This window comes from Paenibacillus motobuensis (assembly GCF_039521865.1).
GTDB lineage: Bacteria > Bacillota > Bacilli > Paenibacillales > Paenibacillaceae > Fontibacillus > Fontibacillus motobuensis.
The window spans coordinates 57,672-115,342 of record NZ_BAAACX010000028.1; the positions used below are offsets into that span (position 1 = coordinate 57,672).

A 57,671-nucleotide genomic window follows, 5' to 3' on the forward strand; every position below is an offset into this window, starting at 1 on the left:
GGTGACACATAGCAATCCTGCTCATCTAACGTCTCTGATTCATGTGCTGCGCCGCTCTGGTGTTCAAATAGGTACAGACAATGATATAATATCCGTGAGCAGCAATGGAAGGCCCAAAGCAGTTGAGAAGATTATTACTTCTCCCTATCCTTCTTTTCCGACTGATCTTCAGTCCCAGGTGATGGTGCTGCTGTCTCTTGCGGATGGGCTTAGCCTGATGAAAGAGACGGTCTTCGAAGGCAGGCTCAGGCATGTCGATGAATTGGTGCGGATGGGAGCCGATATTTCGGTTGATTTGAATACGGCCTTCATACGCGGTGTACCTAGATTGTACGGAGCGACAGTGGAAGCGACTGATTTGCGGGCAGGTGCCGCATTGGTCATTGCCGGTCTTGCCGCTCACGGCAAGACCGTGGTGGAACAGATTCATCATATCGATCGTGGATACGAACACATTGAGCAGATGTTTGGGCGGCTGGGGGGCGTTATGCGCCGGGAAAATACCGCGCTGAAACAATTGGACCTAGCTTAATAGATTTGGTGCCTGGATTCCCCTCCCGTGGAGGGGATATAAGGCTTTGGAGCTGGAAACGGGTCTTTGAACAAGTAATTGAAAGTGTCAGCATTTTGGAACATGCGCTTATGGTAGTATTGAAATTATGTTTATAGTAAGAATAGTATTTTACGGAGAAAGAAAATATGATATTAAAAGTAAATGTGCCTATTCTTAAGGAGCCAAGATCGAAAAAGAAAAGCAGCCGTAAAATTATGGTGATTCTCATTTTATTATTTATTGCCATACTATGCGTCCTTTTTTTTCGCTCCTCATTAAGTAAAATCTCGGACATTAAGTTTCAAGGCAATATATTTGCAACTGAGAAAGAGATGCTGAGTATCAGCGGTCTTGAGATTGGTGAGCCCTTCTTCGGGACAAGCTCTGACAAGATTGAAGCAAGGCTCGCCAAGCTTCCATCAGTCGAGACGGCTACGGTTAAGAAGTCGTTCCCCGGATCAGTAACGATCACGATCAAAGAATACCCTCTGGCCGCCTATCAATTAACTTCGGATGGCTCGCTCAAGGGGTTCTTGGCGAATGGAACGGTTATCGAACTGAAGAACGGGACTATGCCGATGGAGAAGCCGATTCTGACCGGATGGAAGTCCGATGATCCTAATCTAGGTAAGCTGTGCACGGCATTGGCTCAAATTCCAGATTCGCTGACTTCGGATATTTCCGAGATCACGCCTTCGCCAACATTGTCCTATCCTGACCGAATCAAAATCTATACCAGATCTCATTTTGAGGTGATATCTGCGATCTCGCTACTGCCTGCTAAGGTTGAATATATGAATATGATTCTGGAAGTTCAGGATCCAGGGACATTAACGATGCTGGAGGCCGATTCCTATGTGCCTTACAGCCAGGATGCAAGCCAGGACAGTAGTGAAAATGATACTACTCATCAGTGACGATCAATGGTAAAATACATTTTATGGACAAGTTTCCTTTCTCCTTCTTTTTTCTTCATGTTTTTTGCATAATTGGCGATCGCGATAAGTCCCGTGTATAGTATTTGTATAGGTGGATATGCTTATCGCCTTCATGTAAAACTTGGAGATTAAAAAATTTGTAGAAAAAAGAGGGAAAGGTTAACTGACGTTGAATTATTTAGAGAGTATATTTTTAATGCTATTATATTTATTTGGAAATAGGAGGTGCCAAGGGCTTGAGCAACAATGACATCATTGTTAGTTTGGACATCGGTACATCCAAAGTTCGTGCTATTATAGGGGAAATTAATAATGGATCCTTTAATATTATTGGGGTTGGATCTGCCGACTCGGAAGGTATTCGCAAAGGTGCGATTGTAGATATTGACCAGACCGTACAATCGATTCGCAGTGCTGTGGATCACGCGGAACGGATGGTAGGTATTCAAATATCAGAAGTATACGTCGGCATTTCGGGTAACCATATCGGACTCCAAACGAGCCATGGAGTAGTAGCCGTACAAAATGAAGACCGGGAAATCGGTGAGGAAGATATTGAACGTGTTCTTAAGGCAGCGGAAGTGATTGCTTTGCCGCCGGAGCGGGAGATTATCGATGTGGTCGCCAAGCAATATGTAGTTGACGGTCTGGAAGGGATTAAGGATCCACGTGGAATGATTGGTGTTCGCCTCGAGGTAGAAGCTACGATCATTACTGGGAGCAAGACGGCGATACATAACTTGCTTCGCTGTGTCGAGAAGGCGGGACTGAAAATTCACGATCTGGTATTACTATCCCTGGGAGCCGGTCAACTTGCTTTATCCAAAGACGAGAAAACGATGGGCTCTGTGCTGGTGGACATTGGTGCCGGGTCCACAACGATTGCTGTGTTTGAAGGCGGCACGATCGTTGCGACATCCACGCTTCCGATTGGGGGAGAATTTATAACGAATGATATTGCTTACGGACTCCGTACACTGACGGATCAGGCGGAGAAGGTTAAGCTGAAGTACGGTTGTGCCTCGATTGAAGATGCCGCGCCGGACATCACATTTAAAGTAACCAGGATCGGCAGTAATGTGGATAAGGAATTTACGCAGGAGGATCTTGCCGCGATTGCCGAACCTAGGGTGCAAGAAATTTTTCAGTTAATTCGTGATGAAGTAAGGCGACTCGGATATAGCGATATGCCCGGAGGATACATTCTTACGGGTGGCACATCATCGATGCCAGGCTTACTAAAGGTTGCTCAGGACGAATTGTCGACCTCTGTGCGGATTGCTGTACCCGATTATATCGGTGTTCGGGATCCAGGATTTACGGGTGGTGTCGGGATTCTCTATAAAGTCATCAAGAATATTCGCGTTCGCAGCAATGCAAGCCCTAAGAAAGTTACAAACCGAACTAAACCTGTATCTGCGCAGGAAGCGACACGGAAGACAGGGATTATGGAACGTTTGAAAAACCTATTTAGTGAATTCATATAATTGGTTCTGAGGAATGGACGAGCCATCCATGCACAATGAGGGGGAGATGGAAGAGTATGTTAGAATTTGATTTTGAAATGGAGAGCTTGGCTCAAATTAAAGTCATCGGTGTAGGCGGTGGCGGAAGCAACGCTGTGAACCGAATGATCGAGAATGGAGTGCAGGGCGTAGAATTCATTACTGTGAATACAGATGCCCAGGCCTTGCACTTGGCCAAATCCGAACATAAACTGCAAATTGGTGATAAGTTGACACGCGGTCTTGGTGCTGGCGCCAATCCAGAAGTGGGCAAGAAGGCTGCTGAAGAATCCCGTGATTTAATCTCTAATACTTTGAAGGGTGCCGATTTGGTGTTTGTTACGGCTGGTATGGGTGGCGGTACCGGTACTGGTGCTGCTCCTGTTATTGCTGAGATTGCCAAGGAGTGCGGCGCACTGACAGTCGGCGTTGTGACCCGTCCGTTCACTTTTGAAGGACGTAAGCGTTTGTCGCATGCTGAAGCGGGGATTGAAGCTCTGAAAGAGAAGGTAGATACGCTAATCGTGATTCCGAACGATCGCCTACTCGAGATAGTTGATAAGAAGACTCCAATGCTGGAAGCATTCCGCGAGGCCGATAATGTACTTCGCCAAGCGGTGCAAGGCATCTCTGACTTAATCGCAGTACCAGGCTTGATCAACCTCGACTTTGCTGACGTGAAGACGATTATGACCGAGCGTGGGTCGGCACTTATGGGTATCGGTCTGGCTACAGGCGAGAACCGTGCTGCAGAAGCTGCGCGTAAGGCAATTATGAGCCCGCTGCTAGAAACTTCTATCGAAGGCGCCCGCGGCGTAATTATGAATATTACAGGCGGTTCCAACCTATCCCTGTATGAAGTCAATGAAGCGGCCGAGATCGTATACGCTGTTTCAGATCCGGAAGTGAATTTGATCTTTGGTGCTATCATTGATGAGAACTTGAAGGAAGAGATCAAAGTCACGGTTATCGCGACAGGCTTCGAGAGCAAACCTTCTGCGAATCCTGCACGTGTGAATCCGACCGGCAATGTCTCTGAGGTACAGGAGAGCCGTTCGAACAATGCGCTCCGTCCATTCGGACATCAGAATAGCTCGGATCAATTGGATATTCCGACTTTTCTCCGCAATCGCTCCCGCAAGGAGTAGCTAACCTGAACAATAAGTCTTCCCCAAAGACCTTATCCCTTTTTAAAGTGGATAAGGTCTTTTTATTTTTTCTTCTCGTTTATTGCTGTGTCGCGGCAAAATCTAGCGGATCGATGGGCTCGACAAAATTAGTGCGAACTTTCATTCAATTTTAGACAGACTTCACAGATAGATGACTATATACTGTTAACCATCTACGTGTCGGAGGTGCTCATTACAGCTTCTGATTGTACATTACTGCACTTCCTGACTTACCTCATAGTCTAAAGAGGACTATATGAACTACTACCTCTAGTAAGGGTAATGGGCAGGTGAACGGGGCTGGTTGTATACATCGATTTAATATTTTTGCTCAATCTGCTGATCGATGCGAGTCTGCTTCTCGTTACTGCCTGGATGAGAAAACAAAAAATGGTGCTCTGGCGGCTCGCGGCTTCGGCTGCATTTGGGGCTGCTTATGTCGTTATGATGTTCTTGCCGGAACTATCATTTCTCTATACCTTCCTGGTGAAATTTCTATTCTCAGTCGCTATGCTATGGATCGCCTTCGGTTTCAAAAGTTTGCAATCCTATTTGCGAAATTTGGGGGCTTTCTACATGGTCAACTTCGTAGCAGCCGGGGGAATATTGGGAATTCACTATTTGCTGCAAAGCTATAGTGAGGTGTTCAATGGGATCTGGTACTCCACCTCAGGCGGGCTTAGCTTCTCGCTGAAGGTAGGAACATTATTCATGATTATCGCCTTCATTGCGGTGTTGCTGTGGTTCCGAGGAGTGATGTCCGCACGCCGTAGATTGGAACGGATCGATACCTGTCTGGCAGAAGTCTCTGTACGAATTGATGATACTACGATTCATTGTACAGGATTGATCGATACCGGTAACCAGCTTAATGACCCATTTAGTCGTCTGCCGGTTATGGTGATGGAAGCATCACTCTGGGAACAATATTTGCCGGATACATCTGGCAGCAGATGGAGTATGGAGAATGCGGACAACCTCATTCTCACTTGGAGCGATGAAGAAGCGTTCCTATGGCGTGATCGATTGCGTCTTATTCCTTATCGTGCAGTTGGCAAAGGAACACAGTTCATGATCGCATTGAAGCCGGATGAAGTATGTGTAATTACAGAGGGGAACAAGGTCATAACGACCCGGGTTCTCATTGGTCTTGATGGAGGAGTTCTATCTTCAGACGGGGTGTACCGGGCGATCATTCATCCGGCACTAACGGAGGGCAAGCAGAGCGATGAAAGTCCGGTTAAGGCGGCAGGACCGGATGAATTGAGAACGAATTCTGCCGGCTAAAACAGGAACGGTACATGGGAGGATCAGGAGCATGCGTGTAAAGTGGAAGTTGATCTTGCAGCTGCAGTACTATCGAATGCTATTTATACTAGGACTCAAGAGTGAAGAAATCTATTATATCGGCGGAAGTGAAGCTCTGCCACCTCCATTGACGCGTGAGGAAGAGGAGTACTTATTGGAACGTCTCCCTTCAGGGGACTCGGCAATTAGATCGATGTTGATCGAACGTAACTTGCGGCTTGTTGTCTACATCGCCAGGAAGTTTGAGAATACAGGTATTAACATTGAAGATCTCGTCTCGATCGGGGCGATTGGATTAATAAAAGCGGTAAATACGTTTGATCCAGAGAAGAAGATTAAGCTAGCTACCTATGCCTCACGTTGCATTGAGAATGAAATATTGATGTATTTGCGCCGCAATAGCAAGATCCGTACGGAGGTGTCTTTTGATGAGCCCCTGAATATCGACTGGGACGGCAACGAACTGCTCCTGTCGGATGTGCTCGGTACGGAAAATGATACGATCTATCGCAATATTGAAGAACAAGTTGACCGCAAGCTGCTGCATAAGGCGCTTGATAAGCTAAGCGACCGGGAGAGAATGATTATGGAGCTGAGATTCGGCCTGGTAGATGGTGATGAGAAGACGCAGAAGGATGTTGCTGATCTTCTGGGCATCTCCCAGTCATATATTTCGAGACTGGAGAAGCGTATTATTAAGCGGCTGCGTAAGGAATTCAACAAAATGGTATAGCTCAAGAGGGGCATCCCCGGGCTAAGCTTGTCCTCTTGAAGGAGGAATAAAAATACAGTCCAAGGAGATACTTATCATTAATGTTTCTCCTTGGGAGGTAAGACACGATGACCCGTAACAAAGTCGAGATTTGCGGCGTTGATACCGCAAAATTACCCGTTCTAACCAACGCGGAAATGCGTGAATTGTTCCATTCTTTACAGCAGGATCACGTAAGATCAGCCAGAGAAAAGTTAGTGAATGGCAACCTCAGACTCGTGCTGAGTGTCATCCAACGTTTCAATAATCGGGGGGAGTATGTAGACGATCTGTTTCAAGTCGGCTGCATCGGACTTATGAAAGCCATCGATAATTTTGATCTATCGCAGAACGTCAAATTTTCAACCTATGCTGTGCCGATGATTATCGGAGAGATTCGCCGCTATCTACGCGACAACAATCCGATCCGTGTATCGCGCAGCCTGCGTGACATTGCCTACAAGGCGCTGCAGATGCGGGACAGCCTAACGAACCAGAACTCTCGGGAACCAACGATATTTGAAATATCCGAAGCGCTCGGATTGCCTAAGGAAGATGTTGTGTTTGCGCTTGATGCGATTCAGGATCCCGTCTCTTTGTTCGAGCCTATCTATCATGACGGAGGCGATCCGATCTATGTAATGGACCAGATTAGTGATGACCGGAACAAGGATGTATCATGGATTGAGGAGATTGCCCTACGCGAAGCGATGCAGCGGCTTGGCAATCGTGAGAAGATGATTCTGTCAATGCGCTTCTTCGAAGGCAAGACGCAGATGGAGGTAGCTGATGAGATCGGTATCTCGCAGGCCCAAGTATCCAGACTTGAGAAATCCGCTATCTTACAAATGCAGAAGCATGTAAAGTCTTAGCCTAACTTATGTAAGAAGATCCAGACCCCTGTTGTTGAACAGGGGTCTTTTCTATTTTGCAGCTTGTACATCGTTAAGACAGTGCTTTTCTACACGTCCCAGTCATATGATATAGGAGCGAGAGGCTGTGGCGAGGGGGCGCAGGCATTATGGAGAATGTAGTGAGGGCGAGTATGAAGATATCGGACTTCCAGACGAAGGAAGTTATCAATGTGATTGACGGGAAGAGACTTGGTCATATTAGTGATCTGGAGCTTGATCTTCGCCAGGGAATTATTGAGGCGATCGTAATCCCTGTCAACACGAAGTTCATGGGCATATTCGGAGGGGGTGCCGATCTTGTTATTCCGTGGAAGAACATCGTCAAGATCGGGGCAGATGTCGTATTGGTGAAAATGGACGAATTGCGAGAGCCGAAAGTTCAACAGCAGTATGAGACAACCGTCTATATCGAACGGGACGGAAGAGCCGAGCGCCGCAGCTAACCGCTGCGGCTTTGTTTTGAGCCCGGGGGTGTCTAATTATGTTACACTGTAATAGTCTAATAGTGCGTGTTTCAAAAAGGCTAGCGGACTTTTTGAATAACCTCTAATATGTTCATGTGAGGGGATGAATGATGGAACCATATATTAGGAACGATAATGGACAGCAGCCAGAGCGATACGTGCTCCATTCCTGGCAGCTTATGATGCCTGACTTGAGCGTGGGCTTTAGCGGCAGACAAGGCGGGGTAAGCAAAGCCCCTTATGATAGTCTTAATTTGGCCTTTCACGTTAACGATGATCCGGAGGCGGTCCTGCAGAACCGAAGATTACTTGCCGAATCGCTTGGATTTGAAGCGGAATCTTGGACCTGTGGACAGCAGGTGCATGGGAATCGAGTGGTAGTGGTGGGCGCAGAGGAGCGTGGGAAGGGATATCTGGACATGGCAGGTGCCTTACAGGATTGTGACGGACTCGTTACAAATGTTCCTAGAATTCTATTGACTTCTTTCTATGCGGACTGTGTCCCATTATACTTTCTCGATCCGGTCAAGCGGGTTGTGGCTCTTGCCCACGCAGGTTGGAAGGGAACCGTTCTGCGTATCGCTGAAGCAGTGATCGGTACGATGAAGAGTGAGTTCGGCTCTGCTCCGGACCATATTCATACGGCTATTGGTCCTAGCATTGGGGAATGCTGTTACGAAGTTGATGACGTGGTAATGGCCAGGGTCATGGAGACACTTGGAGAGATCGGGGCGTCCGGATTGATTACAGATGTGGCCCAAACATCGCAAAATGAAGGAAAGTTCATGCTGAACTTGAAAGAATTGAATCGAATTATTATGATAAAAGCAGGAATATTGCCGACTCATATCGAATGTACATCATGGTGTACGAGTTGTCATCATGATAAATTCTTCTCTTATCGCAAGGATCAAGGGGTAACGGGGAGAATGGCGAGTTGGATTGGCATGAAAGAGAGGTGATCCTTTCTTGTCACTTCAAGATCGGATACAGCATGTAGAAGAACGCATTCAGGCGGCTTGCGACCGCAGTGGACACAACCGCAATGACGTAAACATCGTCGCCGTAACCAAATATGTGTCAGTTGAGATGACGCAAACCGTGCTTGACCAGGGGATTCTCCATATTGGAGAGAATCGTCCGCAGAATGCGATACCTAAATGGGAAGCACTGCATGGCCGGGGAACATGGCATTTTATCGGCCACCTGCAAAGCAGAAAGGTTAAGGATGTCGTAGGTAAATTTAAATATATCCATTCCTTGGACCGGATTTCGCTGGCAGAGGAAATGGACAAGCGGGCGGCAGCAAGCGGCGTAGAAGTGCTCGCTTTTGTACAAGTTAATGTATCAGGAGAATCTACCAAGCAGGGGCTTGAACCCGGAGAGGTCGAGGCTTTTCTACAGGAAATGGAAAGATATAGTCACGTTAAGGTCATAGGGCTTATGACGATGGCTCCTATTGAGGAAGATCCGGAACTGACCCGGCCCGTATTCCGCAGGCTTCGTGAATTGCGCGATGAGCTCAATGCTAAGAAGGTTACACGTGAGCCGCTGACTGAACTATCCATGGGAATGTCAGGTGATTTTGAAATAGCGATTGAAGAGGGAGCAACCTGGGTACGCCTCGGTACTATTTTAGTGGGGAAAGGAGAGGAAAATTAATGGGAGTTATGAACCGATTCATGAATTTCTTAGGACTCCAGGAAGAAGAAGAAATTGTGGAACGCGAAGGAATTTCTCAGTTGGAAGAGCCTGAGTATGAAACCCCCAGCTTTGAAACCCGTAAGAATCAGAGAGGAAATAACGTGGTAAGCATCCATTCACAGAAAAATGTAAAAATGGTGCTATACGAACCAAGATCCTATGACGAGGCCCAGGAAATTGCCGATCATTTGCGGTCTCACCGCTCTGTCGTTGTCAATTTGCAGCGCGTCCGTAACGATCAGGCCATGCGGATCATCGATTTTCTCAGTGGTACAATCTATGCCTTGAGCGGCAGCATTTCGAAGATAGGCGGCAATATTTTCTTATGTACGCCAGATACTGTTGAGATTCAGGGAGCGATTACTGAGATACTATCTGAGGAAATAGACTATAACAGAATAACGAGGTGATGACAGCTTGTCTTCAGTAGCAATCAATAACGTTGTATGGATAGCGTATAATATTTATTTCACTATGATTTTTGTGTACATTTTAATGTCCTGGCTTCCGAATGCTCGTGATAGCTTTATCGGTGAATTGTTAGGAAAATTAGTAGAGCCGTTCCTGGCTCCTTTCCGCAGATTCATTCCGCCTATTATGGGGATGATTGACATTTCGCCGATTGTTGCGCTATTTGTGCTTCGTCTGGCAGCCGTAGGACTGACCAGTGTACTCAACTATGTGTTCGTTGGGTAGTGGCGCCAATGAGGATGGAAGTTTATGAGCATTTCAAGCCAGAGGAGCGTCAATTTGTCGATCGCGCTTCCGAATGGGTCGTTAATGCCGGGGAATACCATGAAGTCAAGCTTACTGGCTTTTTGGATCCGCGGCAATGTTTTATATTGGAGTCATTGGCCAATCGCCATCCTGATGTCGCTGTGCGGATAGATGGCGGGTATGAAGGCGCGGAGAGGTGCCGCGCGTTCATCGCTCCTGACTATAGGGAGCTGGATCATGAGCCGATGAAGATGAAGGTGCTTAACATCACTTCGGGTGATCAGAAATTCATAACCCTGCAGCATGGTGATTACTTAGGCGCTATTCTCGGTCTGGGACTTAAGCGCGATAAAATCGGTGATATCCAAGTGCATGAAGACGGCTGCCAAGTCGTCGTAACGGAAGAGATCGCCGACTATCTTGATCTTCATTTGCGCCAGGTACACCGGATTGAAGTTATGACTGAAGTGATGGAGTTGTCAGCACTAAGGCCCGTGAATGCTGAACTGCAGGAGATGGATCTAACCGTCGCCTCATTGCGCCTCGATGGAATCGCCAGTGATGTATTCCGTTTGAGTCGTAGCAAAATACTGGTGCCGATCAAAGCTGGCCGCTGCCGGGTGAACTGGAAGACCGAGGAGGATCCTTCGGCTCCGTTAAAGGCCGGTGATATTGTCGCGCTGCAAGGATTTGGCCGTTTCAAAGTATTGGAGGCGGACGGAGTGACAAAAAAAGGCAGACTTCGTGTGAAAATTGGCAAATTTGTGTGAATCTCCAGCAGGAGATCGGGGATTGCTGTCGAAATTATCTAAACCCAGAAAATGATTTGTCCGATTGTATATTATATAAAGCAAGTATCCTTCCGAAGAGGAAGGAATCGAATTTTATAGGAGGTGCGGTTATGCCATTAACACCGCTGGATATACATAATAAGGAGTTTTCCAGACGGATTCGCGGTTATGATGAGGATGAAGTTAATGAATTTCTGGATCAGGTCATTAAAGATTATGAAATTGTAATCAGAGAGAATAAAGAGCTTCAAAATCAGCTGCTCTCGATGCAAGATAAGCTTGATCATTTTGCCAATATCGAGGAAACGCTGAGCAAGACGATTATCGTCGCCCAGGAAGCTGCCGATGAGGTTAAGAACAATGCCAAGAAGGAATCGCAGCTTATTGTTAAGGAAGCGGAGAAGAATGCTGACCGGATCGTGAATGAAGCATTGGCGAAGTCTCGCAAGATCGCAATGGAAGTAGAGGAGCTGAAGAAGCAGGCCTCCATCTATCGGGCAAGGTTCCGCACACTGGTAGAAGCTCAGCTCGATCTGTTAAGTGGGGACGGCTGGGATACGCTAGAGACTCGCGAGCTGGAACGTACGTATGAAGGTGAACGCGAACGAGAGCGTGAACGTGAAGCAAAGGAAATCTACTAGGAGTCGTTCAATTGGATCTGCCTATCCTGTACGCTTGCAGGTTGACATCCGAATGACAATAAGTTATATATAATATCATATTGTGCAGCTGCTGCACACTAATTGAATCAGACATTTGATGATGGGAACAAGTACGTTGCGTATTTGATCTGCAGAGAGTTGGCGTATGCTGAGAGCCAATGTTCAGGACGCAGGCGGAATATCCTCCCGGAGAAGCAAGGCTGAAGTTGAATTTAAGAAGTAAGCCTTTGCCGGCGGTCGGCCGTTATACCGAACCCATATGAATGTATGGAGCTGAGTGTCATATGGCCTGGGCGCAGGAAGTAATTCGTGCGAACGTTGGCGATATGGAACAAGGGTGGTAACGCGAGTTAGAGTCTCGTCCCTTTTTAGGGGCGGGGCTTTTTTTATTTTCCATGAAGAAGGGAAGAAATATTACGATGCAAAAAGTAGATGTCAAAGAAGGAGCGCGCAATCGCGATTTGCGCATCTTGAATAAGTGGACGAAGGAGGATACGTTCAAGCGGAGTATCGAGAATCGTGCTGACCGCCCGAACTATGTGTTGTTCGAAGGACCTCCAACCGCAAATGGACTGCCGCATATTGGTCATGTGCTCGGACGGGTAATCAAAGACTTTATTGGCAGATATCAGACGATGAAGGGATACCGCGTCGTTCGTAAAGCGGGCTGGGATACACACGGACTACCGGTCGAGCTTGGCGTGGAGAAGGAGCTTGGCATTTCCGGCAAGCAGGAGATCGAGAAATACGGCGTCGAGGAATTCGTGAAGAAATGTAAGGACAGCGTATTTGGCTATGAGAAGCAATGGCGCGAATTTACCGAAGCTATCGCTTATTGGACCGATCTGGATCATCCATACATTACGCTGGAAAATAACTATATCGAGAGCGTGTGGAACATCCTGGCCACAATTCATGAGAAAGGCTTGCTCTACCGGGGACATCGCGTCAGCCCTTACTGCCCTTGCTGTCAGACGACACTCAGCTCTCATGAAGTAGCCCAGGGCTATGAGGATGTGAAGGATTTGAGCGCCACAGCCAAATTCAAGCTGGATGACAGCGACGAATATGTGCTTGCTTGGACAACAACGCCATGGACTCTGCCGGCGCACGTCGCTCTGGCGGTTAATCCCGAGATGGAATATGTACGGGTTAAGCAAGAGGATGGAGTATATATCGTTGCCAAGAACCTCGTAGAGAAAGTCATGAAAGGGGACTACAGTATTGTATCGAGCCTTATGGGAAGCGATTTGGTGGGGAAAACCTATACACCGCCATTTTCTTATATTCAGGCTGACAAAATCAATGTCATCGTCGGTGCTTCTTATGTTACCGATACGAGCGGTACAGGTATCGTCCACATGGCTCCCGCTCACGGCGAGGATGACTATCGGACCTGCCGTGAGAACGGAATTAGCTTCGTTAGTGTAGTGAACGGTCAGGGACGTTACACAGATACAGTGAGCGACTTCGCCGGACGCTTCGTTAAGGATTGTGATCTTGATATCGTCAAGACCCTGTCAGAGAAAGGGCTGCTCTACAGCAAGGAGAAGTACGAGCACAGCTACCCGTTCTGCTGGCGCTGTAAATCCCCTTTGCTCTATTATGCGATGGAGAGCTGGTTCATTGAGACGACCGCGGTCAAAGATCAGTTGATCGCCAATAACAACACGGTACAATGGTATCCTGAGCATATCCGAGACGGGCGCTTCGGCAAATTCCTCGAGGAATTGGTGGATTGGAATATCAGCCGCAACCGCTATTGGGGAACACCGCTGAATGTCTGGGTCTGCCCGGATTGTGGCGGTCAATTTGCTCCGCATAGTCTTGCTGAACTGCGTGCTCATGCAGTGGGTCAAGTTAGCGAGAATCTGGAGCTTCATAAGCCATATGTGGATGAAGTGAAGGTAAGCTGTCCGCATTGTCAAGGCGGTGTTATGGAACGGACATCGGAAGTTATCGACGTTTGGTTCGATAGCGGCTCCATGCCATTTGCCCAGCATCATTATCCGTTTGAAAATGAGGATACATTCGCTAGCCAGTTCCCGGCAGACATGATCTGTGAAGGGATTGACCAGACACGTGGCTGGTTCTACAGCTTGTTGGCCGTGTCAACCTTGTTCACCGGTAAGGCGCCGTACAAATCGGTTATCGCTACAGGTCTTGTTCTCGATGAGAACGGCTTGAAGATGTCGAAATCGAAGGGGAATGTTATTAACCCTTGGGAGATCATTAATGAGCTGGGGACAGATGCCTTCCGCTGGTCGCTGCTGTCTGATAGCGCACCATGGAATAATAAGCGTTTCTCCAAAGGGATTGTAGCTGAATCCAAATCTAAAGTGGTGGATACGCTCGTTAACACGCATGCGTTCCTGACCCTTTATGCTGGTATTGATGGATACAAGCCAGAAGAACACCCTTACCGTCCTTCCAGCAACAAGTTGGATCGCTGGATCCTGTCCAGACTGAACAGCTTGATTCGTCTCGTTGATAAAGGTGTTGCCGTTAACGATTTTGTGAATACGTCAAAAGCGATTGAAAATTTCATCGATGAGCTTAGTAACTGGTACATCCGCCGCTCACGCGATCGTTTCTGGGGCAGCGGACTCGGGGAAGACAAACTGTCGGCTTATCAGACTTTGACTCATGTGTTGTTGACCTTGTCTAAGCTGATGGCTCCGTTCACACCGATGCTGGCCGAGGACATCTTTACGAATCTGGGTGGTGGAGAGAGTGTACATCTTGCCGATTATCCGGTTTGTGACGAAGCGATGATCGACGAGGCGCTGGAGCAGGATATGGAGACAGCGCGGCAGATCGTCGAGTTGGCTCGTAACGTCCGTAATGAGACGGGCATCAAGACGCGTCAGCCGCTCTCCAGCTTGATTGTCTCTATGAATCGTGACTTCGCGCTTGAAGAGTACGAAGAGATCATCAAAGATGAGATCAATGTGAAGCAGATTGAAGTAGAGCATAGCGATAGTGGATTTGTTGACTTTACGCTTAAGATGAATCTCCGCGTTGCCGGCAAGAAATATGGCAAGAACATTGGCTTCCTGCAGAATCATCTCAAGAACCTGGCTGCTGATCAGACGCGTCAGATCGTTACGGATGGTTATATGAATATTACTTCACCTGAAGGTGAGGAGCTTCATATTACTTCTGAGGAATTGCTAGTTGAGAAACAAGCTAAATCAGGCTTTGCCTCTGCGTCAGGCTATGGCTTAACCGTGGCGCTCAATACCGACATTACATCAGAGCTCGAGCAAGAGGGATGGGTACGTGAGGTTGTGCGTGCTGTACAGGATACACGGAAGAAGCTTGACCTGCCGATTGAGAAGAGAGTTCATCTGACGCTGGATGTGGATGATGAGCTGAAGGCAGCGATCGTCGCTTTTGAACATGTGCTTCGTGAAAATGTATTGATCACCGATGTGTCGTTCGGCAAGCCGGCTGGTTCGGAGACGATTGAACTTGGCACGAAGACCATTGGAATTCACATCGAAGCCTAAACATCAAAAGTGAAACATACTTCCTGTTCCAATAAAGGTTCAAAAGTCCGGTTTTCAGCACCGAGAAGGTTGAATGAAGCTAGGGGGTGAAGAGCGGAGCGTACGTAGTTGGTACGAGAGCACTTGAGATGTTTCCGGAGGAAACATAACTTCGTAAGCATATGCTTAGGCCCCGGCTGAATTCAAGATTCGAAGTCGAGATTCCTTCTTGGTTCACTTCGTGATCAAAAGCGGAATTTTGAACTTCCACTTAGGCTATAATAACAAATAACCCAAAGAACGAGCTTGGGGTGCTCAAGGCAATACCCAGGCTCGTTTCTACGTGTAACGGAGGTGCCCGGAATGATTCGGCGTAAAAGAAAGCCAAATGTCAGCCCGGAGAAAACAACAGAAGTTGAAGACCCGGCTCAGTTAAATACGATGCCGGAGACACCCGAGGAACAGATGAACGAGATGTATCGTTTGACCTTAAAATGGACACAGCAGTTGGAAAGATCACGGATTGCTCAATATACCGAGCTGCTGAATCGACCATGGCGGCTGATTTGGCTGAATATACTGTCAGGAACGGCACGTGGTGTTGGAATCGCGATAGGGTTTACTTTTTTTGCGGCGACGATTATTTATGTTTTGCAGGTGTTAGGTGCATTGAATTTACCGATTATCGGAGATTATATCGCCGATATTGTCCGGATTGTTCAACGCCAGCTTGAGCTTAATACGTATTAGGACCGCCTTCTAATTCATCATCATCCACATAATCGCCTGCTTCCATCGATTGTTTCCAGCGCTTGCTACGATAGAAGCAGACATTTTCGCCATAAATATCGGTGGCGATGAAGCTCTCCAGCGGTTCAACAAATCCGTCCAGCTCCGTCGAGGCTTCAATCTCCATATCGTTATAATCCGATATATCCGTACCTTCTGCCATAGCAGGGGTATTAGAGCTTCCGAAGCTCTCAACAATCTGCCAAGCGTCTTCGCCGTCAAATCCGTTATATTCGTGCTCATCCAGACTGCTTCTACCGAACGGAGGATATAGGAACTGTTCTTCAACAGGACGAGCTACTGAATGGAAGGTTTGCGGGCTGTGCTCTTTACAATAAGCGGTCTCAGGAATAGCCCTTAGGCGTTCGAAGCTGATCGGCTTGCCGCAAGTGGAGCAGAGTCCATAAGTTCCATCGTCCATTTTTTGCAAAGCAGCCTCAATACGGGTTAATTGCAGCTCATTATGTTCGATAAGAGCTAGATCCTTACCGCGTTCGTATACCTCTGTACCGAGATCACCCGGGTGATTGTCCACGGTTGAGAGTTCATTCGTAGTATCACGGAGAGAATCCTCAAGTCCATAGTGGTTATTATCACTCAACCGATTCTTGATTTCATGCAGAGATTCGTTCAATTTGGTTCTTAGCTCAATGAGTTGCTGCTTGGATAAATGAGACATAGTGCTAACTCCTTTCTCGAGGCAAGGTCATTAGAGAATTCGTCATAACGATATTTTGCGCAAAACCGCAGTGTTTTACCTGAGGAAAATCCTTTCGCACATGGACGGTTTTCCTCTTGCTATGCTACAATAGACAGGTCTTGCATGTGGTGAATCCTGCCGGTAATTCAGCAGGGAAAAGAAAAAATGAGGTGAATTCCCGCGTGATTTATTTTTTGATCGCATTGGTTGCGTTTCTAATTGATCAAGGAACGAAGTATTTAATCGCTACTCAATTAATAATCGGTGAGCAGATTCCGGTAATCGGCAACTTCTTCCTCATTACGTCGAGCCGTAATCGTGGCGCAGCATTTGGCATTCTCCAGGAGCAGCGCTGGTTCTTTATCGTGATTACTGTAGTTGTGGTTGTGGGTATCATCTGGTATTTGCAGAAAATCAGACGTACAAGCAAGAAAATGTTGTCTATCGCACTCTCGCTGGTTCTTGGCGGCGCAGTCGGGAATTTCCTGGACCGTGCGGTTAGTGGCGAGGTTGTCGATTTTTTGCAGTTAAATTTTGGTTCGTATACATTTCCGATCTTTAATATTGCGGATTCATGCATAGTGATCGGTGTTATTCTCATTGTGCTTGATTCCTTGCTTGACATCCGCAGAGAGAAGCATGCATCAAGTACAGGTCAGGAGCAAGAGGAACAGCTATGAATTTGGAAAAGCAAGAATGGACCGATTCTGAGCTTCAGTCGTATACTTGGGAAGCGACTGAGAAGAACAGGATCGATAAGTTTGTCAAAGAGCAGCTTGGAGAAGAGTATTCACGCAGTACGATCCAGTTATGGATTGAGGATGGGCATATCCTTGTGAATGGCGAATCTGTAAAAGCGAATTATAAAGTAAATACGGGAGATCAGGTGACGCTGACTATTCCTGAGGCGGAATCCGCAGAGATCATTCCTGAGGATATACCGCTCGATGTGTACTATGAAGACGCGGATGTTATCGTGGTAAATAAGCCGCGGGGTATGGTTGTGCATCCAGCTCCAGGTCATTCTTCAGGGACGCTGGTTAATGCCTTGATGTTCCATTGCAAGGACTTATCGGGTATCAATGGCGAGATTCGTCCGGGGATTGTCCATCGGATTGATAAGGACACTTCCGGTCTGTTAATGGCAGCTAAGAATGATAAAGCACACGCTTCATTAGCCGCTCAGTTGAAGGAGCATTCTGTTACGCGCAAATATTATGCTTTGGTCCATGGCAACCTGAGTCATGATCAAGGCACGATTGATGCCCCGATTGGACGTGATCCTCATGATCGCAAGATGTACACGGTGATTGAGAAGAACAGCAAGCAGGCAGTAACGCATTTTCATGTGGTGGAACGATTTGGTGACTACACGCTGGTTGAGCTTAAGCTGGAGACCGGGCGGACGCATCAAATTCGGGTTCATATGAAATTCATCGGCCATCCTATGGTAGGTGATCCTATGTACGGGCGCAGCAAAGGAATCAAGATGGATGGACAAGCTCTTCACGCCGCCGTTCTTGGATTCATTCATCCTTCCAGCGGACAATATATCGAGTTTACAGCTCCGATTCCTGATGATATGGAAATGTTGCTGCAATCGCTCCGTAGCCGCTGAGTTCACAGTAGAATTTTATGAATAATGAAACAGTATCTTCAATTATGGGTCATTAGATCCTAGGCTGAAGGTGCTGTTTTTTTGTCTCCTCTATAAGTCATGTCACTGTGCTATGATTGGATAAATGTGGAGGTAGGCTCTACCGAGAAGGATGGACACAAGATAATGGGGACGAATTCCATAGAAGTCCGTATCCCAGGTATTGATTAGACGGTTCTATTAAGCCAAAAAGTACAAACGATCCGGTGATTAATCCATTCTCTTGAGTCGCGTTTTACAGCATATTTAATAGTGCTAGGTCAATGCATTCTGTTATGCGATGCGGTGCAGCAGTTAATAAATATGGACTGGAACGGATGTTCATAAGGAGATGGAGAAGCGATGAGTATAGAGATGTATCAAGAGACTTATATCCAACAGCAGTTCGCAGAGCGTATCGGTGGGGCGAACTATGGTAAAGATACAGCTATTTATAAATTTGAGAAAATAAAGCGGGCAAAGGCTGCAGCGAAGAAAGAACGGCCTGAGCTGGAGTTAATCGATATGGGCGTAGGCGAGCCGGATGATATGGCTGATAGCGCTATTGTAGCTAAGCTGGTGGAAGAAGCAGGCAAGCCGGAGAATCGGGGATATGCTGACAATGGCATCGCAGATTTTAAAACCGCTGCCGCCCGTTATTTGCAGGAAGTATTTCAGGTTGAAGGAATAGACCCAACGACTGAGATTGTCCATTCCATCGGCTCCAAGCCAGCATTGGCCATGCTGCCGACCTGCTTCATTAATCCTGGTGATATTACGATTATGACGGTACCAGGTTATCCGGTTCTTGGAACTCATACGCAATATTTGGGCGGAAGCGTGTATACCGTACCTCTAACAGAGGAAAATCATTTTCTGCCTGATCTGGATGCGATCCCGGAGGATATCGCCTTAAAGGCCAAGCTGCTCTACTTGAATTATCCTAACAATCCAACCGGAGCATGTGCTTCTGTGGAATTCTTCACTGAGGTCATCGCTTGGGCTCATAAATATAATGTAGTTGTCATTCACGATGCGCCTTATGCAGCATTAACTTATGATGGTATACGACCGCTCAGTTTCTTATCTGTGCCTGGAGCGAAGGATGTAGGTATTGAACTGCATTCACTCTCGAAATCGTATAATATGACCGGCTGGCGAATCGGTTTTGTGGCGGGTAATCCATTAATCGTCAAAGCATTCAGCGACGTAAAGGATAACAACGATTCAGGGCAATTTATCGCTATTCAGAAGGCTGCTGCCTACGGTTTGGCCCACCCGGAGATTACGGAAGCCATCGCCGCCAAATATTCAAGACGCCATAATCTTTTGGTAGCTGCGCTTAATGAGCTAGGATTCAGAGCCGAGAAGCCGAAAGGTTCCTTCTTCCTTTATGTTGCGATTCCGAAGGGCGTTGAGGGCGGTCCGAGATTTGAATCGGCGGAGGACTTCTCTCAGTATTTGATTCGGGAGAAGTTAATCTCCACGGTGCCATGGGATGATGCAGGACATTATGTCCGATTCTCGGTCACTTTTGAAGCTCACGGGTTTGAGAAGGAGCAGTCTGTCATTGCTGAGATCAAACGACGTTTGAGTGAAGTGAAGTTTCAATTTTGAGAAATATATAGGAGAAATAATATGTACGATAAGCGCCATTCCTTCATTTTGGGGGAGTGGCGCTTTATTTATTGATATAGAGAGGAAAAATCATATTGAATAAATATTAAATATAATGTATATTTATAACCAGTAAATCACATCTCACTCCAGCAGGGATAGGGCTGAAAATTTCTCGGCCGAAAACCTTGTTTTTCAAGGCAGGTTATCTTGACACAGAAGTCGCAATCTGTCATAATTCCTATGAACGAAATAGCACCTTTAATTCAGTCCCGTGAGACTGGCAAGGTAACGTGAAGGGAATAACTGGGCACACTAGTATCTAGTGATTATGTCCGGGATCCTTATGACAGTCATGGTTATTTACTGTGGCCAAGAGACTCCTTGCCTGATCCAGGCAAGGAGTTTTTTTATGCGCCTTTCACGGAACCGGATTAATTTAATCCCGAGGAGGCATTTGAGATGGAAGTAGAAAGCCATGTCATTATGGATGAAACAGCGATCAGACGGGCGCTGACGAGAATCGCCCATGAGATTATCGAACGTAACAAAGGAATTGAGAATTGTGTATTAGCTGGAATCAAGACCCGTGGGGTATTCCTGGCTAAGCGGTTGGCTGAGCGGTTGGAGAATATCGAAGGTGTCTCCATCCCTTGGGTTGAGCTGGATGTGACCTCTTACCGGGATGATCGTTCCAACGAAGAGAGAGGAACAGAGAAAGCTAATTTCCCAGTTTCCATTCACGGGAAGGTTGTCATCCTGATTGATGATGTTCTGTACACGGGTCGTACGATACGGGCGGCGATGGACGCAATTATGGATTGCGGACGACCAGAAGCCATTCAGTTAGCAGTTCTAGCTGACCGTGGGCATCGTGAACTCCCCATTCGTCCGGATTATATCGGTAAGAACGTACCGACCTCGAGAGCCGAAGAGATTGAGGTGCTCTTGCAGGAGAACGACGGAAGCGACGAAGTCAGAATTTCGCAGCAACGGGGAGGACACTAAAATGATAACGACCGTATCGGCTTTGAAGGAACGCAGCTTACTCGGATTAAAAGATTTGAGCGCAGCTGAGATTAATTCGATCCTGGAACGGGCAGCGTTCTGGGACAGTCAGACAGATAAAGTAGTTCCAGTACTAAAGGATAAATTCGTGGCTAATATGTTTTTTGAAAGTAGCACACGCACTCGCTTCTCTTTTGAAATGGCGCAGAAAAGGCTGGGCGCGGAGGTTCTTAACTTCTCAGCGACCGCTTCCAGCATAGAGAAGGGAGAATCCATCTACGATACGGTCCGTACGATAGAATCCATGGGAGTCGATGCAGAAGTCATCCGGCTTGCGCCTTCGGGCGTACTGGAGGGACTTGCGGAACGACTCTCCATCCCGCTGATCAATGCAGGTGACGGTAGAAATGAGCATCCTACACAGGCGCTGCTTGATCTATATACAATGAAGCAGCATTTTGGAGACTTGAGAGGCCTTAAGGTATCGATCATCGGCGATATTGAGCATAGCCGGGTAGCGCGCTCCAATCTATGGGCATTGCAGAAATTTGGAGCAGATGTGAAGTTCTGTGCACCCGAAAATATGCGAGCACCAGAGCTGGCGGAGTATGCTCCTTATGTTCCGATGGAAGAGGCGGTCTGCGCCGATGTTATCATGATGCTGCGTGTGCAGCTGGAGCGGCATACGGAAGGATTGTTCAAATCCAAGGATGATTATCGCATACAGTACGGTTTAACCGAGGAAAGAGCAGGCAAACTTGCTCCCCACACGATCATCATGCACCCTGCACCGATGAACCGCAACGTGGAGATTGATGACGCGGTGGTAGAGCATGCGCAGTCGAGAATTTTCAAACAAATGGCAAACGGTGTACCCATTCGGATGGCCGTCATGGAACGGGCGATGCAGTAGGTCGCAGATCGCAACCGAGCAGTAACAATTTTCTACCAAGTTAAACTAGAGAAATATTTAACGATTATAAGGACGGTGTATCTTCCATGCAACTCATTATTCGTAATGCAAATGTATTGAACGAGAACGGACAGCTTGAACTAAAAACAATCTATGTGCAGAACGGTTTAATAGATAAAGTGGAGGATGTCGCAGGAGCGGATATGAGTATCGAAGCTGAAATCAAAGTTATTGATGCTAATGGCAAGCTGGTGACACCAGGGCTCATCGATATGCATGTCCACCTTCGCGAACCGGGCTTTGAACATAAAGAGACCATCGAGACAGGTTCTCGATCAGCAGCGAAGGGGGGATTCACGACAATCGCTTGTATGCCGAATACGAGGCCAGTAACCGACAATGCGGAAATCGTGAAGCTTGTTCAAGAGAAGGCCAAGCAAGCTGGGCTGGTGAATGTGCTGCCTTACGCAGCAATCACCAAGGGTGAGCTAGGCCGGGAACTGACTGACTTCGCAGCGCTGAAGGAAGCTGGTGCGATCGGATTTACGGACGACGGAGTAGGCGTACAGAACGCTCAAATGATGAAGGACGCGATGAGAAAGGCCGCTTCCATGGGAATGCCGGTAATCGCACATTGTGAGGACGACTCTCTGGTAGAAGGGGCGCCGGTTGCCGAAGGCGAATTTGCCAGAAAGCATGGATTCAAGGGAATCCCGAATGAGTCGGAAGCGATTCATGTTGGCCGCGATATTCTGCTAGCCGAAGCAACAGGAGTTCACTATCATGTATGCCATGTCAGCACCGAGCAGTCGATCCGCCTTATTCGCCAAGCGAAGGAGATCGGCATCAACGTGACCACGGAAATCTGTCCACACCACCTGATCCTGTCCGAAGAAGACATTCCCGGACTAGATGCTAACTGGAAGATGAATCCGCCGTTAAGATCCAAGCGAGATGTTGAGGCATGTATCGCTGCACTTGAGGATGGCACGATTGACATCATTGTCACGGACCATGCTCCGCATAGCGAAGAGGAGAAGGCCAAGGGCATGCTCCAAGCACCTTTTGGCATCGTCGGATTCGAGACAGCCTTCCCGCTGCTCTATACGAAGTTCGTCGCAACAGGCCGCTGGAGCCTTGAGATGCTTGTCAAACGGATGACAGCTGATCCGGCCCGGGTGTTCGGACTGTCTGCCGGGAAGCTTGCGCCTGGGGCTCCTGCCGATCTAACCATCATTGATCTCGAGCAAGAACGCAGCGTTGACCCAGAGACGTTCGCCTCGAAGGGCCGCAACACGCCGTTTACTGGTTGGAAGCTGAAGGGCTGGCCGACAGATACGATTGTAGGCGGGAAGCTGGTATGGAGCGAGACGTTGTAGAACTATCGGGCAAGTCGCCCTAGAGATGAAGAATGATCTAGAGAATATAGAAGTGTATAAAAAGGAGTGCAAAGAGGATGCAGGCTAGATTGTTATTGGAGGACGGCACGCTGTTCACAGGCAAATCGTTCGGAGCGGAAGTAGAAAAAACCGGCGAGGTCGTTTTTAATACAGGGATTACGGGGTATCAGGAGGTGCTGTCTGATCCTTCTTATTGCGGTCAGATCGTCACGATGACGCATCCGCTGATCGGCAACTACGGGATTTCCCGCGATGATTTCGAATCAATTGCGCCTTCGATTCACGGCTTCATCGTACGCCGGTATGAGCCAAGACCAAGCAACTGGAGAGCGGAATGCAGTCTGGGCGATTTACTTAAGGAGTATGGCATTCCTGGCATTACAGATATTGATACACGGATGTTGACTCGGATTATTCGTCATCATGGCACAATGAAGGGGATCCTAACGACTTCCTCGAAGTCGGTCGAAGAACTGCAAGAGATGGTAGCGGCAGCCAGTATCGATGAGCTGCGCAATCAAGTAGCTCGGACCTCGACACAGCATACCTACAGTAGTCCAGGTACCAAGGAGCGGATCGTACTCGTGGACTTCGGCGCCAAGAGCGGTATACTTCGCGAGCTAAACCAGCGGGATTGCGATGTAGTCATTGTGCCGCATAATACGACGGCTGAAGAAATTCGACGCCTTAATCCGGACGGAATTCAACTGTCCAACGGCCCTGGTGACCCCAAAGATGTACCTTACGCAGCGAAGATGATCTCTGAGCTTCTCGGCGAATATCCGATCTTCGGAATTTGTCTGGGACATCAGCTGTTGTCGCTCGCTTGTGGTGCCGATACTGAAAAGCTGAAATTCGGCCACCGCGGTGGCAACCATCCGGTTAAGGATTTGGCAACAGGCCGCTGCTATATAACTTCGCAGAATCACGGCTATACGGTTAATGAAGCCTCTATTGAAGGCACAGATCTGGAAGTAACCCATATCAACAATAATGATAAGACGGTCGAAGGCGTTAGACATAAGAAGTACCCTGCCTTCTCAGTGCAATACCATCCAGAGGCATCTCCAGGGCCACATGACAACAGCTATCTGTTTGACCGCTTCATTGAAATGATTCGTGAGTATAAAAGACAGCATCCGAGAAAATCGCGTCAAATTGAGCTGATGGCTAGAGCGAAAGGGGAATAATAACTATGCCGATAAATAGAGAAATGAAGAAGATTCTTGTGATCGGGTCCGGTCCGATCGTCATCGGGCAGGCCGCTGAGTTCGATTATGCCGGAACCCAGGCTTGCCAAGCGTTGAGAGAAGAAGGCGTAGAAGTTGTCCTGATTAATAGCAACCCGGCCACAATCATGACGGATACAAATATGGCTGATAAAGTATATATTGAGCCGATTACGCTAGATTTTGTAACACAGATCATTCGCCAGGAGCGCCCTGATGGACTATTGCCAACCCTTGGCGGGCAAACTGGCCTGAACATGGCGGTGGAACTTGCCCGCGCCGGTGTGCTGGAGCGCGAGAATGTGAAGCTGCTGGGAACGCAGCTAACTTCAATTGAGAAAGCGGAAGACCGCGATTTGTTCCGCGAATTGATGCGAGAGCTGGAGCAGCCTGTACCAGAGAGCACCATTATTACGACGTTGGAAGAAGCGCTTCGCTTCGCGGAAGAAATCGGTTATCCACTGATCGTCCGTCCGGCTTATACGCTTGGCGGTACTGGCGGCGGAATCTGTATGAACGAAGAGGAACTGCGAGAGATCGTCGCTTCCGGTATCCGGTATAGCCCGATCGGTCAATGCCTTATTGAGAAATCAATCGCTGGTATGAAGGAGATCGAATACGAAGTCATGCGCGACGCGAATGACAACTGTATCGTAGTCTGCAATATGGAGAACTTCGACCCGGTCGGTGTTCACACCGGCGATAGCATCGTTGTAGCGCCAAGCCAGACGCTGTCCGATCGTGAGTATCAAATGCTTCGCACGGCTTCGCTGAAGATTATCCGCGCGCTGGAGATTGAAGGCGGCTGTAACGTACAGTTCGCACTTGATCCTCAGAGCTATCAATACTACGTCATTGAAGTAAATCCACGGGTCAGCCGTTCTTCGGCACTGGCCTCGAAAGCGACCGGTTATCCGATTGCCAAGATGGCGGCCAAGATCGCTCTCGGATATACGCTTGATGAAATTGTAAATCCAGTGACAGGTCAGACTTATGCCTGCTTCGAGCCAACGCTGGACTATATCGTAAGTAAAATCCCGCGCTGGCCGTTTGATAAATTTGTGCATGCCAACCGTAAGCTTGGTACGCAGATGAAAGCGACTGGAGAAGTGATGGCTATCGGTCGGACGTTCGAGGAATCGATCCATAAAGCAGTACGCTCTCTAGAGATTGGAACTCATCGTTTGCATCTGAAAGGAACGGAAGAGCTCGATACTGATACATTGAACAAGCGCCTGATCAAGGCGGACGACGAGCGGTTGTTCTTAATCGCTGAAGCCTTCCGCCGCGGCTATGAGCTGCAGGAGATTCAAGATCTGACAAGCATCGACTGGTGGTTCCTTGATAAGATCGAGAGATTGGTACAGTTCGAGAGCCGGATCTCCGGAGAGACTGAATTAAGCAAAGCTACCCTATATGAAGCGAAAAGACTGGGTTTCACCGACCGCGCTATTGCTGAGCTGCGCTCAGCCGGACATCCTGGAAGCTCACTTGTGACAGAAGCCAGTGTAACGGCTTTCCGCAAAGAGCAGGGCATCCGTCCAGTATACAAGATGGTCGATACCTGTGCAGCAGAGTTCGAAGCGACGACTCCATACTATTACTCAACCTATGAGACGGAGAACGAAGTCCTCCATACCGATAAAGAGAAAATCATCGTTCTCGGTTCGGGTCCGATTCGGATCGGTCAAGGGATCGAGTTCGACTACTCTACGGTTCACGCCGTATGGGCCATCCAGAATGCCGGCTACGAGGCCGTCATTATCAACAATAACCCGGAGACGGTATCGACAGACTTCAATACATCCGATCGCTTGTACTTCGAGCCGCTCTTCTTCGAGGATGTTATGCATGTCATCGAGCAAGAGAAGCCGCTGGGAGTTATCGTCCAATTCGGTGGACAGACAGCGATCAATCTGGCAGCTCCGTTAGAAGCGGCTGGAGTACGGATCATCGGTACTTCCTTAGAAAGCATCGATGAGGCGGAGGACCGCAAGCGGTTCGAAGCTCTCTTATCCAAACTGAATATCGCTCAGCCTAAGGGCAGCACAGTAACTTCTGTAGATGAAGCGGTTGGAACCGCCCGCTCTCTCGGTTATCCGGTTCTAGTGCGTCCATCCTATGTATTGGGCGGACGGGCGATGGAGATCGTATACTCTGACGAGGATTTACTTCGTTATATGGAGGAAGCTGTGAAGATCAATCCACAGCATCCGGTACTGATTGACCGCTACATGCTCGGCAAAGAGGTCGAGGTCGATGCCATCTGCGATGGTGAGACCGTATTGATCCCAGGTATAATGGAGCATATCGAACGGGCCGGTGTTCATTCCGGCGACTCGATCGCGGTATATCCGCCGCAGCATCTATCTGCGGAGCTGAAGGAGAAGATCGTTGACATCACGATCAGGATCGCCAAAGAATTGAAGACGATCGGTCTGGTTAATATCCAGTTCGTTATCTATCAGAACGAGGTGTATGTGATCGAGGTTAACCCGCGCTCCTCCCGTACAGTACCGTTCCTGAGCAAAGTAACGAATATACCTATGGCGAATGTAGCGACGAAATGCATTCTTGGTCAGAAGCTGAAGGACCTTGGTTATGAAGAAGGCATGTGGCCGGAGAGCGATCAAGTATCTGTGAAGGTGCCGGTATTCTCCTTCGCGAAGTTGCGCCGTGTGGAGCCGACGCTTGGGCCGGAAATGAAGTCCACCGGTGAAGTGATGGGCCGTGATCCACGCTATGCCAAAGCTCTATACAAAGGCTTACTGGGAGCAGGAATGAAAATACCAGTGAGCGGGGCGATCATTGCTACGGTATCTGACAAAGACAAGGAAGAAGCGGTGGAATTGCTGCGCGGCTTCTATAATCTGGGCTATAAGATTATCGCAACCTCGGGCACCGCTTCGGCGCTTGAAGAGGCGGGCATCCGAGTAACTACAGTGAATAAGCTGAAGGACGGAGAGCCGAACATTCTCGATCTGATCCGCAACGGTCAAGCACATTTCGTCATCAATACACTGACGAAAGGCAAAGAGCCAGAGCGCGACGGCTTCCGGATTCGCCGTGAAGCGGTGGAGAACGGCGTAGTCTGCATGACTTCGCTGGATACAGTCCGCGCACTGCTGGAAATGCTAGATACGCTCAACTTCTCTTCACAGGCTATGCCTCGGACTAAATAAAATTAGATCATAAACAGATTGATATTCAATGCGGCTCCGGGGGATTAAGCTTCGGGGCCGTGAGTATGACAGGAGGAAGGCAAGAAGCATGAATATATTCGAACAAGCCGCAGGAAGATTAATGGTTGCTCTGGATTGCCCCACGGTGGAGCAGGCTAGACAGCTCATCGACACACTGGAGGGGATCCCTTGCTATATGAAAGTAGGGATGCAGCTCTATTACAGCGAGGGTCCGGACTTTGTCCGTGAATTGAAGGATCGCGGATACTCCGTCTTCCTGGATTTGAAAATGCATGATATCCCTAATACAGTCAAGAATGGTGCATTTAGCATCACTTCGCTCGGCGTAGATATGTTCAATGTTCATGCCGCTGGAGGATTGAAGATGATGAAGGCTGCCAGGGAAGGCGTGCTGGAAGCGATGGCCGCTTCTCCAGCATTGAAGCAGCCGATTCTGATCGGAGTAACACAGCTCACGAGCACGGATCAGACGATGTTGAATGAGGAGCTTAGGATTCCGGGAACGGTTGAGCAATCCGTAGTCTCTTATGCCTTGCTTACGAAGGAAGCAGGATTAGATGGAGTCGTTGCCTCGCCGCTGGAGGTGCAGGCCATTAAGAGTGCGTGTGGTACGGACTTCAAGACGGTAACACCAGGAATTCGTCCAGCCGGAAGCGCCGCAGGCGACCAGTCGCGGACATTGACTCCACTGGAGGCGATGCAGCAGGGAACGGACTACATCGTTGTAGGCCGACCAATTATCTCTGCTCCAAGCCCAAGAGAAGCTGCACTACAAATTATTGAGGAGATGAAACAAGCATGGTAAACACAAATTCTATGGCTAATCAGATTGCAGATCGTCTGCTTGATATCGAGGCAGTTGCACTTCGTCCGCGTGAGCCTTTCACTTGGACCTCAGGCATCAAATCTCCTATCTACTGCGATAATCGCTTAACGATGTCTTATCCGGAAATCCGTGATCTGATCGCTGAATCCTTTGCAACTGTGATTCGTGAGTCTTATCCGGAAGCCGAAGTCATAGCTGGGACCGCAACGGCAGGAATTCCACATGCCGCATTCGTATCGCAGAAGCTTGGCTTGCCAATGGCTTACATTCGAGACAAGGCTAAGGGCCACGGCAAGGAGAATCAAATCGAAGGTTTGATCAAGCCGGGTCAGAAAGTCATTGTAATCGAGGATCTGATCTCTACGGGCGGCAGCTCGATTAAGGCAGCAGAAGCAGTTCGAGCGGCTGGTGCGGAGCCCCTAGTAGTGCTGGCCATATTCAGCTATCAGTTGGACAAGGCGGTCAATGCCTTTGCAGAAGCAGGAGTACCGTTACAGACACTGTCCAATTATTCCGCTCTGATCGAAGTTGCGGTAGAACGTGGAGTCATCAAGGCAGAGGACCTCGATCTCTTGAGATCCTGGAGACAAGACCCGTCTTCCTTCGGCAAATAATCTGTTAAGAAGAAGTTATAGAGTCATATCCCAATTCCCATCCGAAGTGGTTGCTTTCCTAACACATTTGGATGGGGCGGGATATGGCTCTTTTCATTAGAGAACTCGCCTGAATTATGGTATCTTTATCAGAGAGAGAGGTGGAGTTGACTTGAATAATCAGAGACGAGCGGTGTTTATAAGCTCAATCGTACTTAATGTGGTACTTGTTATTGTGGTTGCTTTTCTATCTTACCGATTAACTCAGCTTGATCAGGAACCTAAGCTTTATAGCTTTGATCTGGCTACGGATGACTTATATATTAAAAATATGGAGATGGTCGTATATCCGGATTCGATATATGTCGGGGAACAGTATCTGGAGCGAAATGGGGACGAGAAGAGCTTCGAAGGAATTAGCTATGGCTTGAATCTTGGTGGTCAAATGATAACGTCGGTCAGTCAGGCGGATGATCCTTTCACCTTACCTGATGCGGCAGGTGGACGGATTATCATGTCTACTAACAATGTATTCAAGCATTTTCATATCAGCGATGATGATACTATAGATGTTATAGTGAACTACAAAGTGGATGGCAAGACCAAAAATTATACCGGGCAAATTTCGCTAAGTGAAGTGAAAAGGCCTTATTCCTGGATCGGATCTGGAACGGTGGTCCAATTAACAGATCAAGGAACAGTAGTGACGTATGCGAATCAATCAATGGTGGCAGCTTCTGTTGCTAACGATGTCAATGAAGAAGCTACTAATAATGGATTGTCAATTACAGATGGCGTGGCGAAGTGGAGTGGGGGAGGGAGCGGATTAATTTCCGATTCAGCAAGCGACGAAGTCTTCCAGCAGACGATCCACGAAGCTGTATTCCCCTTGCTGCAGCCAAAGTTGCCTTTTGAAGCAACTCACTGCGCTGTAAGCAAAATTACTGCTCCATTTGACTTATATCAGATTGTGTATGCGAATGAACAGCAAGGAATACAGTTAGTGCTAGGGCAGTCCAATTCCAAGGTAACTTCTACACCGGAAGGGAAGAAAGGGCCTAAGCTTGATAATGGTGCCCGCACCTGGATCCAAGGAAATGACGGATTCAGCGCCATTTATTGGCGGCATAACGGATACACTTATAGCTTGCTATCCAATAAAGTGGATGGCGGGTAAGTTCTTCCCGTTGTACGATACTGATAAGCTGGTGGAGATCGCAAATAGCCTTCAATAAAATAAAACAGTGTGATTTAGCGGTCAATTCGCGGATCACACTGTTTTTTATTTGTACTATACTACGGTGGTTATTGCGCCATATATTTGGCCATATTGCGCAGACTTGGCCATACAGCTGGGAATTCCCCGCCGATATGCCAGTAGGCAAATCCAGCAATCCCCCGCTCCGAAGCCATTTTATATTTCTGAGAGAGTGAGCGAGTCTCCTCTAGCCACAGCTGATGGGCAATCCCATTGGCCTGATAAACAGCCTTATACTGTCCCAATTCCTCTTTCCAATTTAACCCTCCACCGAACTTCTGAATCCGTGTGTTCTGCTCGGTTAATGTGACATCCTCGGATGTAACCGTCCCGGTCTTGCTGCTGACGGTCCAATCCCGGTTGTATAGCGGCACTGCCAGAATGACTTTGGAAGCAGGGACCTCCTTCAATAGGGTGTCAAGCCCGTGCTCCAACCAAGGCAGGGAAGACACGGATCCAGGGTTTGGTGACCCCGACCAATGCTCGTCATAGCCCATCAGAACGATGTAATCGGCGCTGCTGCCCAGGCTGGCGTAATCAAAGGCTTCCGTCCAGTCCGAATTCCAATCTGGAGAGACGTTGACAGACAGCTTGGCACCAACCTTATGCAATTGTGTCGCCAGTTCATCAGTAAAAGCAGTCATTGCTTCCCGGTCCTGCGGAGCCACATTTTCAAAATCAAGATTAATCCCTTGCAAGCCGTACTTCACGACCGACGCCTTAAGCTGGGCAATGAAATTTGTTGCTTCCTGCTTCGAGCTCAGCATAGCATGCGTGTTCTCTTGCAAAGAGCGATTGCCAACCATAGCCCATATCTGTTTGTTGTTCTGTTTAGCCCAACTGATCAGAGAGGTATCGACATGACTCGCCATTGAACCGTCCTGGTTAAGGAAGAACCAGCGGGGTGACAGAACATTAACGTTGGATTTGCTAATCGAACGCTCATATTCTTCCGTAGTCTGACCATACTGCCAGCCAAGCTGGATGGAAGCGGGTGCTTTCGAATTGATTGTTTGCTGCCATTTTTCATTCTGGAGAACTCTGTACAGCAGCATGGCTGCTTCCTGTCGGGTCAGGGCTTGATTAGGGTGGAACGCGCCATCGCTTCCTTCCATTAGGCCAAGTCCTGCTGCAGTGGCGACATAGGGCCGCGCCCATTCGGCGATAGAGGAACGGTCATTGAACCCTGTAAGTCCATAGGCTCCAGTCTGTTCCTTCAAGGCGCGGATGAGCAGGGCTGCCGCTTCCTGTCTGGTGATCGATTGTGCCGGAGAGAATGTACCATTTCCGTTCCCGGTAACGAGACCAAGCTCACTAGCAGCCTGGATGGTTTCATAATACCAAGCTTGCTTCTTCACATCTGTATAGGTTGGAAAGGCTGGAGTAACCGGCTCCATATGTAGCAGGCGAACAAGTGTAGTGGCTAATTCAGCACGGGTCATTTCTTGTCGCGGTGAGAAGTGCTCAGCACTTGTGCCGTTCATTATGTTCTTCTCGTGTAGATAGAGAATGGCTTCCTTGGCATAGCTCTGGCCGATATCTTGGAACGGCAGCGCGTTGCCCTTGACAAACGTAATTGGTTCTACCATGAACAAACAAATGAGCAGGAGAAGAGTAAGTCTAGTAATCTTCATGTTGTGGGTCCTCTTTTCCGGTAGATAATAGAAGCATTAATAGAAACTTCTGCTATACTATCAGAAAAGAAGCGGTCTAACAGCATTTAAATTTTGGCAATAGAGGTAGTTAGTTTCTCTAACGATACGGCGTTTCGTAGGATGAAAAACAGACTATGAAATTCTTGCGTGAATATATCTCATTTTAGTAAAAAATCTTGTAACTTTTTGCCATGTGTTTTCGTTTATAATGCATAACGTATGGGATACGTGGGCCAAGCGGTGTAATGAGGCGTTATCCACTGACGTTAAACCACAAAAATAATCAATATAGGAGACCGATACAAGATGATGCGATGGCTTCGCAAACCAGTAAAATCCTCTGAACCCGGCGGGAAAGAAGTTGTAGACGCTGTGGCAGCGGACAATACGGAAGAGCAACCCGCTCCAGAGTCCTCGGCAGATGAACATGTTGTTCCTTCAGGCGAGGCTGCAACGGAACAAGCTGCGGCTATTGCAGCTGAATCTGAGCAGGAGCATACCTTGGAAGAACCTTCTTCTCCTGACCAAGAACAGGTGGAAGAGCCGAAGGGGTCGATTCTGACGGTTAAAGACGTTCACCGCTCCTTTCCTGTTGGAGGGGGTGAACTTCATGTGCTTAAAGGGATCAATATGGAGGTTCGCAGCGGTCAGCTCGTTATGCTTAAGGGAAGATCCGGTTCAGGCAAAACGACGCTGCTCAATATGTTAGGGGGGCTGGATCAGCCTTCTTCAGGCGAGATATTATTTCAGGATTATCCTTTGCATTCGTTAAGCGATAATCAGCGTACGAAGCTGCGCAGGGATCGAATTGGCTTTATATTTCAAGCTTATGCCCTGCTTCCGCTTCTATCTGCTTGGGAGAATGTCGAATTATCGCTGCGGATGGCAAATGTACCTTCCAGCGAGTGGAAATCACGTGTCACCCATTGCCTGGAATTAGTCGGACTCGGTAAACGGATGTTCCATAGACCGTTCGAGATGTCCGGCGGGGAACAACAGCGTGTGGCGATTGCTAAGGCGATAGCACACCGTCCGAAGCTGCTGCTGGCGGACGAACCAACGGCGAACCTGGATACACAAATGGGTGCTCAGGTCATGGCCGTATTCAAAAATATAATACATACAGAACAAGTGACAATATGTATGACAACACACGACCCAACAATTTTGGAGGTAGCAGACCATGTCTATGAAATGGTGGATGGAAGATTCATTAACTAGAAGAAAGGGGAAGGTAGTAAGATCGCTGGGGCTTTTGTCCATTTGTACCGCGCTTCTTCTATCTACGGGATGTTCATTGCTCCCTAATGAAGATGAGGAGGAAGTACTGCCGGTCATTACCCCGCCAACGATCTCGAAGAAACCGGAATACACGGTTCGTTCTGAACCTATTCAGCAGTCCGTAAACGCTGTCGGCAAAATTATGAGTCAGCGTGAAGAGCCGCTCTATTTTACTGAAGATGGGCTTCATATCAAGAATGTTCGGGTTAAGGCAGGGGATAAAGTCAAGAAGGGCGATGTCCTAATAGAACTTGAAGTGAAGGATTTGGAGAAGGATCTGCGCAAGAAGCGTCTTGATTTCCGCCAGCAGGAATTAACGATGAAGGAAACGCTGCGGAAGAAGGATGAAATGGATGAGATTGAATTCGAGAAGGCTTCCATCGTATTCGAAGAACAACGTCAGGAATTGGTTGATCTTGAACAGAAAATTGCTGACGGAACGTTGACGGCTCCTTTCTCAGGCACGATCGTCTCGATTAGCGCCCAAAAGGGAGGAACGATCAAAGCCTATGATTCGCTAGGTGTTATTTCGGATACTTCTTCCCTTGTTGTGGCTGCTTCTTTTGGCAAGGAGGAACTTCAAAAGCTAGCTATTGGCATGAAAGCCGAAGTTGATATTAACGGGATCGGCACCGTCAACGGAAAAATCAAGGCAATGCCGGCTCCTGTAGATTCGTCGAATAACGGGAACAACGGGAACGGAAACAATGGCAATAACGGCGCACCTGAAAAGGATTCAATCGACAAGTATCTGATCGTCGAACTGGACAAATGGCCAAAGGATCTGGAGAGAGGACGTCAGTTAAGTGTTAAAGTCGTAACTAACCGTAAGGAGAAGGCTACATTAATTCCTATATCTGCCCTGCGTACCATCGGCTCGCGTACTTATGTGCAGGTCGTTGAAGCGGATGGATCCAAGCGTGAAGTCGATGTAGAAGTAGGCATGCAGACATCTACGGATATTGAAATTCTTAAAGGCCTCACACCTGGACAGAAAGTAGTGGGTCGTTAATGGGAGTGCCGATGTTACGTTTGCTATTCCGTAAAATGTGGAACACGAAATGGTTAACGCTGAGCACCTTAATCGGTTTGATCGTTGCAGTCTCCTTTACGGTTAGCATACCGATGTATTCCGACGGAGCGCTTAAGCGCGTTGTTTCTAATACCCTGAAGGAACAAAGTGAAGGTCTTCCAGCCGGCTCCCTGATTATGAGCTATCAAGCAGTTGGAGGGGCGAAGACAGACCTGGCAGGACTTGAAGCTGTTAATCAGTATATTACTGAGGAAGTTCCGGGTGAAATTAATTTTCCGTTCAAGGCCTTTGTTAATGCCCGTTCACTAAGAAGTGCGGAGGTATATCCGCAGGATCCAACAAAGGTCGATGCGAGCCGCATGCGGACGATGTCAATCAATTCTATGAGCGGCTTGCAAGATCATATCTCGGTGTCAGGTGGGAATATTACCTCGGATAGCTATGACGGAAATGTTCTGGAAGCACTGATGCTGGAAGAAGCGATGTATCGGCAGGATCTTCATGTCGGCGATGTGATGGAATATCCCGTCTCTGGCGGAGCCGGTATCGTTCTGAAGATTAAGATTGTCGGTACATTCCAGCCGACGGATGAGACGGACCCTTACTGGTATCAAGGGTTCGAAGGAATGATGAACAGCTTCTTTGTAAATGAGAAAGTATTTAATGAGGCTCTTCTTAAGAAATTATCGATCCCGATTCATGGTTCTAGCTGGTATTATGCTTTTGATCTACGTGAGATCAAGACGAGTCAACTGTCGCCATTATCGAGCACGCTTGATCGATTGAATGTTGAGCTATATCAGAAGCTGAAGGATACGAAGGTGGACCTCTCTTTTGGTGATCTGTTAAATGATTTCCGGAAGCAGAGCCTGCAGATGCAGACCCTGCTCTTCACGCTTGCTGCCCCGATGATCGCCATGGTGTTCTACTATATTGTTATGAATGCTAAGCAGTCATTGGATAAACAGCAGAGTGATATTGCCGTGCTGCGCAGTCGGGGGGCTTCTACCAAGCAGATTATTTTCATTTATTTGCTGGAAGGGATTATGTTAGGTGTGGCTGCCATGATATTCGGCCCCTTGCTCGGCTGGTTTATGTCAAAGAGCATCGGTTCCGCTGACGGCTTCCTGACCTTTGTCAATCGTAAGTCCATCCCTGTTGGTTTCAATATGGATGCGCTTCTTCTAGGAGGATTGGCGGTTCTTATTGCGATTCTTGCTACAGTGCTTCCAGCGGTATCTTATGCCCGCGCCTCCATTGTCAATGCGAAGCGCAAGCAGGCTCGTAACGATCGCATGCCAACCTGGCAGCGTTGGTGTCTGGATATTGTGCTGATGGGGGTCGCCGGATACGGCTATTACCTGTTCTATGAGCGCCAAATGTTAACGTTCCAGACGGGGATGACAACGGATGAGCTGCAGGTGCAGCCTTTCTTGTTCTTCGTTCCGGCGCTGGCTATTTTCTCGATCGGTCTATTCTTTCTGCGGATTTTCCCGTGGATTCTTAAGCTGATCGGTTGGATCGGCAAGAAATGGCTGCCGGTTCCATATTATTTGAGTCTTACCCAGCTATCCCGTTCGGCTTCTTCCTATTATCCGCTGATGATTCTGCTGGTTCTAACATTAGGGCTGGGAGTATATAATGCTTCTGCCGCCCGTACGATTGATCTGAACTCGACTGAGCGTACGCTATATAAATATGGGGCGGACGTCATTATGCAGACCGTGTGGGAAGAGACCCCTGAAGCGCCAACTAAGCCTCCAACAGGTCAAGGACAGGGGGGCTCTGGTGGTGGAGGCAACCCTGGTGGAGGTAATCCAGGGGGAGGCAATCCTGGAGGCGGTGGCCCAGGGGGAGGACCTGGGAATGGTCAGGGCAATAAACCGACCAAGATGAATTATATCGAACCGCCATTTGAAGTATTTCGCAAGCTGGAAGGTGTAGAGCATGCAGCCCGGGTGCTGCAAACCAAGGGCAATCTTATCATCTCTGGACGTTCAGCAGGTCAAGGGAACATTATGGGGATTGATAACGTTGATTTTTATCAGGTAGCCTGGTTCCGTGATGACTTGTTCCCGGCGGCTCCGCATCAATATTTGAATTTACTGGGGATGAATGAGAGTGCTGCGCTTGTTCCGTCTAATCTGGCGGAGAAGTATCAACTTAAGACGGGCGACATTATTACGGTGTCTTTAGCGGAGCGATCGGTAGATTTCATTGTGTACGGGATTCTGCCGTACTGGCCTAGTATGTATCCAGACGAATCTCCGTTCCTTATTGCTAACCTGGATTATATTTATGATCAGGCTAAGATTCTTCCTTATGAGGTGTGGCTCAAGATGAAGCCGGATGCCAAGGTTGGACCGCTCGTCACGAAACTGGCTAGCGAGAATATCGATCTCTATTCGGTCAAGGATGTGCGCAGCGAGCTGGCGACGCAGAAGAAGCATCCTACTCGAGGCGGGGTATTCGGGATCTTGAGCATGGGCTTCCTGGTCTCGGTAATTGTATCCTTAATCGGTTATGTCATGTATTGGTTCTTCAACTTGTCAAGCCGAGTTGTACAATTTGGTATTTTGCGAGCTATGGGCTTATCGCGCAGACAGCTGACGCTCATGCTATTGGCGGAGCAGCTGCTAACTGCAGGTTTATCTATAGTACTCGGGATCGTCATCGGTAAAGTGGCCGGTAAGTTGTATCTGCCGTTCTTGCAGACTGCGGACAACGTAACTTCACAGGTTCCACCGTTCAGAATTATTTTCAATTCCTCGGATACGATGCAATTATATGTTGTCGTTCTAGTTATGCTGCTGCTCGGTGCCGGACTCCTGTTATGGCAGATTCGTCGCTTGCGTGTACATCAGGCAGTCAAGATGGGAGAGGAGCGGTAATATGAACGAAATGATCTATTGTGAAGGACTCGTTAAGATTTTTAAATCGGATGATATCGAAGTTGTCGCTCTGCAGGGCTTGAACCTGACGGTGAATCAGGGCGAGATGATGGCGATTATCGGGAATAGCGGCAGCGGCAAATCAACTCTGCTGAATATGCTGGGTGGTCTTGACCGCCCTTCCGCGGGTCAAGTGAATGTAGGCGGCTGGGATCTGCTGAAGATTCGTGACGATCAGCTTGTAGAATACAAGCGGAATACCGTTGGCTTCGTATGGCAGAACAACGGACGCAACTTGCTTCCTTATCTGTCTGCCTTGGAGAATGTAGAGATGCCGATGCTGTTAAGCGGTAAGCTGGATCGGGCCTATGCGAAGCAATTGCTTGAATGGGTCGGTCTGAAGGATCGTATGCACAGCAAGCTGCATCAGCTCTCAGGTGGGGAGCAGCAGCGCGTGGCCATCGCTATCTCGCTATCGAATCGTCCCAAGCTGCTATTGGCGGATGAGCCGACCGGCTCGGTGGATACGGCAACCTCTGACCAGATCATGAACATATTCCGCAATGTGAATCGTGAGCTTGGAATTACGGTCGTTATCGTTACGCATGATTTAACACTGGCCGGTAAAGTTGACCGGGTTGTTGCCATTCGCGACGGATTAACGAGTACCGAGTTTCTCAAGCGTAATCCAAATCTGGATCTGGCAACGATGGAGAACGGTGGTTTCCATCAAGGCGGGCTTCAAGAAGTGCACGAAGCATTTGTCGTTGTCGATCGGGTTGGGAGATTGCAGGTTCCCAAGGAGTATCTTGAAGCAGTCGGGATCCAGGGGCGAGCCAGCATGGAGTTTGATGGTGACAAGATTGTGATTACGGCGCCGAAATCATTAGAGGAGGAGAACGCATGAAGCTTAAGAACGGAAAAATGCGTAAAATGATGACAGTATCCCTTGCGGCCACAATGGCCCTGGGACTGCTTGCTGGATGCAGCGGGGCAAAGACTCCGGATAGCAACCAAGAGAAAGTACTCCGCATCGGCGTCCTGTATGGCGGTAATATGGATGACTCTTATTTCCGTCAACAGTACACAGATATTTATGAATTCGATAGAAAAAACGTGAAGATCGAAATTGTCCCTGCGATTAATCAGAGCGATTGGCGCTATAATGATGGAACAGAGCCTTATAAAGAGCCGGATTACTTGGACGGTATGAAGAAAATTATGACCGGCAGTAATCCCGTTGACGTCGTCGTTACAGACGTTAGAGTGCTGAAACAGCTAATCCAGGAAAATATGCTGAAGCAGCTTGATCCATTAGTCCAAGAGGACAAATTTGACACAAGCGATTTCGTTCCGGCGGTCATCGATGGCATTAAGGATTTAGGAGAGGGAAGCCTTTATGCGTTAACTCCTTCATTCTCTTCTTCCGCTTTGTTCTATAACAAGAAGCTGTTATCCGATGCTGGAGTTGAGCCTCCTACGGATAAAATGACTTGGGATGATGTGTTCAATCTGGCGAAGAGACTGGCGAAGGGCTCAGGCAAGGATCGCGTCTATGGATTCTCTTTCAATCGTTATTTAGGTAATGATCCATTCTGGGATATGCAATACACCTATTTGGCTCCACTGCAGCTAAGGATGTATGATGAGAAGGCTGAGACCATGACGGTGGATTCGCCGCAATGGATTAAAGCATGGGATACGATCAGTAATCTCGTTAAAGAAGAAGTAATACCGAATAACAATAATGTGAACTATGATGAGAAATGGACTCCAATATCCAATGATATGTTCTTATCTGGCAAAGTCGCGATGATGATCTCCGAGAGCTATTATGTTAATGAAATTGCTGATGCCAATACTAATGCAGCCAAGATCAAGGATTATACGCCAGTTGATTGGGATGTGGTTACGCTTCCGACACATCCAGAGAAGCCGGATATTGGCGGCAACATTTATCTTAACAATACGTTTGCTATTAACGCCAATGCACCTAATCCGGAATCGGCCTGGGATTATATTAAGTTCATTGCCGGCGAAGACTGGGCGAAGCTGAAATCGCGGAGCAATTCGTATGAGATGGTTGCCCGGAAGTCTTACATCCAACCACGGCAAGGCTTATCTTATAATATTGGGGCATTCTATAATATTAAACCGGTTCCGCCAACAAATCCGAAGGATGATAAGCTGAAGCAGGAGAAGACGGGATTATACTTCGTTGAAAATCTCGGCCGAACTTATTTCCAAGAGGTATTAGATAAGAAGAAGTCAGCAACAGAAGCCCTGAAGGATTGGTCGGAGAAGGGTAACAAGATGCTGCAGGAGATCAAGCTTAACCCTAAGACCGAATTCCAGGAAGATGGAACGCCTTATATTCCTGAAGATAATGTAGGCACGGCTGGCTGATTAAATAGCACAAAAGTCGCTGGAATTTTTTTCAGCGGCTTTTTTTTATGCAATTTTGGGCAATCTATATATATATCGATGAACCATTTTTCGCATGGAGGAGATCGCTAATGCATTGGGTATACTTCAATAAATTGTATCGCACGAAATTTCAAGCCGGATGCCTCGCGAAGAGATTAGAACAAGATGGCTGGATTTACGGCTTCGACCGCATGAACGAAATTGAAATCTTCCGCTCCAAGCGTGGAAAGTATGGTGTCAGATTCATTCCTTAGACTTAATTTTGAGACGACTTTCCGATTCATTTCTGTAACGATAAGCAATTATTTGCACAGTCCCTTAATGTAACACTTGACAAACCATGGCTTACTCATGTATATTATTACTTGTCGCTATTTATTGTCGCGGGGTGGAGCAGTCCGGTAGCTCGTCGGGCTCATAACCCGAAGGTCGTAGGTTCAAATCCTGCCCCCGCAATACTTATTTTAGTCATTTGTCGCAAGGGCCCTTAGCTCAGTTGGTTAGAGCGGTCGGCTCATAACCGATTGGTCGGGGGTTCGAGTCCCTCAGGGCCCATTATGCGAGAAACCCTTGCTATGCAAGGGTTTTTTGCTGTTTATAGGAGATAGAATCCTAGACTTTTAGATTTGGATAGCTTGTTGCTAAGGCCTTTGCTAGCGGCGGTAATTGCCTTATGTACCGGGTGGATATCTTGCAGTACAACCATCACATAAAATAGACTATTAATGAGGTTAAGGTGTCCAATCTTTTCACTGAAAATAGAATAGGATAGTGTGTACTCTATATAAAAGGAGGAAGCACGCATGAGTGAAGTATTTGGTGGGGGATTAGGGGGTTCAACGGGCGCTATATTGGTTCTTTTCATTCTGCTTGTTATCATTTCCATGGCTTTCATTTTTTAATTGATTGCTCTAAGGACTAACGTATATTGTTGTGGTATATTAATATGCGAACAAAGCCAGGCCTCCAAACGGAGACCTGGCTTGCTTACATGATTGGAATACAAGGCATTATTTGATGGAACAAGGGAACTACGTATTTGGTATAGCTATTATTGTAGAATTTGCTGAATAAAGATGTAATTAACGGCCGCGCTTTTTGCCTCTCAGTTCAGGTCCGCCGCAAAACACGTCTTTTACAGAATAGCAGACTTGATGGTTTGGCACGGGTACACAATGATGTCGTCTGATGATTTCAACTGGATGCACTACGTTTACAACTTGTGGATGGAAGTAATCTTGATATACTGCAGTTGGCGGATCAAATACGGTTTGTTCTGGACATTTGTTATGGCATTCTGACATTTTTCTTCAGCTCCTTTGTTTTAGGTTCACATCATTATACGCATGTAACTAGTGGATGACTGTATGTTTGTCTATCTATATCTACATCAATGAGTCCATAATATCAGCGGATAACGGGGGGAGTTCTTCATGAAGGTAATCACGATTAGGCAGCCATGGGCAACCCTAGTGGCTCTGGGGGAGAAGCAGTTTGAGACCCGCAGCTGGAGGACGGAATACAGGGGCGAACTGGCGATTCATGCAGGAAAAGCGATAGATAAGACAACTTGTCAAAAGGAGCCTTATCGTTCCGTTCTTCAAAGGCATGGGTATACCTCGGATCAATTGCCACTTGGGGCAGTGATCGCAGTGGGGAGACTGGAACAATGCTATTATGTTGGAACGGATCTAGGGACTGCGGCAATCCTAGGAGATGACGGTTATATAGTGGAGGGAGCGGAATATGCCTTCGGGGATTACAGTGAAGTACGCTATGCCTGGAAAATAGGCGGTATGAGATTCTTGGAGAGACCGTTGCCTGCAACAGGGAGACTTGGGCTGTGGAACCTTCCGGATGATCAGCTGTTGAAAATGAATGAAGTGCAGCATACCTGGTCGAAATAGTCATTCAACCAGATAATGCTCTAGGAACAAATTATTCCTCTTCATTCTTCTCGTAAGCAATTAGGGTGACTTCATGCCCGGTAATCTGGGTTAACTGATTTTCGGCCTCTTTAATAATCGTGATTGCAGTGGCTGTATCGTTGAGAGAGGCTATTTTGTAATGATCGTCAGAATTCTTCAACAAGGAACCCTCCAATGTATAATGTATAGAATTTTAAGCTTGAGCAGTTCTAAGTTTGCCCATGATAAAAGCTGTTTATGATAAAAACTTGATTATCTCAGGATTAACATGCTATAATAACAAACGCAGGATTTTTCTTGTACATAGAGAAGCTGCCCTATAAGACGCATCTTATATAGGATTAACCTATTTTGCGTCGACAGTAAGCCGGGATGGCGGAATCGGCAGACGCACAGGACTTAAAATCCTGGGGTGGGTGACCACCGTGCGGGTTCAAGTCCCGCTCTCGGCATTCGTGCTTACAAGGTTCACGGAGGATCGCTTGTCTTTCATTTCGATGAAGGGACCTGCGATCCTTTCTAATCCTTGATAAGCAGGGTTGAGGCCTCAAAAAGATGTTGCAAATCCTGAGTGGATATGTTAATATGTAAAAGTTCTTTAATGACATTAACAATTCGGATCGTTAGCTCAGTTGGTAGAGCACGTGACTCTTAATCATGTGGTCCAGGGTTCGAGTCCCTGACGATCCATTCTTGTTAGAAACGGTAGAGATGCCGTTTCTTTGTTTCTTTTATAGCACTGAAAGACATTAGATGATTGCTGTCTGGCAGCAAATAATTATTGCAACTCTATAGTCACTATGTTATTATATAAGAGTTGATGGTGACATTAATAATTTGGATCGTTAGCTCAGTTGGTAGAGCACGTGACTCTTAATCATGTGGTCCAGGGTTCGAGCCCCTGACGATCCATCCTTTAGAAACGGCAGAGATGCCGTTTCTTGTTGTTCAGAGAGATGTATGGTAATCGGAATAGATTACCGTACATCTCTTTTTATTTATAGGACAAAGGTATTATTTTCTGGTCTGGGGTAACGAAATTATTCCTGCATGTCGATATATAACCTATAGGCCTGGATATGGATTCCGGCAGACATGAACACCAAAGGAGAGAAATGAATGACTGGAAACAGGAAACTGACAGGATGGCTCCTAACAGTGGCGCTGCTACTGGCTGTCGTATTTCCTGCTGGCGCCTTCGCGGCCACGGGAGATGTCGTCTCGATTGAGATTGAAGGTTCTGGCTCACCGATTGAGCTGACGGTAGGAAAGTCTACTAAGCAATTGAAGGTGTGGGGAACTGTAGAGGGTTCGTCGGTCAAACGCGACTTGACCAGGGCTGTGGAATGGTCCTCCGACAAACCGGAGATCATTAGTGTTAACAACGGATTTGTAACGCCACTGAAGAGCGGCAGTGCAATAATAACAGCTGTTTATAACAACTCCGCAGTGTCCACGATAGAAATCAAGGCGGTAGACACTTACAAAGAGCTGACGTTGGAATATTCGGCGAAAGGGAAGTACAAGCTGGGAACCAACGAGAAGAACTTGACGGTTACTGCTTTAGCGGCTATCGAGGGAAGTCAAGGGGATACGAAGGACGTTACGGCTGATGCTGATTGGAGCAGTTCGAACTCCTTGGTGCTGACGATTGAGAAAGGGAAAATCACGCTGGTCGGCGAAGGGGACGCAACGATTACGGCCAAATACAAAGGGCTCACGGCTTCTTTTAAAGCGACTGTAAGCTCACCGTATTCTGAATTAAATATCCTTCGCGCAGGAACAAGCGTAACTGATGAAGATGTTGAGCTCTTGATTGGTGACGACGAGGTAGCACTAACTGCTCAATCAACATTGACCAGTGATAAATCAACCTTGGACGTTACTGCGAAGGCAAAATGGACTTCTTCAGACAGCAATATAGCAACGATTGAAGAAGGCAAGCTGAAGGCTAAGGCTTCCGGTAAGGCGACGATTACGGCCGAATATCTCGGGGTCAAAGCCAAGACCGACGTATATGTACGCGCTCCATATGAAGTAATTCTACTTAAGCCAGCAGAGGATCAATTAATATTCATCGGCGAAAAGCTGCAGCTTGAAGCGGAGATGAGAAGCCGCGCGAATTCCACGGATTCCGTAACAGGAACTGCCGAGTGGAATTCATCGAGTCCTTTGTCAGCTACCGTGTCTCAAGGCTTAGTTACAGGTATGACTGCCGGTTCTTCGACGATTAAGGTTAGTCATCTTGGAGTCAGCAAGAGTATTAAAGTAACCGTTGCTCCGACAATTACGGATCTGACCGTAGAGAAGACTGAACTGGAAATGTTTAAGAACGATAAGCTAAGTCTTCCTAAAGTAACGGCTACCAAGCTGGACGATGATAAGATCGATTTCAGCAGTAATATGAAATGGACTTCGGATAATGAAGATATCGCCAAGATTGAGGACGGTAAAATCATTGCCAAGGATTCAGGTAAAGTAACGCTAACGGGGAAGCTGTCTGATTCAGAAGTTAGTTCTCCGCTCAGCATTCGCGCGAAGAGCGTAAGCATTGAACTTACAGTAAAAGAGAAAGTCCTCACCTTTATTATGCCGGATGAAAAAATGAGTCTTGTAATTGGCGAAGAGACGCCGCTTCCTAAGGTTACGGCTGTATGGGAAGATGGCGGAGAAGGTGACGTCTCCGATGATATTGAATGGACAGTTACCGGTGCCAATGCAGTGGTGAAGACGACACCTACAGGCAAAGTTGTAAAAGGTCTGAATAAAGGCTCAGCCACTTTGAAGGGGACTTATTCCAATAAAATGATCAGCGTTCCAATGACGATTGAACCGAAGATTACGAAGATCGTCGTTGAGCCTACCAGCATCGAATTGAATGTGAAGAAGAGCAAATCAATTAAGGTTACAGGTTACTATGCGGATGGCAAGAAAGTAACTTTGTCCAGCAAGGTAGGTTGGCAATCATCCAATGTACAGGTGGCAACGATCTCCTCTACCTCAGTGAAAGCTGTCGCTGAAGGGACAGCGACCTTGACAGGCTCCTATCAAGGACAAGCAATTAGTGTGAAGGTGAGCGTAGTTCCAAAGCTGACCAAGCTTACGGTTGACGAGAAGAGCCTGAAGCTCGCACCAGGCTATGTGAAGACAGTGAAGCTTACTGCAGAATATGATACAGGTGCATCAGCATCTGTGAGTGATAAAGCAGTATGGACTACTTCGAAAGCGTCCGTAGCGAAAGTAACGAACGGGAAGATTGAAGCGGTCGGCAAAGGTTCGGCTACAATCAAAGCGAAGTTCGGTGATAAGACGGTGTCCGTTCGCGTCACTGTAAAGTAAAGATTTAGTTCAGAGAGCCGCCTTGGTGAATTCCAGGGCGGCTCTTTTACACATTTCTGGTTGATTCAGGTTTGGCCTTGGCATATAATTAAGGAACAAGTGTTCTGTGTAATGACATGAACCAAATAAAGAACTATGTAAAGTAAAGGAATTGTACAACAATGGCAAAACGCACTACAAAAAGAAAGTCCAAAAGTAACACACCAAGAAATAGCATCATTGTAGTTCTTCTAGCTGTCTTTATTGGGTTTTACCTGCTAGAGGGCGGCTGGCAGGATTGGCTTGGACCGACGGACTCGTCATCCGTAACGACGCAGGCAGGGGAGAATGAGGGACGCCTGCGGGTCATATTCCTAGATGTAGGGCAGGGAGCTTCACAGCTCTTGATTAGTCCTTCTGGCAAGACGATGCTGATTGATGCGGGGAATAATGACCGTGAACAGCAAATGGTTGATAGCCTGCACACTTATGGGATTGATCATCTGGATATCGTGATCGGAACGCATCCGGATGCGGACCATATTGGCGGTCTTGATCGAGTGATTGACAATTTCGAAGTTGGCGCCGTCTATATGCCGAAGATACAGGCCAATACGAAAACCTATGAATCGCTTCTTAGATCGATCAAGAATAAGGGGCTAAAGGTGAAGACGGCCAAGGCTGGCGTTTCCCTCGACTGGGACGAAGAAGTAAGCAGCGAGATGGTGGCTCCCGTGACAGTCAGTGATGATACGAACAACATGAGTGCAGTAGTTCGAATTACATATGGCAACAGCTCTTACCTGCTTACTGGCGATGCTGAGCGAGAGAGTGAGCAGGCTATGCTGTCATCCGGAAGAGAGCTACAGGCAGATGTAATGCTGGTTGGTCATCACGGTTCCAAGTCCTCGACGACACTGGCCTTCTTAAAGCGGGTCAAGCCGAAGTATGCCGTAATCCAGGTAGGGGCAGACAACAGCTATGGTCATCCCAAGCAAGCGATACTGGACCGTCTGGCGAAGCAGAAGGTAGAAGTATATCGCAACGATTTACAAGGGAATATCGAGATAGCCTCCGATGGAATGAAGTACTATATTACGACGGAAAGGTGACACGATCATGGTTGGGATCGTTGAAGGCTTCGAGGAAGATCTATGCCGAATTGAAGTAGAGGGCCAAATAAGGAATGTTCCACGCAGCCAGGTCGGCAAGGGAGTTAGGCCGGGAGACGTTGTAGAATGGAAGAGTGGCTTGTGGCTGGCGAATCGGCAGAAGACCGAGGCGAGAAGCAAGGAAATCAAGAGATTAATGGATGATGTCTGGGAAGATTGAAGAATGAACCAAAGGGAGGATTACTGTATGCTGTCACGCCCCAAATCTGAGGAGTTTTTACCGCATTTTCAAGTTTATGTGAATCTGGTACCGGAAGGTAATTTATTGGAATTCTTAAAGGAACAGATCTCGCAAATCGTAGATCGGCTTGCTTCCGTTACTGAGGAGCAGGGTGCATACCGCTACGCTGAAGGCAAATGGAGTCTGAAGGAAGTCATCGGGCATATGTCAGATACAGAACGTATTATGAGCTATCGGCTGCTTCGTATCGCCAGAGGCGATACAACACCGCTGCCAGGCTTTGAGGAGCAGTTATTCGTAAGTAATGCGGGCTTCGACCGGTCCACGCTAGGGGAACTGCTGGAGGACTTTCAGAGCGTCAGGGAGGCTACCTTGTCGCTGATAAGCAGACTGGATGAGACAGCTTGGCAGCGAATGGGTCATTATGGCGGGGGAGAAGGCTCAGCACGCTCGCTAGGCTACATTATTGCTGGCCATGCGATCCATCATATGAACATCATTAATGAACGCTATCTTGTTTAGAGATTCGTATATACCAACTTACAGACAGAACAACGGCCAAGCTTATCCGGGAACGGATCGCTTGGCCGTTTGTGCTATTTTAGAACAGCAGGCCCCAATTACTCGTGAGAGATAATCAGCTCAAGCTTGCCATTCAATTGGAAGTCACCTGAAGAGATAGGAAGAATGAAATGATCCCCTTTGGCCAAAGGATAACTTTGTCCGTTGATTGAAAGCTCGCCATTGCCATCGATTACACTGCAGATCGTATATTGCTTGGCTTCTGGGAAGCTGGCCTTGCCGTCAACAATCCATTTCTCCACCGTGAAAAATGAATTGGAGACAAAGGTCGTAATGACGCCATTTTCAATTTCCTTGGTATCATAAGATACGTCTTGATAAGCTTGTGGGACGGTAGTTACGTCGATGGCCTTCTCCAGATGTAGCTCACGGGTGTTGCCATCCTTATCTTTACGGTCATAGTCATAGACACGATACGTCGTATCCGAGCTTTGCTGCGTCTCCAGCACGACAATACCTTTGCCCAGTGCATGGATCGTACCGCTAGGTACATAGAAAAAGTCACCGGCTTTTACAGGAACCTTAGTTAAGAGAGCATCCCAGTTCCCTGCTGCGATCATTGACTCTAGCTCATGCTTTGTCTTCGCTTCATGACCGTAAATGATGCATGCACCCGGCTCAGCAGCGACGATATACCAGCATTCTGTCTTGCCCAGCTCTCCATTCTCATGAACACCTGCATAGGCATCATTAGGATGGACCTGAACGGATAGATCGTCAGAAGCGTCCAACAGCTTCGTAAGCAGCGGGAAGACGGTGGAGGAGGAATTGAACAGCTCAGGATGAGAGTTCCACAATTCGCCAAGTAGCATCCCTTGATACGGGCCGCTCTTCACGATACTTTGACCGTTAGGATGAGCGGAGACAGCCCAGCATTCGCCTGTGCGCTCATAAGGGATGTCATAGCCGAACAATTGCTTCAGCTTCTGGCCTCCCCAAATCCGTTCTTGAAACACCGATTGAAGAAAAATAGGTTCGTTCATCGTTATATTCTCCTTTTTAGCTGTGATTGAAAGTTGTTATACAATGATATTATTTATAATCGACATGGATCAGGGCTGCGGCTCCGATCAATCCGGCATCCTGCAACAAGGCGGCAGGAACGATTGGAGTACTGCGTCCTGATGGGTTCAGCGCATATTTGGACACATACTCTCTGACGGCACTAAAGAGCGGCTCGCCGATTTGGGAGACACCTCCGCCGATAACGAGCTTCTCAGGATCGAGAGTGTTGATCAAGGTGACACAGCCGATTCCGATATAACGGAATACTTGATCGACTAGGGCCTTCATCTCTTGGTGTCCATCTGCAGCGAGCGCAAATACTTCCTTGGAAGTTACATCGCGTCCTAGGAGCTCTGAGGCTTGTCTGGCAATCGCTGTACCAGAGGCGACATATTCCCAGCAGCCTTGCTGGCCGCATACACATGTTCCAGCCGAGGGGTCAATGACGAAGTGGCCGACATCGCCAGCATTACCAGTGGCCCCGGTAATCAGTCTGCCATGGCTGAAGATACCCGCACCGATGCCTGTGCTAATCGTGATGAACACGAAATGCTCAGCATCCTTAGCGGCACCGAGCCATTTCTCCGCTAGAGCTGCAGCGGTCGCATCATTCTCAAAAGCCATCTTGTAGCTAAAATGGCGTTGTAAAGATTCTACGATCGGGAAGTTCCACCAGCCCTTCAAATTAGGCGGCGCGGTAATTTCACCTTTTTGCGTATTCAAAGGGCCAGGGGCGCCTATGCCAATTCCAAGAATATTCGACTCTTCTACTTGATGCTCCATCAACATCTGCTGGATGGCCGCCGCCATTCTGTCAACCATGACATGAGGCGAAACCGAATGATCGGTAGGAAGGGAAGTCTTTGCAAGAACCTGGCCTGATGGATCGATAATTCCGAGAGCAGTCTTGGTTCCACCAATGTCAATACCAATTGCGTAATTCAAAGCTATTCCTCCATTTGATAAATTGATACTTGACAAACTTGACAAATTATAATTTTGTAAAGTATATTTAGGTTTAGTTTATCATGTTTCGAAAGGAATGAAAACAATTGGCCAGAAAAAAGAAAATATCGATGCAGGATATTGCGGATAAGCTTAATATATCCAAAAATGCAGTATCGCTGGCCTTGATGAATAAAAAGGGAATCAGCGAAGCAACACGCTATAAAGTGCTGCAGGCGGCTAAGGAGCTCGGCTATGGTCAATTTGCAGCCGAAGAGGCAGGCAATAATATATTAGTGCTCGTTCCTGAACGGATTATGAGCTATCAGGATAACGATCATTTTCAATTTTTTCACGATATGATATGGGGATTGGAGAAGAGCATCCGCAGCAGGGGATATAATGCGATTGTGGCCCCGATCGACGAAGAGATGGAGGCAGGATTGAAGTTACCGAGGCTGGTATCGGAAATTTCATATCGCGGCATTATTTTATTCGGGATCGTGAACAAGAATTATGCACGTCTCGTATGGGAGATGGAGGTCCCATTAGTTATGCTGGACTCCTATTACCGGGATCTACCCTGTCCAACGGTCACGTCGGCCAATATCGAGGGGGCATATGAAGCAACCTCTGTGCTGATTGGCGCAGGGCACCGTGAGATTGGCTTCATTGGTCCGACGAATCTGACGACGAGTCATGAGGAACGGTGGTTCGGTTATTGGAAAGCGATGCAGGATCATAGGCTGTCTGTGGATAACGGATATTGTCTGACATGGTCTCAGGGGTATGATGAGACGAGGCGCGAAATCGCAGAATGGCTGGATGAGCTGGACCAACTGCCTAGCGGCTTCTTCTGTGGTAATGATCGGATCGCTTATATATTGGCGGGGCTTCTGCAGGAGCGGGGAATCTCTGTCCCTGAGCAGATCTCCATTGTCGGGTATGACGATCTGCAATACCCGGCGATGCCGGAGCTCCAGGTGACGACAGTTCATGTGGAGAAGGAGAAGATGTGCCAAGCAGCAGCTGAACTTCTCTTATCTGTTTCCGGACGCAATCGAGAGATGAGGCGAGTCTTCGTTCCGTCTACCCTTGTAATCCGTGAATCCGTAAAAGAGGTTGTTCAAAAAGTACGCTTTTGATTAGAAAGCCTAGCCTTATCAATAAAAATAACCGTCAGGGAAATTCTTCTGACGGTTATTTTTCGTTCCAATTAAGAAACGATTAATGAATGTATAAATTTTCACAATTATAGAGACGGGGCTGCTTATTTTATACCTTTCATATAGCTTTGAATCTTAGGAGTCAGTATGAACAATAAGAGGCTCAATACAAGCGCTGCTCCACCAATGACACCAAAGTACATCATTTCAGTCTCAGGTGTATAGAATTTGACGATCTGAGCGTTGATTGCTTGGGCAGCTGCATTAGACAGGAACCATAAGCTCATCGTTTGAGCCGAGAAGGCTGCAGGCGCCAGCTTCGTTGTTGCGGACAGGCCAACCGGTGACAAGCACAATTCGCCGATAACAACGACGAAGTAGCTAAGCACGAGCCACAATGGATTTACCAAGGAATTGGCTCCGCCAAAGTAAGCCGGCAGTAAGATGATTAAGAACGATAAACCAGCGAACAGCAATCCAAGCGAAAATTTCTGTGGAATCGTCGGCTGACGATGACCGAGCTTCATCCAGATCCACGCGAATACTGGAGCTAATGTAATGATAAAGAGTGGATTCAGCGATTGGAACCAAGCAGGTGAGATATGGATACCTGCAAAATCCAGCTGTGTACGCTTGTCCGCATAATTTGCGAGGATCGTCGCCCCTTGCTCTTGAATGGCCCAGAACATGATCGCAGCAATAAACAATGGAATATAAGCAATGAGCCGCGAGCGCTCAACGGCTGTTGTCTTCGGACTACGATACATAGATACAAAGTAAAGGGTAGGAATGAGAATACCTAAGACACCAACCAGTTTGATAAACGTATCAAATGTAAGAATGCCTAACGGAATGGCAATAGCAATCAATACGCCAATAACAACGATACCTATGCCTATCTTGGTGAAGACTTTCTTTTTTTCTTTCGAGGATAATGGATTAACAACGCTTGTACCAGCTAGACCCAAGTTTTTCTTGCGTGTTGTCACATACAGGATCAAACCGATGAACATCCCTACCCCTGCAAGACCGAAGCCAAGATGGAAGTTCTTCATTCCAACGGTACCTATAATGAGTGGAGACAAGAAGCTCCCAAGATTAATCCCCATATAGAAAATACTAAACCCTGCATCACGACGGTTATCCTGCTCGCTATAAATTTCCCCAACCTGACTTGACACGTTAGGCTTTAACAAACCTGTACCTAATACGATCAGGACCATGGAAATAAAGAACAGTGCTATATTTCCCGGTATAGCCAGAAAGATATGGCCCATCATGATCAATACTCCGCCATAGAACACGGCTCTGGAGGTACCAATTACCTGGTCGGCCAGCCAGCCCCCGATAATTCCGGACATGTAAACAAGTGATCCGTAGATGGACATAATCGCAAGGGCAATGTCTTGTGGAAGCCCTAATCCACCTGCAGTAACTTCATAGTACATAAAATACACAAGGATGGCTCTCATCCCATAATACGAGAAACGCTCCCAAAATTCGGTGAAGAAAAGGGTGAAGAGGCCTTTAGGATGTCCGAAAAATCCTGTTTGAGGGACACTCTGCACAATCTTCTCTTTATCCATGTTCGACATAACAACTCTCCTCTATGATGTCAATTGCTTAAAGCGGATGAAAATGAAGTTGTATTATTTATTATAAACTTTACAGCGAATTGACTTCAAATGACGAAAATAGGAATATTGTTGTTTTGATGCGCGGTGTGCGTTTCAAGGATGCCCGTGATCGGGGGAGCTTATTCTCTTTTTTATGTAAAAGGGGGATAAGAAAAGGGTGCCCTTAGTCAATTCTTTGACTTAAGGACACCCTATTATTGGATCTATATGACGGTGAAAAGATGTATTATTTGTTCAAAGCAGCTTCGTAACGTTTCTCAACTTCTGCCCAGTTGATGACGTTGAAGAAAGCAGCGATGTAATCAGGGCGTTTGTTCTGATATTTCAAATAGTAAGCATGCTCCCATACGTCAAGGCCAAGAATTGGAGTCTTGCCTTCCATGATTGGGGAGTCTTGGTTAGGCAAGCTGTATACGGACAATTTGCCGTTATCTACAGCAAGGAAAGCCCAGCCACTACCGAAACGAGTTGTAGCTGCTTTGGAGAAGTCTTCCTTGAATTTGTCGAAGCCGCCCAATTCGTTGTTGATTGCGTCAGCGAGCTTACCAGAAGGTTGGCCGCCGCCGTTAGGACCGATTACTTCCCAGAACAGGGAGTGGTTAGCATGGCCGCCGCCGTTGTTACGAACTGCAGTACGGATGCTCTCAGGTACACTGTCCAGATCCGCGATCAATTCTTCAACGGATTTGGATTGAAGCTCAGGAGCAGATTCCAGAGCAGCGTTCAGGTTTGTTACATACGTATTATGGTGACGATCATGGTGAATCATCATAGTCTGTTCATCGATATTAGGCTCGAGTGCATTGTTCGCATAAGGAAGTGCAGGTAATTGATGTGCCATGGGTAAATCATCCTCTCTAGTTATTATGTAGCATCATTGTCATTTCCGACAGTTATTATTATATAGCTACTCAGACACTTAGTCAACATATATGTATGGTAAGTATATTAATTCATCATCTTCCATTGACAAAGCGGGATTCGTTCATCATAATGATTGGTCGAATAGCATTTTTAACCGCAGTCGTTCATCTATGTATTATGCTCGATCAAGGTAATCTTATAAGCAGGGGTGAGAAAAAGTGGGAATGGGCATCGTTGTCGTAGAGGTATGCAGCAATAATCTGCTCAGTATGCTTGATTTGGAGCAGTTGGAGGAAGAGTATCCGGAGATCGCCGTTATGCGGACGGATTGCCTAAATTTCTGCGGAATGTGCCGGGCGAGACCTTATGCGATGGTAAATGGGAACAAGGTGTTTGCCAAGACATCGGAGGAATGCCTCCTGATGATCAAACAAGCGATAGAGGCGGAACTTAAAGAGTTCTATGAAATATAAGTTTATGAATGACAAGGATAAGACATTTGCATAGTTTGCATAGATAGATAAAAAAGACTTCGGAAGGCATTTTGCTTTCGAAGTCTTTTTTGTAAACAATTTATCGACATTATTGTTTATGGATGACATAGACACAGCGTTTGCCCTGTTGCACCAGACATTCCGTTCTTTCGACCTTCGTATCTAGCAGGGTCTCGAACAGCTTCAGTTCACAGTCGCAGGCATGATTATATTGATCGGCGATTTTTGAGATCGGACAATTATGTTCTTTTAATACGAAGCTTCCGTCCTCTTGAGCCGTGCATTCCGTCATATATCCGTTCTCGTTCTGAATTTCGGCCAAGCGTCGGACCTTCTCATTGAAATCCTTCCCTTGCATTTCGGATTCATATCTTCCGGTAAGCTTCTCTTTACGGCGTTCAAATAGCTGATTAACCATGTCCTCGCCAGTCTCTTCAGCCAGAGCATTTAGCAGATCGAGCGTCAGGTTATGGTAGCTCTTGGGGAACATGCTTTCCGCTGTATCCGTCAGGCCGTAGACCGCGGTCGGGCGGCCCATTGTCTGACGGATCATCTTCGATTCAATTAGCCCGTCGCGTTCCATAGAGCTAATATGTCTTCGAACGGCCATTTCCGTAATTTGCAGCTCATTGGTAATTTCCTTGGCGCTGAGGGGACCGGCTGTTTTCATCATATGCAGAATCCGCTCTCGGGTGGATAAAGGTTGTATCTGATTCATAACAGACCCTCCCTTGGGTGAGTAGTCGCCTTGTTATAGAACTTCCACGGCATCCTTGCAGGCATCAGAACAGAAACCGTGATGTATCTCTTCACAATCCTCACAGCAAATATGTTGTAAGTTACATACCGGACAGTTTATATAACGATCATGGGTGGTTCCGCAGTGGTAGCACTTGCCGATCACAATATCTTCATCAGTCCGGTTGATCGGAACGGAGATCCGTTCGTCAAATACATAGCACTTGCCATCCCATAGCCGGCCCTGAACCTCGGGGTCCTTGCCATATGTGACGATGCCGCCTTCCAGTTGGGAGACGTCCTTGAAGCCTTCATTCAGCAGGAAGCCCGTCAGCTTCTCGCAGCGTATTCCACCAGTACAATAGGTAAGGATGGTCTTGTCCTTATAATCGCTCAGATTATCGCGAATCCATTCGGGGAACTCGCGGAAGGAACCGACCTCGGGACGGATCGCGCCACGGAAGTGTCCGATGTCATATTCGTAATCGTTGCGTCCGTCGATGACCACGACATCATCGCTCTGCAGCTTCTCGTAGAACTCGGCAGGGGACAGGCGCTTGCCGCTCAGTTTATTAGGATCAAGCTCATGCTCATAGCGGAAGGTGACCAGCTCCTTCTTGTGCCGAACAAACATCTTCTTGAAAGCATGCTGGTCGGTTTCGTCGATCTTGAAGAAGATGTCCTCAAATCCAGGGATTGCGCGGAGATCATTCATATATATATCTGTCTGCTCCACTGTGCCGGATACAGTCCCGTTAATACCTTCGCTCGCGATCAGAATACGCCCCTTCAGCCCAAGCTCTTTGCAATATTGCAGATGCTCTGCCGTAAAAATTTCAGGCGAATCGATCGGTGTGAATTTATAATATAGTAAGATGCGGTAGTTCGTTGTTTGACTCATTTATTTCATCACCTATTTAAGATTTTAGATTATAATTAAGATTCTACTGCATTGTAGAGAATTTTGCCGACTTAGTCAATATTAAAGTATAGTAAGTATGTTAAGAGGTTTTTGATGTAGAGGAGGAATATGGATGAATAGAAACGTTGGCTTCGTATATGCGCATCCGGATGATGAAACTTTTGGCTGTTCCTTTCTGATCCGGCAAATTGCAGATGAGGGGGGGAATCCCGTGCTGCTCACGGCTACTCCTGGTAATGCGGGTAAGACAGGACGTCTTGGACCGATGACTCAGGAGGAGCTGGCGGCGAAGCGTAGAATCGAGCTGCAGCAAGCTGCTGATATTCTCGGCATTTCCGAAGTCGTTCATCTGGAGTTGGGGGACGGAAAATTGAAGGAAGTGGACCAGAATGTTCTAGCTGCCCATGTGGCAGACTTCCTGCGTAAGCATCAAATCGAGATAGTCATTACTTTCCCTGAGGATGGAATGTCAGGGCATGCTGACCATATCGCGATACATCATGCAGTAAATAAAGTTGTGTTTGCCGGTCAAGTTCCTTCTGTACAGAAGCTGTATTATAACTGTCTGCCCTCGAAGCATGATGCGAACGGTATAGCGAGTGTGCTGAGTGTAGGCGCGAATGGGAACTGGCAAATGAAGCGCGATGCGCTGGCGGCACATGAATCGCAAATCTGGTCGATTGAAAGAGTATTTGGGGATTTGCAACAAGTGGGGCCAGAGTCTTTTGGCGCGGAATACTTCCAGCTCGTCTGGGAACGGGGAGTACATCATCCGCATAAGCAAGAACAATCAATCTTCGATGATTTAACATAAAGTGACATAATGAAGGCCCGCCTCCTAATTAGGAGCCGGGCCTTTGTACTGTATACCAGGATCGATTAATGGGCCAAATGTTTTACTTTCATCTTGTTATTTGGAGCCCCATTGATTGTCTTGTCTTGATCCTTCTTATGGAACAAGCCGCGCAAGTAAGGCATAAGGTAGTAGTCGAGTCCGATTTTGCCTGCATTAGCGGCAGCTACGACAACCAGTACTTCAAGCAGGAGCATCTGTGCGTTGGTGCTCACGGTTCCCGAGAAGAGGAAGGCTGCGTTCATGACGAGTCCCATCAGGGCTGCGAAGGTTGTGAATGTACCGAGAATAAGTCCGAGACCAACTAGGAATTCGCCTAAAGGAATGATGATGTTGAAGGCGTTAACTCCCGGAAGAGCTACATGCTGCAGGAAGGTTGCCCACCAAGCTTGAACGGCGGGGTGGTCACCTGCACTGTTCGCGATCGCCCCGTTCAGGAAGCCGGCTGCATCGAAGCCGCCTGTGAGTTTATGCCACCCGGCTGTAATCCATTGGTAGCCGAGATAAATACGGATTACGGTTAATAACCACATTGCCACTTTGTTTGTTCTTAAGAAATTGTTAAACATAAGAACCACTCCCTATTTGTATTTGTCATTGTCTGGATGATCATCTTTGATGATTTTATTATAAGTGATATTTTTCACAATACATGTGATTTAAATCACAAATAATAAAATTTGAATAAATAAATTTTTAAGTGTTGTTTTAGGGTATTAATAAAGCCCGATGCTTGGGTCGTCATCGGGCAATCTTAGATCTCAAGCAAGCGAACTATCTGGCTGCTACATCTGTACGGACAACGCCGACATCGGAAGCGTTAATGGTTCACTTCAATATGCTGTTTAGGAGAAACTTTATGGGTGAGCAGCTCAGAGACGGTCACGAAGGAGAAGCCTCTTTTTTTCAACTCAGGTAAAATCACCTTCAGTGCTTCAGGGGTCTGAGAACTGCGGTAGACAAAATCATGCATAAGCACAATATCTCCATTGCGGGCGTTATTTAGCACCTTGCGCACAATTTTGTTTACGCCGGGCGAGGACCAATCCCTCGTATCCTGGTGCCAGGACCATAGAATTAATTGCATATTGTTCTGCTTCGCCAAGTTAATGATATTTTCGTTGTAGACACCACCAGGAGGGCGGAATAACACGGCTTTATGTCCGGTCGTTTGATAAATAACTTGCTGAGCCTGGTCCATTTCATTTTTAATGGTATTAACTGACAAAGTTTCAAAGGCTGGATGGTGATACGAGTGATTGCCGATTTCATGGCCAGCGGCCAACTCTTTCTTGACGAGTTCAGGATAACGCTTGACACGTTCGCCAACGACGAAGAAGGTCGCCTTCGCATCATATTTCTCCAGCAGCTCGAGAATTTTCGGCGTCAGCTTCGCATCCGGGCCGTCGTCGAAAGTCAGGGCAATAAATTTGTCCTGGGTAGGGACCTCCCATACGATGTCACCTCGCGACTCATAGTAAGCTCTGTCTTTGGGCACAGAGCGGGCTTCCGCTGAACCAGGAAGATGAACTAATGCCGCGGACAAGATGAGCAGCAAGAGCAGTTTGGGCTTTAGCATGTTCGTAAAGTTCCTCCCTCTACATTTTTCACAGGATCTTATCACACAGGACAGGTGTGGCATTCAATTATTTTGGATGATTTCTTGAAAAAATATCCCTAATCTTAAGCGAGGTCCGCTAAAAGGAGGATTCACGATGAGTTATACCTCTCCAAATTGGAGTCGGTCTGTGTTGTTAACGATCGATACGCAAAATGATTTTACGTTGCCAGAAGCAGTGGCAATGGTTCCAGGAACCTTTGAAGTATTGCCAAAAATAGAGCAGATGCTTGCCGTTTACCGAGCGCTGACCATGCCGATTATACATGTCGTCCGTCTGTATCAAGAGGATGGGTCCAATGTAGATCTATGCCGAAGAGAGTCGATTGAGAAGGGACTGCAAGTCGTTGCCCCGGAGACAGAGGGAGCGGAGCTGGTCCATTCGATTCGCCCGCTCAATTATAGCGGGCTGGATTCCAGACGACTGCTTAATGGAGAGTTTCAGGCGGTTGGAGACCAGGAGTGGATCCTGTACAAGCCACGTTGGGGCGCATTTTATAGCACTTCACTTGAGCATTTTCTCAGGGAACGAGGAATTGACACGATTCTTTTTACAGGCTGTAATTTCCCAAATTGTCCGAGAACCTCCATGTATGAAGCCAGTGAACGAGATTTCCGCGTTGTTATGATAGCTGACGCGATGTCCCAGGTGTATAAGAAGGGAATGAAGGAGATGAGGAATATCGGCGTACATGTATGCAGCTTGGCCGAAGCAGTAAGTGAAGTGGAACAGACATTAGGGAGGTAAGTGATCCAGGATGATTCTGGATATAAAAAACACACCGTATCAAAGAACTCTTGTTGCGATGATACGGTGTGACA

The 57,671-nt window shown here is 47.3% G+C and carries 54 protein-coding genes, 5 tRNA genes and 1 other annotated feature (1 of these 60 only partly in view); of the genes, 48 read left to right on the forward strand and 11 right to left on the reverse strand.

Features of this window, described 5'->3' with window-relative positions:
• The 16 genes from murA to ABD014_RS24220 form a co-directional block, all read left to right on the forward strand.
• Window positions 1–532: the end of a UDP-N-acetylglucosamine 1-carboxyvinyltransferase gene (gene murA / locus ABD014_RS24145; protein WP_343865726.1), read on the forward strand. Its footprint begins 749 nt before the window's first position; the window shows 532 of its 1,281 coding nt (coding positions 750–1,281); its start codon lies beyond the left edge, outside the window; it ends in the stop codon at window positions 530–532.
• Between the two features lie 170 nt (window positions 533–702).
• Entirely contained in the window at window positions 703–1,470 is a 768-nt protein-coding gene (locus ABD014_RS24150; protein WP_379339555.1) for a cell division protein FtsQ/DivIB, read from the forward strand.
• Between the two features lie 257 nt (window positions 1,471–1,727).
• On the forward strand, window positions 1,728–2,978 hold the full coding sequence (ftsA, locus tag ABD014_RS24155) for a cell division protein FtsA (RefSeq protein WP_343865731.1): 1,251 nt from the start codon (window positions 1,728–1,730) through the stop codon (window positions 2,976–2,978).
• Window positions 2,979–3,034: 56 nt separating this feature from the next.
• Window positions 3,035–4,144, forward strand: a complete 1,110-nt coding sequence (gene ftsZ, locus ABD014_RS24160; protein ID WP_343865733.1) for a cell division protein FtsZ — start codon at window positions 3,035–3,037, stop codon at window positions 4,142–4,144.
• Between the two features lie 321 nt (window positions 4,145–4,465).
• On the forward strand, window positions 4,466–5,452 hold the full coding sequence (spoIIGA, locus tag ABD014_RS24165; protein ID WP_343865930.1) for a sigma-E processing peptidase SpoIIGA: 987 nt from the start codon (window positions 4,466–4,468) through the stop codon (window positions 5,450–5,452).
• A 31-nt stretch (window positions 5,453–5,483) separates the two neighbouring features.
• Window positions 5,484–6,206: an RNA polymerase sporulation sigma factor SigE gene (sigE, locus tag ABD014_RS24170; RefSeq protein ID WP_068782039.1), complete on the forward strand. Its 723-nt coding sequence runs from the start codon at window positions 5,484–5,486 to the stop codon at window positions 6,204–6,206.
• 107 nt (window positions 6,207–6,313) lie between these two features.
• Window positions 6,314–7,096, forward strand: a complete 783-nt coding sequence (gene sigG, locus ABD014_RS24175; RefSeq protein WP_068782038.1) for an RNA polymerase sporulation sigma factor SigG — start codon at window positions 6,314–6,316, stop codon at window positions 7,094–7,096.
• Between the two features lie 149 nt (window positions 7,097–7,245).
• Window positions 7,246–7,581, forward strand: coding sequence for a YlmC/YmxH family sporulation protein (locus ABD014_RS24180; RefSeq protein WP_068782037.1), 336 nt, complete (start codon window positions 7,246–7,248; stop codon window positions 7,579–7,581).
• Between the two features lie 131 nt (window positions 7,582–7,712).
• Window positions 7,713–8,564, forward strand: a complete 852-nt coding sequence (pgeF, locus tag ABD014_RS24185; RefSeq protein WP_343865932.1) for a peptidoglycan editing factor PgeF — start codon at window positions 7,713–7,715, stop codon at window positions 8,562–8,564.
• Between the two features lie 7 nt (window positions 8,565–8,571).
• The gene (locus ABD014_RS24190; RefSeq protein ID WP_343865736.1) at window positions 8,572–9,264 is read left to right on the forward strand and encodes a YggS family pyridoxal phosphate-dependent enzyme; all 693 of its coding nucleotides are present in this window, start codon (window positions 8,572–8,574) and stop codon (window positions 9,262–9,264) included.
• The gene (locus ABD014_RS24195) at window positions 9,264–9,716 is read left to right on the forward strand and encodes a cell division protein SepF (protein ID WP_068782034.1); all 453 of its coding nucleotides are present in this window, start codon (window positions 9,264–9,266) and stop codon (window positions 9,714–9,716) included. The genes ABD014_RS24190 and ABD014_RS24195 overlap by 1 nt, the downstream gene beginning before the upstream one ends.
• Window positions 9,717–9,723: 7 nt before the next feature.
• Window positions 9,724–10,002 carry a YggT family protein gene (locus ABD014_RS24200; protein ID WP_082790169.1) on the forward strand — a complete coding sequence of 93 codons (279 nt, stop codon included), beginning with the start codon at window positions 9,724–9,726 and terminating at the stop codon, window positions 10,000–10,002.
• A gap of 8 nt (window positions 10,003–10,010) precedes the next feature.
• A complete protein-coding gene (locus ABD014_RS24205) occupies window positions 10,011–10,793 on the forward strand; it encodes a YlmH family RNA-binding protein (protein ID WP_343865739.1) in 783 nt (260 codons plus the stop codon).
• Between the two features lie 131 nt (window positions 10,794–10,924).
• Complete coding sequence (locus tag ABD014_RS24210) at window positions 10,925–11,455, forward strand: DivIVA domain-containing protein (RefSeq protein WP_343865741.1); 531 nt, start codon at window positions 10,925–10,927, stop codon at window positions 11,453–11,455.
• A 109-nt stretch (window positions 11,456–11,564) separates the two neighbouring features.
• Window positions 11,565–11,845: a binding site (T-box leader), on the forward strand.
• Between the two features lie 50 nt (window positions 11,846–11,895).
• The gene (ileS, locus tag ABD014_RS24215; RefSeq protein WP_343865743.1) at window positions 11,896–14,988 is read left to right on the forward strand and encodes an isoleucine--tRNA ligase; all 3,093 of its coding nucleotides are present in this window, start codon (window positions 11,896–11,898) and stop codon (window positions 14,986–14,988) included.
• Between the two features lie 420 nt (window positions 14,989–15,408).
• Window positions 15,409–15,717 (forward strand): DUF5665 domain-containing protein, encoded by a 309-nt coding sequence (locus ABD014_RS24220; protein WP_251413227.1) that lies wholly within the window; start codon window positions 15,409–15,411, stop codon window positions 15,715–15,717.
• Here the strand turns inward: ABD014_RS24220 and ABD014_RS24225 are convergent.
• Window positions 15,704–16,435, reverse strand: a complete 732-nt coding sequence (locus ABD014_RS24225) for a TraR/DksA C4-type zinc finger protein (RefSeq protein ID WP_343865746.1) — start codon at window positions 16,433–16,435, stop codon at window positions 15,704–15,706. The two genes, ABD014_RS24220 and ABD014_RS24225, sit on opposite strands and share 14 nt — an antisense overlap.
• Window positions 16,436–16,638: 203 nt before the next feature.
• Here ABD014_RS24225 and lspA point away from each other — a divergent pair, with 203 nt between their 5' ends.
• The 11 genes from lspA (at window position 16,639) to ABD014_RS24280 (ending at window position 30,058) form a co-directional block, all read left to right on the forward strand.
• On the forward strand, window positions 16,639–17,136 hold the full coding sequence (lspA, locus tag ABD014_RS24230) for a signal peptidase II (protein WP_343865748.1): 498 nt from the start codon (window positions 16,639–16,641) through the stop codon (window positions 17,134–17,136).
• On the forward strand, window positions 17,133–18,074 hold the full coding sequence (locus tag ABD014_RS24235) for an RluA family pseudouridine synthase (RefSeq protein WP_343865751.1): 942 nt from the start codon (window positions 17,133–17,135) through the stop codon (window positions 18,072–18,074). The genes lspA and ABD014_RS24235 overlap by 4 nt, the downstream gene beginning before the upstream one ends.
• Before the next feature lie 381 nt (window positions 18,075–18,455).
• Window positions 18,456–19,709: an LL-diaminopimelate aminotransferase gene (locus tag ABD014_RS24240; RefSeq protein WP_343865753.1), complete on the forward strand. Its 1,254-nt coding sequence runs from the start codon at window positions 18,456–18,458 to the stop codon at window positions 19,707–19,709.
• A gap of 462 nt (window positions 19,710–20,171) precedes the next feature.
• On the forward strand, window positions 20,172–20,717 hold the full coding sequence (gene pyrR, locus ABD014_RS24245; RefSeq protein WP_343865755.1) for a bifunctional pyr operon transcriptional regulator/uracil phosphoribosyltransferase PyrR: 546 nt from the start codon (window positions 20,172–20,174) through the stop codon (window positions 20,715–20,717).
• 1 nt (window position 20,718) lies between these two features.
• Complete coding sequence (locus ABD014_RS24250; protein WP_343865757.1) at window positions 20,719–21,630, forward strand: aspartate carbamoyltransferase catalytic subunit; 912 nt, start codon at window positions 20,719–20,721, stop codon at window positions 21,628–21,630.
• Window positions 21,631–21,716: 86 nt separating this feature from the next.
• Entirely contained in the window at window positions 21,717–23,009 is a 1,293-nt protein-coding gene (locus ABD014_RS24255; RefSeq protein ID WP_343865759.1) for a dihydroorotase, read from the forward strand.
• A gap of 77 nt (window positions 23,010–23,086) precedes the next feature.
• The gene (gene carA / locus ABD014_RS24260; RefSeq protein ID WP_343865761.1) at window positions 23,087–24,220 is read left to right on the forward strand and encodes a glutamine-hydrolyzing carbamoyl-phosphate synthase small subunit; all 1,134 of its coding nucleotides are present in this window, start codon (window positions 23,087–23,089) and stop codon (window positions 24,218–24,220) included.
• A gap of 5 nt (window positions 24,221–24,225) precedes the next feature.
• Entirely contained in the window at window positions 24,226–27,441 is a 3,216-nt protein-coding gene (gene carB / locus ABD014_RS24265; RefSeq protein ID WP_343865763.1) for a carbamoyl-phosphate synthase large subunit, read from the forward strand.
• An 88-nt stretch (window positions 27,442–27,529) separates the two neighbouring features.
• Complete coding sequence (gene pyrF, locus ABD014_RS24270) at window positions 27,530–28,267, forward strand: orotidine-5'-phosphate decarboxylase (protein WP_343865765.1); 738 nt, start codon at window positions 27,530–27,532, stop codon at window positions 28,265–28,267.
• On the forward strand, window positions 28,261–28,902 hold the full coding sequence (gene pyrE, locus ABD014_RS24275; RefSeq protein WP_126997293.1) for an orotate phosphoribosyltransferase: 642 nt from the start codon (window positions 28,261–28,263) through the stop codon (window positions 28,900–28,902). Before pyrF ends, pyrE begins: the two co-directional genes overlap by 7 nt.
• 151 nt (window positions 28,903–29,053) lie before the next feature.
• Window positions 29,054–30,058 carry a hypothetical protein gene (locus ABD014_RS24280; protein WP_343865768.1) on the forward strand — a complete coding sequence of 335 codons (1,005 nt, stop codon included), beginning with the start codon at window positions 29,054–29,056 and terminating at the stop codon, window positions 30,056–30,058.
• Between the two features lie 128 nt (window positions 30,059–30,186).
• Here ABD014_RS24280 and ABD014_RS24285 read toward each other — a convergent pair whose 3' ends face one another.
• The gene (locus tag ABD014_RS24285) at window positions 30,187–31,773 is read right to left on the reverse strand and encodes an S-layer homology domain-containing protein (protein WP_343865770.1); all 1,587 of its coding nucleotides are present in this window, start codon (window positions 31,771–31,773) and stop codon (window positions 30,187–30,189) included.
• Window positions 31,774–32,100: 327 nt separating this feature from the next.
• Here ABD014_RS24285 and ABD014_RS24290 point away from each other — a divergent pair, with 327 nt between their 5' ends.
• From ABD014_RS24290 to ABD014_RS24335, 10 genes are all read left to right on the forward strand, one after another.
• Complete coding sequence (locus ABD014_RS24290; protein ID WP_379339475.1) at window positions 32,101–33,015, forward strand: ABC transporter ATP-binding protein; 915 nt, start codon at window positions 32,101–32,103, stop codon at window positions 33,013–33,015.
• A complete protein-coding gene (locus ABD014_RS24295) occupies window positions 32,978–34,087 on the forward strand; it encodes a permuted SH3 domain-containing protein (RefSeq protein WP_343865772.1) in 1,110 nt (369 codons plus the stop codon). Before ABD014_RS24290 ends, ABD014_RS24295 begins: the two co-directional genes overlap by 38 nt.
• Window positions 34,087–36,999 carry an ABC transporter permease gene (locus ABD014_RS24300; RefSeq protein ID WP_343865774.1) on the forward strand — a complete coding sequence of 971 codons (2,913 nt, stop codon included), beginning with the start codon at window positions 34,087–34,089 and terminating at the stop codon, window positions 36,997–36,999. The genes ABD014_RS24295 and ABD014_RS24300 overlap by 1 nt, the downstream gene beginning before the upstream one ends.
• A 10-nt stretch (window positions 37,000–37,009) precedes the next feature.
• A complete protein-coding gene (locus ABD014_RS24305; RefSeq protein WP_127004499.1) occupies window positions 37,010–37,906 on the forward strand; it encodes an ABC transporter ATP-binding protein in 897 nt (298 codons plus the stop codon).
• Window positions 37,903–39,405 carry an ABC transporter substrate-binding protein gene (locus tag ABD014_RS24310; protein ID WP_343865776.1) on the forward strand — a complete coding sequence of 501 codons (1,503 nt, stop codon included), beginning with the start codon at window positions 37,903–37,905 and terminating at the stop codon, window positions 39,403–39,405. Before ABD014_RS24305 ends, ABD014_RS24310 begins: the two co-directional genes overlap by 4 nt.
• A gap of 110 nt (window positions 39,406–39,515) precedes the next feature.
• A complete protein-coding gene (locus ABD014_RS24315) occupies window positions 39,516–39,680 on the forward strand; it encodes a hypothetical protein (RefSeq protein WP_179015995.1) in 165 nt (54 codons plus the stop codon).
• Window positions 39,681–39,808: 128 nt separating this feature from the next.
• Window positions 39,809–39,882: transfer RNA gene (locus ABD014_RS24320), tRNA-Met, on the forward strand.
• 25 nt (window positions 39,883–39,907) lie between these two features.
• Window positions 39,908–39,981, forward strand: a tRNA-Ile gene (locus tag ABD014_RS24325).
• A gap of 248 nt (window positions 39,982–40,229) precedes the next feature.
• Window positions 40,230–40,328: a sporulation protein YjcZ gene (locus ABD014_RS24330; RefSeq protein ID WP_343865778.1), complete on the forward strand. Its 99-nt coding sequence runs from the start codon at window positions 40,230–40,232 to the stop codon at window positions 40,326–40,328.
• Window positions 40,329–40,859: 531 nt separating this feature from the next.
• Entirely contained in the window at window positions 40,860–41,333 is a 474-nt protein-coding gene (locus tag ABD014_RS24335; RefSeq protein ID WP_343865780.1) for an ASCH domain-containing protein, read from the forward strand.
• A gap of 31 nt (window positions 41,334–41,364) precedes the next feature.
• On the opposite strand, the gene ABD014_RS24340 is transcribed toward ABD014_RS24335, so the two are convergent.
• Window positions 41,365–41,514, reverse strand: a complete 150-nt coding sequence (locus tag ABD014_RS24340) for a hypothetical protein (protein WP_343865782.1) — start codon at window positions 41,512–41,514, stop codon at window positions 41,365–41,367.
• A gap of 206 nt (window positions 41,515–41,720) precedes the next feature.
• On the opposite strand from ABD014_RS24340, the gene ABD014_RS24345 reads away from it, so the two are divergent.
• From ABD014_RS24345 to ABD014_RS24375, 7 genes are all read left to right on the forward strand, one after another.
• Window positions 41,721–41,806 (forward strand) — tRNA-Leu (locus ABD014_RS24345).
• Between the two features lie 165 nt (window positions 41,807–41,971).
• Window positions 41,972–42,044 (forward strand) — tRNA-Lys (locus tag ABD014_RS24350).
• Between the two features lie 149 nt (window positions 42,045–42,193).
• A tRNA-Lys gene (locus ABD014_RS24355) sits at window positions 42,194–42,266 on the forward strand.
• Window positions 42,267–42,473: 207 nt separating this feature from the next.
• Window positions 42,474–44,693, forward strand: coding sequence for an Ig-like domain-containing protein (locus ABD014_RS24360; protein ID WP_343865784.1), 2,220 nt, complete (start codon window positions 42,474–42,476; stop codon window positions 44,691–44,693).
• Between the two features lie 161 nt (window positions 44,694–44,854).
• The gene (locus ABD014_RS24365) at window positions 44,855–45,784 is read left to right on the forward strand and encodes a ComEC/Rec2 family competence protein (RefSeq protein ID WP_343865786.1); all 930 of its coding nucleotides are present in this window, start codon (window positions 44,855–44,857) and stop codon (window positions 45,782–45,784) included.
• Between the two features lie 7 nt (window positions 45,785–45,791).
• Window positions 45,792–46,004 carry a DUF3006 domain-containing protein gene (locus ABD014_RS24370; RefSeq protein ID WP_343865788.1) on the forward strand — a complete coding sequence of 71 codons (213 nt, stop codon included), beginning with the start codon at window positions 45,792–45,794 and terminating at the stop codon, window positions 46,002–46,004.
• Window positions 46,005–46,031: 27 nt separating this feature from the next.
• Entirely contained in the window at window positions 46,032–46,547 is a 516-nt protein-coding gene (locus ABD014_RS24375) for a DinB family protein (RefSeq protein WP_343865790.1), read from the forward strand.
• Between the two features lie 98 nt (window positions 46,548–46,645).
• Here the strand turns inward: ABD014_RS24375 and manA are convergent, their stop codons facing one another.
• Both manA and ABD014_RS24385 read right to left on the reverse strand, forming a co-directional pair.
• On the reverse strand, window positions 46,646–47,590 hold the full coding sequence (gene manA / locus ABD014_RS24380; protein ID WP_343865792.1) for a mannose-6-phosphate isomerase, class I: 945 nt from the start codon (window positions 47,588–47,590) through the stop codon (window positions 46,646–46,648).
• A 49-nt stretch (window positions 47,591–47,639) separates the two neighbouring features.
• A complete protein-coding gene (locus ABD014_RS24385; protein WP_343865794.1) occupies window positions 47,640–48,557 on the reverse strand; it encodes an ROK family protein in 918 nt (305 codons plus the stop codon).
• 107 nt (window positions 48,558–48,664) lie between these two features.
• On the opposite strand from ABD014_RS24385, the gene ABD014_RS24390 reads away from it, so the two are divergent.
• A complete protein-coding gene (locus ABD014_RS24390) occupies window positions 48,665–49,702 on the forward strand; it encodes a substrate-binding domain-containing protein (protein ID WP_343865796.1) in 1,038 nt (345 codons plus the stop codon).
• A gap of 125 nt (window positions 49,703–49,827) precedes the next feature.
• On the opposite strand, the gene ABD014_RS24395 is transcribed toward ABD014_RS24390, so the two are convergent.
• Window positions 49,828–51,318, reverse strand: coding sequence for a peptide MFS transporter (locus tag ABD014_RS24395; protein ID WP_343865799.1), 1,491 nt, complete (start codon window positions 51,316–51,318; stop codon window positions 49,828–49,830).
• Between the two features lie 268 nt (window positions 51,319–51,586).
• Window positions 51,587–52,201: a superoxide dismutase gene (locus tag ABD014_RS24400; protein WP_126997322.1), complete on the reverse strand. Its 615-nt coding sequence runs from the start codon at window positions 52,199–52,201 to the stop codon at window positions 51,587–51,589.
• A 247-nt stretch (window positions 52,202–52,448) separates the two neighbouring features.
• On the opposite strand from ABD014_RS24400, the gene ABD014_RS24405 reads away from it, so the two are divergent.
• Window positions 52,449–52,697 carry a YuzB family protein gene (locus ABD014_RS24405; protein ID WP_343865938.1) on the forward strand — a complete coding sequence of 83 codons (249 nt, stop codon included), beginning with the start codon at window positions 52,449–52,451 and terminating at the stop codon, window positions 52,695–52,697.
• A gap of 109 nt (window positions 52,698–52,806) precedes the next feature.
• Here ABD014_RS24405 and ABD014_RS24410 read toward each other — a convergent pair whose 3' ends face one another.
• Window positions 52,807–53,436: a helix-turn-helix transcriptional regulator gene (locus ABD014_RS24410; RefSeq protein ID WP_343865801.1), complete on the reverse strand. Its 630-nt coding sequence runs from the start codon at window positions 53,434–53,436 to the stop codon at window positions 52,807–52,809.
• A gap of 33 nt (window positions 53,437–53,469) precedes the next feature.
• The gene (gene trhO, locus ABD014_RS24415; RefSeq protein ID WP_343865802.1) at window positions 53,470–54,357 is read right to left on the reverse strand and encodes an oxygen-dependent tRNA uridine(34) hydroxylase TrhO; all 888 of its coding nucleotides are present in this window, start codon (window positions 54,355–54,357) and stop codon (window positions 53,470–53,472) included.
• Window positions 54,358–54,490: 133 nt separating this feature from the next.
• Here trhO and ABD014_RS24420 point away from each other — a divergent pair, with 133 nt between their 5' ends.
• Window positions 54,491–55,192, forward strand: coding sequence for a PIG-L deacetylase family protein (locus tag ABD014_RS24420; RefSeq protein WP_343865804.1), 702 nt, complete (start codon window positions 54,491–54,493; stop codon window positions 55,190–55,192).
• A gap of 65 nt (window positions 55,193–55,257) precedes the next feature.
• On the opposite strand, the gene ABD014_RS24425 is transcribed toward ABD014_RS24420, so the two are convergent.
• Together ABD014_RS24425 and ABD014_RS24430 are read right to left on the reverse strand one after the other, a co-directional pair.
• Window positions 55,258–55,800 (reverse strand): DoxX family protein, encoded by a 543-nt coding sequence (locus tag ABD014_RS24425; RefSeq protein ID WP_343865806.1) that lies wholly within the window; start codon window positions 55,798–55,800, stop codon window positions 55,258–55,260.
• A 251-nt stretch (window positions 55,801–56,051) separates the two neighbouring features.
• On the reverse strand, window positions 56,052–56,810 hold the full coding sequence (locus ABD014_RS24430) for a polysaccharide deacetylase family protein (protein WP_343865808.1): 759 nt from the start codon (window positions 56,808–56,810) through the stop codon (window positions 56,052–56,054).
• Window positions 56,811–56,946: 136 nt separating this feature from the next.
• Here ABD014_RS24430 and ABD014_RS24435 point away from each other — a divergent pair, with 136 nt between their 5' ends.
• Window positions 56,947–57,597, forward strand: coding sequence for a cysteine hydrolase family protein (locus tag ABD014_RS24435; protein WP_343865810.1), 651 nt, complete (start codon window positions 56,947–56,949; stop codon window positions 57,595–57,597).
• Window positions 57,598–57,671 lie beyond the last annotated feature (74 nt).

Excerpts from the sequence above, each read along its gene's own strand:
- ABD014_RS24310 (WP_343865776.1), top strand. The coding sequence starts at position 37,903 with ATGAAGCTTAAGAACGGAAAAATGCGTAAAATGATGACAGTATCCCTT.
- ABD014_RS24305 (WP_127004499.1), top strand. The coding sequence starts at position 37,010 with ATGATCTATTGTGAAGGACTCGTTAAGATTTTTAAATCGGATGATATC.
- ftsZ (WP_343865733.1), top strand. The coding sequence starts at position 3,035 with ATGTTAGAATTTGATTTTGAAATGGAGAGCTTGGCTCAAATTAAAGTC.
- ABD014_RS24420 (WP_343865804.1), top strand. The coding sequence starts at position 54,491 with ATGAATAGAAACGTTGGCTTCGTATATGCGCATCCGGATGATGAAACT.
- carA (WP_343865761.1), top strand. The coding sequence starts at position 23,087 with ATGCAGGCTAGATTGTTATTGGAGGACGGCACGCTGTTCACAGGCAAA.
- pgeF (WP_343865932.1), top strand. The coding sequence starts at position 7,713 with ATGGAACCATATATTAGGAACGATAATGGACAGCAGCCAGAGCGATAC.
- ABD014_RS24335 (WP_343865780.1), top strand. The coding sequence starts at position 40,860 with ATGAAGGTAATCACGATTAGGCAGCCATGGGCAACCCTAGTGGCTCTG.
- ABD014_RS24240 (WP_343865753.1), top strand. The coding sequence starts at position 18,456 with ATGAGTATAGAGATGTATCAAGAGACTTATATCCAACAGCAGTTCGCA.
- sigE (WP_068782039.1), top strand. The coding sequence starts at position 5,484 with ATGCGTGTAAAGTGGAAGTTGATCTTGCAGCTGCAGTACTATCGAATG.
- pyrE (WP_126997293.1), top strand. The coding sequence starts at position 28,261 with ATGGTAAACACAAATTCTATGGCTAATCAGATTGCAGATCGTCTGCTT.
- trhO (WP_343865802.1), bottom strand. The coding sequence starts at position 54,357 with ATGAGTCAAACAACGAACTACCGCATCTTACTATATTATAAATTCACA.
- ABD014_RS24435 (WP_343865810.1), top strand. The coding sequence starts at position 56,947 with ATGAGTTATACCTCTCCAAATTGGAGTCGGTCTGTGTTGTTAACGATC.
- ABD014_RS24330 (WP_343865778.1), top strand. The coding sequence starts at position 40,230 with ATGAGTGAAGTATTTGGTGGGGGATTAGGGGGTTCAACGGGCGCTATA.
- ABD014_RS24210 (WP_343865741.1), top strand. The coding sequence starts at position 10,925 with ATGCCATTAACACCGCTGGATATACATAATAAGGAGTTTTCCAGACGG.
- ABD014_RS24360 (WP_343865784.1), top strand. The coding sequence starts at position 42,474 with ATGACTGGAAACAGGAAACTGACAGGATGGCTCCTAACAGTGGCGCTG.
- carB (WP_343865763.1), top strand. The coding sequence starts at position 24,226 with ATGCCGATAAATAGAGAAATGAAGAAGATTCTTGTGATCGGGTCCGGT.
- ABD014_RS24195 (WP_068782034.1), top strand. The coding sequence starts at position 9,264 with ATGGGAGTTATGAACCGATTCATGAATTTCTTAGGACTCCAGGAAGAA.
- ABD014_RS24235 (WP_343865751.1), top strand. The coding sequence starts at position 17,133 with ATGAATTTGGAAAAGCAAGAATGGACCGATTCTGAGCTTCAGTCGTAT.
- ileS (WP_343865743.1), top strand. The coding sequence starts at position 11,896 with ATGCAAAAAGTAGATGTCAAAGAAGGAGCGCGCAATCGCGATTTGCGC.
- ABD014_RS24430 (WP_343865808.1), bottom strand. The coding sequence starts at position 56,810 with ATGCTAAAGCCCAAACTGCTCTTGCTGCTCATCTTGTCCGCGGCATTA.
- ABD014_RS24285 (WP_343865770.1), bottom strand. The coding sequence starts at position 31,773 with ATGAAGATTACTAGACTTACTCTTCTCCTGCTCATTTGTTTGTTCATG.
- ABD014_RS24375 (WP_343865790.1), top strand. The coding sequence starts at position 46,032 with ATGCTGTCACGCCCCAAATCTGAGGAGTTTTTACCGCATTTTCAAGTT.
- ABD014_RS24255 (WP_343865759.1), top strand. The coding sequence starts at position 21,717 with ATGCAACTCATTATTCGTAATGCAAATGTATTGAACGAGAACGGACAG.
- ABD014_RS24205 (WP_343865739.1), top strand. The coding sequence starts at position 10,011 with ATGAGGATGGAAGTTTATGAGCATTTCAAGCCAGAGGAGCGTCAATTT.
- ABD014_RS24425 (WP_343865806.1), bottom strand. The coding sequence starts at position 55,800 with ATGTTTAACAATTTCTTAAGAACAAACAAAGTGGCAATGTGGTTATTA.
- pyrF (WP_343865765.1), top strand. The coding sequence starts at position 27,530 with ATGAATATATTCGAACAAGCCGCAGGAAGATTAATGGTTGCTCTGGAT.
- ABD014_RS24405 (WP_343865938.1), top strand. The coding sequence starts at position 52,449 with ATGGGCATCGTTGTCGTAGAGGTATGCAGCAATAATCTGCTCAGTATG.
- ABD014_RS24315 (WP_179015995.1), top strand. The coding sequence starts at position 39,516 with ATGCATTGGGTATACTTCAATAAATTGTATCGCACGAAATTTCAAGCC.
- manA (WP_343865792.1), bottom strand. The coding sequence starts at position 47,590 with ATGAACGAACCTATTTTTCTTCAATCGGTGTTTCAAGAACGGATTTGG.
- ABD014_RS24410 (WP_343865801.1), bottom strand. The coding sequence starts at position 53,436 with ATGAATCAGATACAACCTTTATCCACCCGAGAGCGGATTCTGCATATG.
- pyrR (WP_343865755.1), top strand. The coding sequence starts at position 20,172 with ATGGAAGTAGAAAGCCATGTCATTATGGATGAAACAGCGATCAGACGG.
- ABD014_RS24180 (WP_068782037.1), top strand. The coding sequence starts at position 7,246 with ATGGAGAATGTAGTGAGGGCGAGTATGAAGATATCGGACTTCCAGACG.
- ABD014_RS24300 (WP_343865774.1), top strand. The coding sequence starts at position 34,087 with ATGGGAGTGCCGATGTTACGTTTGCTATTCCGTAAAATGTGGAACACG.
- ABD014_RS24365 (WP_343865786.1), top strand. The coding sequence starts at position 44,855 with ATGGCAAAACGCACTACAAAAAGAAAGTCCAAAAGTAACACACCAAGA.
- ABD014_RS24400 (WP_126997322.1), bottom strand. The coding sequence starts at position 52,201 with ATGGCACATCAATTACCTGCACTTCCTTATGCGAACAATGCACTCGAG.
- ABD014_RS24250 (WP_343865757.1), top strand. The coding sequence starts at position 20,719 with ATGATAACGACCGTATCGGCTTTGAAGGAACGCAGCTTACTCGGATTA.
- ABD014_RS24370 (WP_343865788.1), top strand. The coding sequence starts at position 45,792 with ATGGTTGGGATCGTTGAAGGCTTCGAGGAAGATCTATGCCGAATTGAA.
- ABD014_RS24220 (WP_251413227.1), top strand. The coding sequence starts at position 15,409 with ATGCCGGAGACACCCGAGGAACAGATGAACGAGATGTATCGTTTGACC.
- ABD014_RS24395 (WP_343865799.1), bottom strand. The coding sequence starts at position 51,318 with ATGTCGAACATGGATAAAGAGAAGATTGTGCAGAGTGTCCCTCAAACA.
- ABD014_RS24295 (WP_343865772.1), top strand. The coding sequence starts at position 32,978 with ATGTCTATGAAATGGTGGATGGAAGATTCATTAACTAGAAGAAAGGGG.
- ABD014_RS24290 (WP_379339475.1), top strand. The coding sequence starts at position 32,101 with ATGATGCGATGGCTTCGCAAACCAGTAAAATCCTCTGAACCCGGCGGG.
- sigG (WP_068782038.1), top strand. The coding sequence starts at position 6,314 with ATGACCCGTAACAAAGTCGAGATTTGCGGCGTTGATACCGCAAAATTA.
- ABD014_RS24225 (WP_343865746.1), bottom strand. The coding sequence starts at position 16,435 with ATGTCTCATTTATCCAAGCAGCAACTCATTGAGCTAAGAACCAAATTG.